The organism is Kitasatospora sp. NPDC004531 (assembly GCF_053602195.1).
The window spans coordinates 1-56,141 of sequence record NZ_JBSGDD010000006.1 but is presented as its reverse complement, the minus strand read 5'-3'; the positions used below and the strand labels follow the sequence as shown (position 1 = coordinate 56,141).

Annotated in this window: 49 protein-coding genes and 3 pseudogenes (1 of these 52 running past the window's edge); 24 read left to right on the top strand and 28 right to left on the bottom strand. The window is 71.6% G+C overall.

What is annotated here, in order from left to right:
- The 3 genes in view from ACWEMJ_RS04720 to ACWEMJ_RS04710 are tightly spaced (at most 31 nt apart) and all read right to left on the bottom strand, a layout consistent with a single transcriptional unit that may run on beyond the window.
- Window positions 1–41: the 5' end (the start) of a DODA-type extradiol aromatic ring-opening family dioxygenase gene (locus tag ACWEMJ_RS04720; RefSeq protein WP_452135502.1), read on the bottom strand. Its footprint begins 979 nt before the window's first position; only the first 41 of its 1,020 coding nucleotides appear in the window; it begins with the start codon at window positions 39–41; its stop codon lies beyond the left edge, outside the window.
- 10 nt (window positions 42–51) lie between these two features.
- On the bottom strand, window positions 52–1,080 hold the full coding sequence (locus ACWEMJ_RS04715; RefSeq protein ID WP_452135501.1) for an amidohydrolase family protein: 1,029 nt from the start codon (window positions 1,078–1,080) through the stop codon (window positions 52–54).
- 31 nt (window positions 1,081–1,111) lie between these two features.
- The gene (locus ACWEMJ_RS04710; protein WP_452135500.1) at window positions 1,112–2,560 is read right to left on the bottom strand and encodes a 4-hydroxyphenylacetate 3-hydroxylase family protein; all 1,449 of its coding nucleotides are present in this window, start codon (window positions 2,558–2,560) and stop codon (window positions 1,112–1,114) included.
- Between the two features lie 1,363 nt (window positions 2,561–3,923).
- Between ACWEMJ_RS04710 and ACWEMJ_RS04705 the strand changes: the two genes are divergently transcribed.
- The gene (locus ACWEMJ_RS04705) at window positions 3,924–4,673 is read left to right on the top strand and encodes a hypothetical protein (protein ID WP_452135499.1); all 750 of its coding nucleotides are present in this window, start codon (window positions 3,924–3,926) and stop codon (window positions 4,671–4,673) included.
- Window positions 4,674–4,763: 90 nt separating this feature from the next.
- On the opposite strand, the gene ACWEMJ_RS04700 is transcribed toward ACWEMJ_RS04705, so the two are convergent.
- Window positions 4,764–5,045, bottom strand: coding sequence for a hypothetical protein (locus ACWEMJ_RS04700; RefSeq protein ID WP_452135498.1), 282 nt, complete (start codon window positions 5,043–5,045; stop codon window positions 4,764–4,766).
- A complete protein-coding gene (locus tag ACWEMJ_RS04695) occupies window positions 5,042–5,392 on the bottom strand; it encodes a YidH family protein (protein ID WP_452135497.1) in 351 nt (116 codons plus the stop codon). The genes ACWEMJ_RS04700 and ACWEMJ_RS04695 overlap by 4 nt, the downstream gene beginning before the upstream one ends.
- 364 nt (window positions 5,393–5,756) lie before the next feature.
- Between ACWEMJ_RS04695 and ACWEMJ_RS04690 the strand changes: the two genes are divergently transcribed.
- On the top strand, window positions 5,757–6,143 hold the full coding sequence (locus ACWEMJ_RS04690; RefSeq protein WP_452135496.1) for a nuclear transport factor 2 family protein: 387 nt from the start codon (window positions 5,757–5,759) through the stop codon (window positions 6,141–6,143).
- Here the strand turns inward: ACWEMJ_RS04690 and ACWEMJ_RS04685 are convergent.
- Both ACWEMJ_RS04685 and ACWEMJ_RS04680 read right to left on the bottom strand, forming a co-directional pair.
- Window positions 6,055–6,327 carry a DsrE family protein gene (locus tag ACWEMJ_RS04685; RefSeq protein ID WP_452135495.1) on the bottom strand — a complete coding sequence of 91 codons (273 nt, stop codon included), beginning with the start codon at window positions 6,325–6,327 and terminating at the stop codon, window positions 6,055–6,057. The genes ACWEMJ_RS04690 and ACWEMJ_RS04685 overlap by 89 nt on opposite strands.
- Window positions 6,328–6,445: 118 nt before the next feature.
- Entirely contained in the window at window positions 6,446–7,291 is an 846-nt protein-coding gene (locus ACWEMJ_RS04680; protein WP_452135494.1) for a universal stress protein, read from the bottom strand.
- A gap of 333 nt (window positions 7,292–7,624) precedes the next feature.
- On the opposite strand from ACWEMJ_RS04680, the gene ACWEMJ_RS04675 reads away from it, so the two are divergent.
- The 3 genes from ACWEMJ_RS04675 (at window position 7,625) to ACWEMJ_RS04665 (ending at window position 11,144) form a co-directional block, all read left to right on the top strand.
- Window positions 7,625–7,825: a hypothetical protein gene (locus ACWEMJ_RS04675; RefSeq protein WP_452135493.1), complete on the top strand. Its 201-nt coding sequence runs from the start codon at window positions 7,625–7,627 to the stop codon at window positions 7,823–7,825.
- Window positions 7,826–7,947: 122 nt separating this feature from the next.
- The gene (locus tag ACWEMJ_RS04670; RefSeq protein ID WP_452135492.1) at window positions 7,948–9,108 is read left to right on the top strand and encodes a DUF2776 family protein; all 1,161 of its coding nucleotides are present in this window, start codon (window positions 7,948–7,950) and stop codon (window positions 9,106–9,108) included.
- A gap of 56 nt (window positions 9,109–9,164) precedes the next feature.
- Window positions 9,165–11,144, top strand: a complete 1,980-nt coding sequence (locus ACWEMJ_RS04665; protein WP_452135491.1) for a SpoIIE family protein phosphatase — start codon at window positions 9,165–9,167, stop codon at window positions 11,142–11,144.
- A gap of 1 nt (window position 11,145) precedes the next feature.
- Here ACWEMJ_RS04665 and ACWEMJ_RS04660 read toward each other — a convergent pair.
- From ACWEMJ_RS04660 to ACWEMJ_RS04640, 5 genes and pseudogenes are all read right to left on the bottom strand, one after another.
- Window positions 11,146–11,990, bottom strand: a protein-coding gene (locus ACWEMJ_RS04660; protein ID WP_452135490.1) for an IS5 family transposase whose coding sequence is annotated in 2 segments (ribosomal slippage) — window positions 11,146–11,660 and window positions 11,660–11,990 — 846 coding nt in all. Because the reading frame shifts where the segments join, the coding sequence is not laid out codon by codon here.
- A 190-nt stretch (window positions 11,991–12,180) separates the two neighbouring features.
- A pseudogene (locus tag ACWEMJ_RS04655) lies at window positions 12,181–13,153 on the bottom strand (ammonium transporter); the annotation flags it as partial.
- Between the two features lie 126 nt (window positions 13,154–13,279).
- A pseudogene (locus ACWEMJ_RS04650) lies at window positions 13,280–14,153 on the bottom strand (urease accessory protein UreD).
- Window positions 14,154–14,282: 129 nt separating this feature from the next.
- Window positions 14,283–14,657, bottom strand: coding sequence for a GTP-binding protein (locus ACWEMJ_RS04645; protein WP_452135589.1), 375 nt, complete (start codon window positions 14,655–14,657; stop codon window positions 14,283–14,285).
- Window positions 14,658–14,709: 52 nt separating this feature from the next.
- Window positions 14,710–15,462, bottom strand: coding sequence for a DNA-methyltransferase (locus ACWEMJ_RS04640; protein WP_452135489.1), 753 nt, complete (start codon window positions 15,460–15,462; stop codon window positions 14,710–14,712).
- 650 nt (window positions 15,463–16,112) lie between these two features.
- Between ACWEMJ_RS04640 and ACWEMJ_RS04635 the strand changes: the two genes are divergently transcribed.
- A complete protein-coding gene (locus tag ACWEMJ_RS04635) occupies window positions 16,113–16,994 on the top strand; it encodes a phytanoyl-CoA dioxygenase family protein (RefSeq protein ID WP_452135488.1) in 882 nt (293 codons plus the stop codon).
- 278 nt (window positions 16,995–17,272) lie between these two features.
- Here the strand turns inward: ACWEMJ_RS04635 and ACWEMJ_RS04630 are convergent, their stop codons facing one another.
- The 3 genes from ACWEMJ_RS04630 to ACWEMJ_RS04620 form a co-directional block, all read right to left on the bottom strand.
- Entirely contained in the window at window positions 17,273–18,094 is an 822-nt protein-coding gene (locus ACWEMJ_RS04630; RefSeq protein ID WP_452135487.1) for an AraC family transcriptional regulator, read from the bottom strand.
- Entirely contained in the window at window positions 18,070–18,363 is a 294-nt protein-coding gene (locus ACWEMJ_RS04625) for a hypothetical protein (RefSeq protein WP_452135486.1), read from the bottom strand. Before ACWEMJ_RS04625 ends, ACWEMJ_RS04630 begins: the two co-directional genes overlap by 25 nt.
- 492 nt (window positions 18,364–18,855) lie before the next feature.
- Window positions 18,856–19,095, bottom strand: a complete 240-nt coding sequence (locus ACWEMJ_RS04620; protein ID WP_452135485.1) for a hypothetical protein — start codon at window positions 19,093–19,095, stop codon at window positions 18,856–18,858.
- Between the two features lie 338 nt (window positions 19,096–19,433).
- Between ACWEMJ_RS04620 and ACWEMJ_RS04615 the strand changes: the two genes are divergently transcribed.
- From ACWEMJ_RS04615 to ACWEMJ_RS04605, 3 genes are all read left to right on the top strand, one after another.
- Complete coding sequence (locus ACWEMJ_RS04615) at window positions 19,434–19,739, top strand: trypco2 family protein (RefSeq protein WP_452135484.1); 306 nt, start codon at window positions 19,434–19,436, stop codon at window positions 19,737–19,739.
- 107 nt (window positions 19,740–19,846) lie between these two features.
- Window positions 19,847–20,902 (top strand): hypothetical protein, encoded by a 1,056-nt coding sequence (locus ACWEMJ_RS04610; RefSeq protein ID WP_452135483.1) that lies wholly within the window; start codon window positions 19,847–19,849, stop codon window positions 20,900–20,902.
- A 44-nt stretch (window positions 20,903–20,946) separates the two neighbouring features.
- A complete protein-coding gene (locus tag ACWEMJ_RS04605; protein ID WP_452135482.1) occupies window positions 20,947–21,840 on the top strand; it encodes a transporter substrate-binding domain-containing protein in 894 nt (297 codons plus the stop codon).
- A gap of 84 nt (window positions 21,841–21,924) precedes the next feature.
- On the opposite strand, the gene ACWEMJ_RS04600 is transcribed toward ACWEMJ_RS04605, so the two are convergent.
- From ACWEMJ_RS04600 to ACWEMJ_RS04590, 3 genes are all read right to left on the bottom strand, one after another.
- Window positions 21,925–23,430, bottom strand: coding sequence for a M1 family metallopeptidase (locus tag ACWEMJ_RS04600; RefSeq protein WP_452135481.1), 1,506 nt, complete (start codon window positions 23,428–23,430; stop codon window positions 21,925–21,927).
- 135 nt (window positions 23,431–23,565) lie between these two features.
- Entirely contained in the window at window positions 23,566–25,380 is a 1,815-nt protein-coding gene (locus ACWEMJ_RS04595; protein WP_452135480.1) for a hypothetical protein, read from the bottom strand.
- A 15-nt stretch (window positions 25,381–25,395) separates the two neighbouring features.
- A complete protein-coding gene (locus ACWEMJ_RS04590; RefSeq protein WP_452135479.1) occupies window positions 25,396–26,685 on the bottom strand; it encodes a hypothetical protein in 1,290 nt (429 codons plus the stop codon).
- Window positions 26,686–26,818: 133 nt separating this feature from the next.
- Between ACWEMJ_RS04590 and ACWEMJ_RS04585 the strand changes: the two genes are divergently transcribed.
- The 5 genes from ACWEMJ_RS04585 to ACWEMJ_RS04565 all read left to right on the top strand — a co-directional run bounded on the left by ACWEMJ_RS04585 (window position 26,819) and on the right by ACWEMJ_RS04565 (window position 36,898).
- A complete protein-coding gene (locus tag ACWEMJ_RS04585; RefSeq protein WP_452135478.1) occupies window positions 26,819–27,103 on the top strand; it encodes a hypothetical protein in 285 nt (94 codons plus the stop codon).
- 181 nt (window positions 27,104–27,284) lie between these two features.
- Complete coding sequence (locus tag ACWEMJ_RS04580; protein ID WP_452135477.1) at window positions 27,285–29,798, top strand: DUF6603 domain-containing protein; 2,514 nt, start codon at window positions 27,285–27,287, stop codon at window positions 29,796–29,798.
- Between the two features lie 6 nt (window positions 29,799–29,804).
- Window positions 29,805–31,970, top strand: a complete 2,166-nt coding sequence (locus ACWEMJ_RS04575) for a hypothetical protein (protein WP_452135476.1) — start codon at window positions 29,805–29,807, stop codon at window positions 31,968–31,970.
- 15 nt (window positions 31,971–31,985) lie between these two features.
- Window positions 31,986–35,750: a hypothetical protein gene (locus ACWEMJ_RS04570; protein WP_452135475.1), complete on the top strand. Its 3,765-nt coding sequence runs from the start codon at window positions 31,986–31,988 to the stop codon at window positions 35,748–35,750.
- Entirely contained in the window at window positions 35,747–36,898 is a 1,152-nt protein-coding gene (locus ACWEMJ_RS04565; protein WP_452135474.1) for a hypothetical protein, read from the top strand. The genes ACWEMJ_RS04570 and ACWEMJ_RS04565 overlap by 4 nt, the downstream gene beginning before the upstream one ends.
- 101 nt (window positions 36,899–36,999) lie before the next feature.
- Here the strand turns inward: ACWEMJ_RS04565 and ACWEMJ_RS04560 are convergent, their stop codons facing one another.
- Window positions 37,000–37,461, bottom strand: a complete 462-nt coding sequence (locus tag ACWEMJ_RS04560; RefSeq protein ID WP_452135473.1) for an RICIN domain-containing protein — start codon at window positions 37,459–37,461, stop codon at window positions 37,000–37,002.
- 250 nt (window positions 37,462–37,711) lie between these two features.
- On the opposite strand from ACWEMJ_RS04560, the gene ACWEMJ_RS04555 reads away from it, so the two are divergent.
- Window positions 37,712–38,140, top strand: a complete 429-nt coding sequence (locus tag ACWEMJ_RS04555) for a hypothetical protein (RefSeq protein ID WP_452135472.1) — start codon at window positions 37,712–37,714, stop codon at window positions 38,138–38,140.
- A 77-nt stretch (window positions 38,141–38,217) separates the two neighbouring features.
- Here the strand turns inward: ACWEMJ_RS04555 and ACWEMJ_RS04550 are convergent, their stop codons facing one another.
- The gene (locus ACWEMJ_RS04550; RefSeq protein WP_452135471.1) at window positions 38,218–38,724 is read right to left on the bottom strand and encodes an RICIN domain-containing protein; all 507 of its coding nucleotides are present in this window, start codon (window positions 38,722–38,724) and stop codon (window positions 38,218–38,220) included.
- Between the two features lie 708 nt (window positions 38,725–39,432).
- On the opposite strand from ACWEMJ_RS04550, the gene ACWEMJ_RS04545 reads away from it, so the two are divergent.
- The gene (locus ACWEMJ_RS04545; RefSeq protein WP_452135588.1) at window positions 39,433–39,603 is read left to right on the top strand and encodes a hydrophobic protein; all 171 of its coding nucleotides are present in this window, start codon (window positions 39,433–39,435) and stop codon (window positions 39,601–39,603) included.
- 76 nt (window positions 39,604–39,679) lie between these two features.
- Here the strand turns inward: ACWEMJ_RS04545 and ACWEMJ_RS04540 are convergent, their stop codons facing one another.
- Window positions 39,680–40,939, bottom strand: coding sequence for a phospholipase D-like domain-containing protein (locus ACWEMJ_RS04540; protein ID WP_452135470.1), 1,260 nt, complete (start codon window positions 40,937–40,939; stop codon window positions 39,680–39,682).
- Window positions 40,940–41,070: 131 nt separating this feature from the next.
- Between ACWEMJ_RS04540 and ACWEMJ_RS04535 the strand changes: the two genes are divergently transcribed.
- Genes ACWEMJ_RS04535 through ACWEMJ_RS04525 form a run of 3 tightly spaced genes read left to right on the top strand, consistent with a single transcriptional unit; the run spans window position 41,071 to window position 44,641 of the window.
- Window positions 41,071–42,798 carry a diacylglycerol kinase family protein gene (locus ACWEMJ_RS04535; protein ID WP_452135469.1) on the top strand — a complete coding sequence of 576 codons (1,728 nt, stop codon included), beginning with the start codon at window positions 41,071–41,073 and terminating at the stop codon, window positions 42,796–42,798.
- Window positions 42,798–43,811: a YihY/virulence factor BrkB family protein gene (locus tag ACWEMJ_RS04530; RefSeq protein ID WP_452135468.1), complete on the top strand. Its 1,014-nt coding sequence runs from the start codon at window positions 42,798–42,800 to the stop codon at window positions 43,809–43,811. The genes ACWEMJ_RS04535 and ACWEMJ_RS04530 overlap by 1 nt, the downstream gene beginning before the upstream one ends.
- Window positions 43,808–44,641 carry a phosphatase PAP2 family protein gene (locus tag ACWEMJ_RS04525; protein ID WP_452135467.1) on the top strand — a complete coding sequence of 278 codons (834 nt, stop codon included), beginning with the start codon at window positions 43,808–43,810 and terminating at the stop codon, window positions 44,639–44,641. Before ACWEMJ_RS04530 ends, ACWEMJ_RS04525 begins: the two co-directional genes overlap by 4 nt.
- Here the strand turns inward: ACWEMJ_RS04525 and ACWEMJ_RS04520 are convergent.
- The 6 genes from ACWEMJ_RS04520 to ACWEMJ_RS04495 are packed head-to-tail and all read right to left on the bottom strand — an operon-like array spanning window position 44,634 to window position 50,813.
- Window positions 44,634–46,262: a SpoIIE family protein phosphatase gene (locus ACWEMJ_RS04520; protein ID WP_452135466.1), complete on the bottom strand. Its 1,629-nt coding sequence runs from the start codon at window positions 46,260–46,262 to the stop codon at window positions 44,634–44,636. The two genes, ACWEMJ_RS04525 and ACWEMJ_RS04520, sit on opposite strands and share 8 nt — an antisense overlap.
- Window positions 46,243–48,048 carry an ATP-binding protein gene (locus ACWEMJ_RS04515; protein WP_452135465.1) on the bottom strand — a complete coding sequence of 602 codons (1,806 nt, stop codon included), beginning with the start codon at window positions 48,046–48,048 and terminating at the stop codon, window positions 46,243–46,245. Before ACWEMJ_RS04515 ends, ACWEMJ_RS04520 begins: the two co-directional genes overlap by 20 nt.
- Complete coding sequence (locus tag ACWEMJ_RS04510; RefSeq protein WP_452135464.1) at window positions 48,045–49,202, bottom strand: ATP-binding SpoIIE family protein phosphatase; 1,158 nt, start codon at window positions 49,200–49,202, stop codon at window positions 48,045–48,047. The genes ACWEMJ_RS04515 and ACWEMJ_RS04510 overlap by 4 nt, the downstream gene beginning before the upstream one ends.
- Window positions 49,190–49,606: an anti-sigma regulatory factor gene (locus ACWEMJ_RS04505; protein WP_452135463.1), complete on the bottom strand. Its 417-nt coding sequence runs from the start codon at window positions 49,604–49,606 to the stop codon at window positions 49,190–49,192. The genes ACWEMJ_RS04510 and ACWEMJ_RS04505 overlap by 13 nt, the downstream gene beginning before the upstream one ends.
- Window positions 49,603–49,980, bottom strand: coding sequence for an STAS domain-containing protein (locus ACWEMJ_RS04500; protein ID WP_452135462.1), 378 nt, complete (start codon window positions 49,978–49,980; stop codon window positions 49,603–49,605). Before ACWEMJ_RS04500 ends, ACWEMJ_RS04505 begins: the two co-directional genes overlap by 4 nt.
- On the bottom strand, window positions 49,977–50,813 hold the full coding sequence (locus ACWEMJ_RS04495) for an STAS domain-containing protein (protein WP_452135461.1): 837 nt from the start codon (window positions 50,811–50,813) through the stop codon (window positions 49,977–49,979). The genes ACWEMJ_RS04500 and ACWEMJ_RS04495 overlap by 4 nt, the downstream gene beginning before the upstream one ends.
- A gap of 444 nt (window positions 50,814–51,257) precedes the next feature.
- Between ACWEMJ_RS04495 and ACWEMJ_RS04490 the strand changes: the two genes are divergently transcribed.
- Window positions 51,258–51,665 (top strand): SsgA family sporulation/cell division regulator, encoded by a 408-nt coding sequence (locus ACWEMJ_RS04490; RefSeq protein WP_452135460.1) that lies wholly within the window; start codon window positions 51,258–51,260, stop codon window positions 51,663–51,665.
- Between the two features lie 55 nt (window positions 51,666–51,720).
- Here ACWEMJ_RS04490 and ACWEMJ_RS04485 read toward each other — a convergent pair whose 3' ends face one another.
- Window positions 51,721–52,155 carry an ATP-binding protein gene (locus ACWEMJ_RS04485; protein ID WP_452135459.1) on the bottom strand — a complete coding sequence of 145 codons (435 nt, stop codon included), beginning with the start codon at window positions 52,153–52,155 and terminating at the stop codon, window positions 51,721–51,723.
- Between the two features lie 389 nt (window positions 52,156–52,544).
- On the opposite strand from ACWEMJ_RS04485, the gene ACWEMJ_RS04480 reads away from it, so the two are divergent.
- The 4 genes and pseudogenes from ACWEMJ_RS04480 to ACWEMJ_RS04465 form a co-directional block, all read left to right on the top strand.
- Window positions 52,545–54,233 carry a PP2C family protein-serine/threonine phosphatase gene (locus ACWEMJ_RS04480; RefSeq protein WP_452135458.1) on the top strand — a complete coding sequence of 563 codons (1,689 nt, stop codon included), beginning with the start codon at window positions 52,545–52,547 and terminating at the stop codon, window positions 54,231–54,233.
- Window positions 54,230–55,339: a cobalamin B12-binding domain-containing protein gene (locus tag ACWEMJ_RS04475; RefSeq protein WP_452135457.1), complete on the top strand. Its 1,110-nt coding sequence runs from the start codon at window positions 54,230–54,232 to the stop codon at window positions 55,337–55,339. Before ACWEMJ_RS04480 ends, ACWEMJ_RS04475 begins: the two co-directional genes overlap by 4 nt.
- A 20-nt stretch (window positions 55,340–55,359) precedes the next feature.
- Window positions 55,360–55,671 carry an STAS domain-containing protein gene (locus tag ACWEMJ_RS04470; protein ID WP_452135456.1) on the top strand — a complete coding sequence of 104 codons (312 nt, stop codon included), beginning with the start codon at window positions 55,360–55,362 and terminating at the stop codon, window positions 55,669–55,671.
- A gap of 139 nt (window positions 55,672–55,810) precedes the next feature.
- A pseudogene (locus tag ACWEMJ_RS04465) lies at window positions 55,811–56,141 on the top strand (RNA polymerase sigma factor SigF); the annotation flags it as partial.

Below are 56,141 nucleotides of genomic sequence, written 5' to 3'. Positions count from 1 at the left end.
GGGCCGTGCGAACTGCCGATCCCGGTGATTACGGTTGCCATGGCGCGCCCCTCACGCGGTCCGCGCCGTGCCGGCGGCGTCGAGGCGGAACAGCGAGCGGGCGTTGCCCTCGAACAGCGCGGTGCGGTCGGCGTCCGTGAGCCACTCGATGTCGTTCACCAGCAGGTGGATGTCGTCGAACCAGCGGCCGTTGTCCGGGTTGATCTGCGAGCCGGTGCCGGGCTTCTCGGTGCCGAACAGGCAGCGGTCAACGCCGACGGTGCGGACCAGCAGCTCGATCGCGTCCTGGGTGTAGAGGCAGGTGTCGAAGTACAGTCGGCGCAGCTTCTCCAGGTACGGCGTCGCCCCGGCGCGGACACCGGACGGCAGGAACCGGCCCACCTGGTAGGGGATAGCGCCGCCGCCGTGGGAGACCACGATCTTCAGCTCCGGGAAGTCCTGGAGGACCGGGGAGTTGAGGAGGCTCCAGATCGCGATCGTCTCCTCCTGGATGAAGTGGAGGCTGTACGGCTCGCGGGCCGGCGGCCGGCATCCGGCAGCGTGGATCAGCGCGGGGACGTCGAGCTCGCACAGCGCCTCGTACACCGGGTACCAGTACCGGTCGCCGAGCGGCGGCGGCACTGCGGTGCCCTCGAACGGGTCCGGGTTGAGCATGGCACCGACGAAGCCCAGCTCGGTGACGGTGCGCCGTAGTTCACCGACCCACTGGGCGGGGGCGAGTTCCGGGCTCTGGGGCATTCCGGCCACGCCGAGGAACCGGCCGGGGAACAGCTGGGTGGAGCGGTGAATGAGGTTGTTGGTCTCCTCGGTGAACCACTGCACCAGCTTGCCCTGCTCGCTGTGCATCATCTGGTACGGGCGCGGCGAGATGAGCTGGACGTCGACGCCGGCCGCGTCGATGTGGTCCATGTGCGAGACGTTGCCGAAGCTCGGGTGCGGCTCGGTGTGCGCGGCGCGCAGCTGGTCGTCGCTGACGTGAGGGGCGCCGCGGCCGTGGGCACCGCGGTGCGACAGGAGGCCCGACTTCCAGGCGTACAGTTCGGCGGGCGCGCTCAGGTGCCCGTGGACGTCGATGATCATAGTTGGTCCTCTTCGGAGTCGTGGGGTGGGCTCAGCCGAGGGGCGAGGAGATCAGCTGCCGGATGCGGCCGTCGGTCTCGGACCGGTCGTAGCTGCGCAGCAGGCGGGTGCGGCCCGCGCCCGGGTCGCCGCGGTGCAGGTACTCGTACAGCTCCTGGCGGGCGCCGAAGCCGTCGCCGGCGAGCTCCCAGGCGAGCCGGAACAGGCGGGCCTTGTGGTCGGCGGCCATGTTGCGGCCGTGCATGTAGCGGTCGATGAAGGGCCGCAGTTCCGTGCTGGCCAGGTCGGCCTCGGACGGCTGCATGATGAGCCCGGACGCGCCGATCCGGCGCACGATCTCGACGACCCGGGCGGACACCTCCGCAGACCAGAAACCGAGGCCGTACGACGGGGCCGGCGCGAGCAGCCCGCTCGGTGTGCGAACGGCCGTCGCCTCCGCGCCGGCGATGCCCAGCCGCAGCGTCTCCGCGTAGGAGATCAGCTCGCCGAGGTCCTCCTGGATGCCGCGGAATCCGTCGACACCGATGCTGTCCGCCAGCATGGCCGCCACCGACACGAACGTCCGCAGCCGCTCGTGGAAGCGGATGTGGGTGCTCTGCATCGACCAGGCGTTGATCCGGGACAGGCCCTTGAGCGCGAGCAGGCCGTCGCCGAGCAGGAACACCCGCTCCCACGGGATCTCGACGTCGTCGAAGAACAGCATCGCGTCCTGCTCGTCGAAGCGCCGTGCGAGCGGGTGCGCGTGCCCGGCGCCGGAGGTGCCGAGCGGCTCGCGGCAGAGGATCTTCAGGCCCGGGGCGTTCATCGGCAGCGCGAACCAGATGACGAACTCCTCGGCTCCGCGCTGCGCGGAGACGCCGTTGAGGTAGACCAGCACCTCGTGGGCGAACGGCGCGAGCGTCGCGAGCTGCTTGGCACCGCGGATGATGACGCCCCGCTCGTTCTCCTCCACCACGCGCAGCGCGAGGTCGGGGTCGTCCAGCGGGCTGGCGCTGCGGTCGATCTGCGGATCGCCGAGCGCGTGGGTGAGCACCAGGTCGTGCTCGGTGGCGTAGCGGTGGTAGTCGATCACATTGGCCCCGAAACCGGGGCGGTTGGTCTCCAGCTCCGCGTGGTAGTCGCGCAGGCCGACGACGACGTTCGCCATGAAGTCGGGCGCGCGTCCGTGCTGGCCCAGGCTCTCGGCCATCCACCACTGCGAGGCCGCGAACTTCGAGCGCAGCTCCTCCGGGGTGGTCGGCAGGCTGTACGAGCGGCTGACCAGGTTGCCGGTCTCCGGCGAGGTGGTCAGCGCGATCTCACGAGCCGTCGGGTCCGACAGTCGCAGGTCCAGCAGGCGGGCGATCTCGTCGACCGCCCCGCGCAGCTCCGGGTGGGTCGCGACCTTGGCGACCCGCTCGCCGCCCAGCCACACTTCTCGGCCGTCGTCGAGACTGGCCCGGAACCGGTCGCCGGTCATGGCGCCCTTGGCGTCGCTCACATCCATGTGTCCCTCGCATGTGTCTCGTTTGCAGTCGGACAGACCCCGCCAAGAAGGCACCTTTGTGCAGGTGATCGGGCGGTACGACTGGACGCTACGGGTGCGACGAGGGCGCGGGCATGGGCGTGGTGAGGGAAGCGGCAGCGGTCGATTTCGACACGGTGTCGGACGGCAGAACGCGACGGTCACGGTGCCGGACACTCCGGACAGGAACTTCCACTGCCGTCTGGGCCGCAGCACGCGACACCGGTCGCGGAGCGGGCGTCCGGAACGCCCGGCTCCACGGCGACTGCGGCCCCCAGTAGAAAGCCTCTGGGCTCGACACCGTAGACCGCCGTGCCCCCGCGGTCCTGAACGATTCAGCCAGCGCTACGACCATGACCGCGTGAGCATCGGCTTGTCGAAGGATCCGCAAGACTTTTCGCAAAACCGTCGATCCAGCAGGAGTGCTCAAGGGCCGCGTCGCGGTCCTCCAGCGCCACCTCCAGTGGGTGCCGGCCAGTTCCGCGTATCGACCGGCCTGTGAACGTCCAATCGGAGCCAGGAAGTTCAAGCGGAGCGACGAATCCGCCGGAAGCACCCCAGCGGGGACCTCCTGAATGATTCGGACCTGGAGATCGCCTCAGAAGTCCGAGTCCTGATCGACCCGCCAGCCGTAATGGCAGACACGCCCCTCGAGATCGATGACACTCTTCGGGCAGTCGCCGTATCCGTCGGTCTGCCCGTTCGGCCCCTTGAACCAACTGGTGCAGTGGTAGCGGCAGCCCCTCCCTTACGAGGGCGTGGCATGCGCCACGGGCACAACGACCAGAGCGACATCCGCGGTACAGCCGGCCACGACCGCCGCCCGCAGTGGCTACTTCACCGACGCCTCGGATCGCCTCTCCTCTGTCCTTGTCGAAATCGGCCCGCTGACCCTACCCGACGTGAGTCGCGGTCCCAGTGTCCTTCGATGATCAGTACGACGAACCCGCCGCAGATGCCCCCACATCCGCACTGACGAGCTACTCACGTGACGGTCACACCGGGATGGACCGGCGGCGTGGCACTTCGTCGATCGCGATGCCGCTGCGCTCCGCAAGGTCGCCACCGCTCCTTCGGACTCAAAGACCGATAAGCAGAGTTCGTGGTCCAGTCGCTCCGGCACCGGACGAACGTTGCTGTCCTGCTCCGAGGTCCGACACTTCCTTCAGGCTCATCCCCAGCCGCCTCCGCCAGCGTCAACTCCGTTGCCATTCGCCACAGGTGATCGCAGCTCACACTTTGGTACAGACCATTGACGCCAGTCCGGGGTGCTCCGTAGATTCCGATCACATTCCATGCCGGGCTCGTCCCCGGTTTCACTCACGGGGAGACAACGCACGTGAAGCGCTTCGCCATGCCCGCGCTCGGGTTCGCCGCGGTCCTGCTACTGGCCTCCACCGGATGCAGCTCCGACTCGAAGACGACGGCCGCACCGGCGGAGAAGGCCGACACCTTCGGATGTCTCTCGGTCGAACAGGCCGCTGCCGGGTCGATCCGACTGACCGTCGACGGCGGCAACATCGGCGCGTACTATCGGGGCTCGGATGTCGGCAAGGCCACTGTCGGCGTGGTGTTCGCGCCCCAGGCCGGCGGCTCGCTGTGCGACTGGCAGCCGCACTATGCCGAATTCACCGCTGCCGGATACGCGGTGATCGGCTTCATGGTCAACGGCGGCGGGGCGTCCGACGTGCGGGCCGCGATCGGGTTGCTCAAGTCGAAGGGCGTCACCTCGGTCGTCCTGATCGGCGCCTCCAACGGCGCGAGCGCCTCGCTGGAGGCCGCGGCCGATGCGGCGAACGCTCCGCTGCCGATCAAGGCCGTGGTCTCGCTCAGCTCACCCGAGGCCGCCCCCGGCGAGTCCAACGCCGCCAAGGCCGTCCTCACCAGCACCGTCCCGACGTTCTTCGCCGCGGAGCAGGGCGACGGCCGCTACCCCGAGTTCGCCAAGGGGCTGCACGACACGGCCATCGCCCCCGTCAAGCAGCTCAAGACCTACCCCGGCGCGAACCACGGCTTCCTGCTGCTCAACGACGGTGCCCTCCCCGATGTCCGCACCTTCCTCAGCGCCAATGCCCCTGCCCGTAGCTGACTTTCCACTGACATCTGGATCGGTGACCACGGAAGTTCCGCCACGCCGTGCCGCCTCGGCCGGCGAGATGTGACGCGGCAGGCATGCATCTCAACGCCTCGGCTCCACCAGCGCGCACCATGCCGTACCGATTGCTGCTACCACCATCACGGCAGTCAGTAGCCGGACCGGCCACAAACCGGCCACCGCAGCGTTCCCCCGCATGCTGAGAATGCAGAAACCCAACGCCGCCAGCGCCAACAGCGCACCGACGGCCAGCAGGCCCGGTTCATCGCCGATGAGACCCGTTCGCAGGACCAGCAGTGCATTCAGCGAGAGAACCAGCGCGGTACGGCTCCACGCGAGGAGGCTGCGGCCACCGCCGCTGCTCACCGCGACCAGCCTACGAGCAACACCGAGAAGACGACCGCCGCCGCAACCACGCAGATCGTGAGCACGAGCATGATGTGGCCGGTCGGCAGCGGATCACCCGCCTCCATCGCGCGTTCCGTCTGCGCCCACCTGCGATAGGACGCGACTCCGAGGACGGCCCCTCCCAGCGCCAGCGCCATCGCCAGTGCCGTCCGTACCGGAGCCGGTGCGAGATCCGGTGCCAGCTGGTCCAGCGCCACTCCACCTGCAAGTAGCGCCAAGGCCGTCCTGATCCATGCCAGGAACGTCCGCTCGTTCGCCATGGAAAGCGGGTAGTCCAGCGGATCCGGTTGGTCGTCCTTCTCCATACCACCGACCCTAGGCGCGAACAGTGCCGGGCGCACAGACAGGTCATCCGGTTCTACGCCTCCGGTGAGATTCGGATCCCCGAACGGTGGCTGTGGTCTGCCGTCGTTCGGGGCCGAGTAGACCTGCGGGCCGTGCAATTGTTCAGAGGGTGGTTCGTGAGTATTTGACCGGTTCTGTTGTCACCTGATGGTGTGGGCGAGGCCGGAGTCCGTCCGGTCTGGGCCGGTGCGGGGTGAGTGAACGCAAGCCGCGCCCGAGCGAATCGAGCGGCCGTCCAGGAGGGCCGACTGCCCGAGACCCGGTTCGCCGAACCCTCCCCGCTCGAGCACCCCGACCGATGACCGACCTGATCTGGAAGTCCAGGTGGCCAGACTGGAGGCCATCGAGAAGATCCGCCAGCTGGCCGCCCGATATGCCCTCGCACTCGACAGCCGTGACCTGCCCGCCCTCGCCGCACTCTTCATTGACGACGTCCGCACCCACGACGGCCGAGTCGGCCGACCGGCGCTGGCCGACCGGTTCGGTCCGGTACTACGACCGTTCGGCGTCACGTTCCACCTGATCGGCAATCAAGTACTGGGACCGCTCGAACGGCGGGACGGGGGGCGTGGACCCGAAACAGTGGGCAGACCACGCCGCGGTCGTCGCCCGCCTCAGCCGGTCACAGTACCGGGACGAGTGACCACCCTTCGTACTGACGCAACGCCAGATGCCACGCGGCAGCCGGCACCACCCGGACCCCAGGCATGAGCGCATCGGCCGTCAGACCGCGGCCTGCAAGAGCGTTGGCGCAGGCCAGCGGGCGAGCACCGGCTTCCACCAGTCGCGCAGTGTCCTCAGCCGGATCATCCCGCAACAGCAGGTCGAGCCCGCCCCCGTACGCGACGACTTCGACCTCGACAGCGCAGTCCGCCGCGGCCACCAGGTTCTGCACCGTGTGCACCACACGACCCGTCCCAGGGGCCGCCACCACGACACGCACAGGTTCGGAGTTACTCGAAACTCGATCGTTCATGCCACCACCATCACACATCAATCAGCGACAGGGCCGGCTACGTCCTCACGACTGTCACGGGGCAGATGCTGTAGTGGAGCAGACCGTGGCTGACCGATCCGAGGGCGAGGCCGTGGAAGCCGCCTGTCCCCCGTGAACCGACCACTGCCAGATCGGCCTGCTCCGAGGCGCGGACCAGTTCGTCCACCGCCTTGCCCTGGGCCGCGGTCGTCTCGACCTGGACGGACGGGTACCGTTCGCGCAGCGGCTCAAGCTGCTTCTCGATCAGCCGGAGTAGTTCCGCCTCCAGCGCGTCCGGAGCGATCGCATGGTCGGACGACTTCATCATGCTGGGCATTTTCCAGGCACGAACGGCGTGAACACGGGCGCCACGAAGAGAAGCTTCCTCAAACGCGAATTGCAGAGCCGCGTTCGAGGACTCTGAGTCGTCGATTCCGACCAGGACCCGGTCGTGGCCAGCCACGATTTCGCCGACCACGACGACCGGGCAGGCGGCGTGGCTCGCTACTTGGAGGCTCACCGACCCTGCGAGGAGATTGCCGACTCCGCCCTCGCGTGGGGCGCCGAGCACCATGAGCCGCGCTCGTTCGGTTGCAGACCGAAGTACCTCGGCCGGCGAGCCTGACACCTGGTCGGATCCCACCTCCACCCCCGGGTGGCCCTCCTCCACCATCGCCACCGCTTCAGTCAGGATCTCCGCGCCCTGCTGCCTGAGGCCGTCCCAGCGTCCAGGCGGGAAGAAGGGAAAATCCAGTTGCCATTCCGGCAGTACGTGGGCGATCAGCAAGGGGCATTCGCGGAGTGCCGCCTCACTCGCGGCCCACATCAACGCGCGCAGAGCCCGCTCGGAGCCGTCCACTCCCACCACCACGGGACCACTCATCGCTCCTCCTCTGTCGTGCTCTCGGATGTCCACGCGCAATGCGCGGTTCCCGGAATCGGAGTCCCTTGCCTCGGTCACGACCGATGCCCGCGACAGCTCGTTGTGCTGATCCGCGCCCCTCTCCAGATTCCGCCTCGTCGCTCCGGCCTGCCACAGGAGGACCGGCACCGGGGCCTTCGCCCTGCTGGGTGGACACGCTGATACTGGATCTGCTTGATCCGGAGGAAGCGAGAACACCACCGATGACGATGAAGGACTACTCGGACGAGTTCAGGGCCGATGCCGTGGCCTTGTACGAGTCCACGCCCGGGGCGACGTTCAAGGACATCGACCGTGATCGAGCTGGTCGGCCTGCTGGCCGAGAAGCTGGACATCACCAGCGGCCCGGTCGGCTGGATCGAATCGCTCGACCTCAACCTGGTCGGCTACCTGATCGTCGGCCTGTTCGTGGTCACCTGGGCCGCCGCGATGGCGTTCTGGAAGTTCGGCAAGGTCGAGCAGAAGTGGTCCGCGGGCCTGCGCGAAAGGCCGTAGGAGCAGGTCCCGACCAGCGGGATCGGCGCGCCCGGAGGCCAAGGTCGGGCCGCCTGTGTCCCAGTGGCACTCGAAGCGAACTGGCCTGAGGATGATGGCGAACGTCATCTCCAGGAGGCCTGATGAACTACAAGATCAGCGTCCTGTTCCGCGCCATACCTGTCCTGATGGGCGCGGTGTCGGCCGCTCTCGGCGGCTACGTCCTCGCCCACGCCTCTGGACCGAGTGCCCGCGTCGCGGGCCTGGTGCTCGTCTTCCTGGCAACCATCTGCCTGTGTCTCTTCGCGACGGCCGCGACGATCATCAGGCAGCTCATCGGCCGCTTCACCGCGCTGGACCGGGCGATGTACCCGACGTTCGGGTTAGCGGTGAGCGGTGTCGCCATCGGATACGGTCTCTCGCTACTCACCGAGACTCCGAGGCCGGCACCCGACTTCATCGCCGGGCACGTGGTCTTCGGGCTCGGCATGATCTGTGTCTGCGTCTCGTGTGTCGCCACGGTCTCCACCCGGTTCGTGAAGATCACCGAGAACTCCGCGCTGCCCGAGGGCTCACCGCCACTGTCACCGGCGCCCTTCCGCCCGTTCGCCGTCCGCGCTCTGCTGGTGCTCCCGGTTCTGGCTGCGGTGATCACGTGGGTGTGGGCCATCGTGCTGCTGGCCGGCGGGGGCGGCGGAGAGCGGGACGGGCGGTTCACCGCCGGGCACGTCATGGCCGGGCTGGCCCTCATCTGCACCTGTCTGATCGGACTGGTGGCCAGCATCCTGCGGCAGATCCAGAACACCTACTCGGCCCGGGACCGGGTCCGGTGGCCCGGCCTGGCTGCCGCTTGCGGAGCTGCCGGCATCGCCTGGGCCGTGACCGCCCTCGCTGTGCACACGCGGCCGGCCCAACTGGCCGCGCTGTTCGTCCTGATCGGCCTCGGACTGATCTGCTGGAGCATCCTCAGCAAGGTGCTGCTGCTGGCGTTGGTGTGGCGTCGGGCCGCTCCGCTGGCGAACCGCGTTCCACTGATTCCGGTCGGCACCGCTTTGCTGTGCCTGTTCCTCTCCTCGTTCCTGTTCGAGTCCGCCGACCCTGCGGTGATCGTCGCGGCCCGGGTCCTGGTCGGCCTCGGTTGCATCTGCTTCTCGCTGTTTTCCATCGTCTCAATCCTGGAGAGCGGCACCGGTGGCACGGCCAGCGCACAGGAGAACGACACGGACACGGCTGTCTCCGCCCCTGGATCGGTCGCCCGGAGGTCCGGAGCGGACAGCAAGAGGAATTCTCGGCGAATCGTCTGAGGCATTTCGCAGGCCCGTGAAGACGGTCCCCCAGAGTGGGCGGCGAGGTGGGCTTCATGACAACGGACGACAGACTGGATCTGGCAGCCGGATTGCTCGGCGCGGCAGGTCTGGACAACGTGCTGTCGACTGCCAAGCCCCTACTCGACCGGCTCGGGGTGACCGCGAGCATGGTGTACCTGGCCGAACCGGACGGCTGGCTGGAACTCGGGGCCGTCCAGGGGTACGACCGCGCGGACGCGGACGCCTACCGCACCCTGCCGCCCGACTCCCCGTACCCGGTCGCCATCGCCGCTCGGGAAGGACGGCCGGTGCATCAGAGTTCGGCGACGGTCTCCGCCACGGGTACGGACAGACGTGCCTCACATATCTCGTTCGCCGCTTTTCCCCTTCTGGTCGACGGCCGGTGCGCCGGCGCGCTGCTTCTCGAACTCCGAGGCACCGACCCTCCTTCGACGGCCGACCGGGAGACGATGTCGTCACTGGCCACCATCTGCGCGCATCATGCCGCTGTGCGCACCCGTTTCGGCCCGGCGGCTCCCCCGGCCTCCCCCCGGGCCGAGCTGTTGCAGGTGGACCACCGGCACTCCCGTCTCGAACAGGCCATGACCAGCGCCGATTTCGGCACCTTCGAGTGGTACGTGCAGACCGGCGCGCTCATCTGGGACGAACGCGCGTGCAGGATCTTCGGTCGCGATCCCCGGGTGGTCCGCGGCCGCATCTCCGACTTCACCGCCGCCGTCCTCCCCGAGGACCAGGCTCTGGTCGACTCCGCCGTCAGGGCGGGATTCCGCAGCGGAAGTTACACGGCCCGGCACCGTATCGTGCGGCCGGACAACGCCGTCCGCTGGGTGGAAGCCAGGGGCAAGGTCCGCTTCGACGGCCAAGGCAAGCCGCTGGCCGTGGCGGGGGTCGTACGGGACTGCACGGTCGACGAGGAGCGCAGGCGGCTCACCCGGTCCGCGACGGCAGGCTTCGCAGGTGCACTGCGAGTGCAGGATGTCGCCGACGTCATGGTCAGCACGGTCCTGCCACAGTTGGCCTGCGACGCTCTGGCGATTCATCTGTACAACAGCGGCCGGCTCACCCTGGCTGCGGCACGCGGCTATCCACCCGAGGTACTGAAGCGCCTGGCTGGTGCAGAGTTCGCCACGCCGATCTCCACCGCTCTGAGCACTGGCGTGGCCCAGTACATCCGTACCCCCGCTGAGTATCTCGCGGCCTATCCCGCGCCGGCGCTTCGTCCCGCGCCGCAGCATCGGGCCTGGGCCGTCGTCCCGCTCAGCACGGCGATGGGGCCGGTCGGGACCTGCACGCTGTCGTACACCGCTCCGCAGCGGTTCGACGACGAGCAGCGCAGCCAACTCGAAGGTCTTACCGGCATCCTGGCGCAGTCGCTCGCCCGGGCACAGCTGGTGGAGGAGAACGAGCGCCGGATGGCGGACCTTCAGGAGATGATGCTGCCACGCACTCTCCGCCCGGCGCCCGGGACAGTGGTCGCAGTCCGCTACCTGCCCGGCACCGACAGCCTCAACGTGGGCGGGGACTGGTACGACGCCATCCCGCTCCCCAGCGGGCGCACTGGGGTGGTGGTTGGCGACGTGCAAGGTCACAATGCCCGCGCCGCGGCCGTGATGGGACAGATGCGGACGGCCGTCCGCGCATACGCGTCGGAGGGCCACGGACCGTCGGACGTGGTCGCGCACACGAACCGGATGCTCTGCGACCTGGAGACCGAACTGCTCGCCACCGCCTGCTACGCGGAGCTCGACCCGGTGGCCCACCGCGCCACGATCGTTCGAGCAGGCCACCCCGATCCGTTGATGCTCCCCGCAGGGGGAACCTGCCGGGTACTGGAGGTGGCAGGCGGGCTGGTGCTGGGCCTCGATCCCGACGAGCGGTATCCGGCTGAGACGGTGAGGTTCGAGCCAGGGGACGCGCTGGTGCTGTTCACCGACGGGCTGGTCGAGCAGCCCGGCGTCCCGTACGACGCCGCGCTGGCCCGTCTGACGGAGGAACTAGGCCGTTTCTTTTAGATCATCTTGCTGACCAGATGAAGATGGCGGCGAGGTGGAGGCCGGCGAGGTAGATGGTGGCGGTCTTGTCGTAGCGGGTGGCCAGGCCGCGCCACTGTTTGAGCTTGTTGATACACCGTTCGACGGTGTTGCGCTGCTTGTAGGCCTCGCGGTCGAAGCCGGGCGGGCGGCCTCCTCTGCTGCCCCGCCGTGTGCGGTTGGCCGCCTGGTCCGCGGGCTGCGGGATCACGGTCCGGATCCCGCGCCGACGCAGGCGGTGTCGGATCGACCGGGACGAGTACGCCTTGTCAGCCAGGACCACATCCGGCGTGGTCCGGGGGCGGCCGATTGGCCGGGGCACCCGCAACCGGGCCATGACGTGCTCGAACGCAGGCGCGTCACCGGCCTGGCCGGGCGTGAGGACGAACGCCAGTGGTCGACAGCGGCCGTCGGCGACGAGGTGGACCTTGGTGGTCAGTCCGCCGCGGGAGCGTCCGAGGGCATGGTCGGGCGGCTCGCCGGCCGGGGCCCCTTTTGACGGGCTCCGGCGGCGTGCTGGTGGGCGCGCACGATCGTGGAGTCGACCGCGACGACCCAGTCGAGGTCGCCCTCGGCGTCGGCCTGGGCGAGCAGGGCGGTGAAGACCCGCTCCCACGTGCCGTCGGCAGCCCATTTCCGCAGCCGGTTGTGGGCGCCCTTCCACGACCCGAAGTGCTCGGGCAGGTCCATCCACGGCGTCCCGGTGCGGTACTTGAACGCGATCGCGTCGATCACCTGCCGGTGATCACGCCACCGCCCACCCCGCTTCGGCGTCCGATCCGGCAACAACGGCTCTATCCGCGCCCACTGGGCATCAGTCAACGACACATCAGACCAACGATCCGATGATCGGAAAGAAACGGCCTAGCCGCCGCGAGGGTGTTGTTCGATCGAGGCTCCGATGCCGCACCCGCGCTCGAAGCGCTGGCCGACCGCGTCGTTTCCCTCGCGGAGACTGGTCCGACTCGAGACGACGTCGTGGTCCTTCTGGCCGCCTGTCGCACGGACTGACTGGCTGTCAGTCCTGGCGGCGGATACCGAGCAACTCGGCGATCTTGTGGACGAGTTCGCTGTCGCTGCGGACGGCGTCGGTGCTGACCAAGATGCCGAGGCGTTCGGCGGTGAAGGTGTCGTATTCGTTCTCGGCCTCCTCGCCGGGGACGTGCTGGTACTCGGCGGCGGCCCGGAAGCCGACCGTCAAGTCGACGAGCTTGGCGAGGATCTAGCTGAGCAGGAACGGTTCCCACCGCGAGCACGGCGAGCACCTGCTGGCCGAGCAGGCTCCAGCCGCCGCCGTAGAACAGGCCCTCGCGGCCGGTGACGCCGCCGACGCCGTGCACGCCGACCACGTCGAGGGTGTCGTCCACGCCGAAGCGGTACTTGAGGGTGACGGCGAAGGCGCAGACCAGGCCGGCCACCAGGCCCGTGATCACCGCGCCCAGCGAGTTGATCTCGCCGCACGCGAGGGTGATGGCAACCATGCCGGCCACGCCCGCGGAGACCACGCCGGTGGTGCTGACCCTCCCGGTGCGCCACTTCTCGACCAGCGGCCAGGTGACCATCGCGGCGGCGCCCCCGAGCTGGGTGTTGAGGAAGGCCGCGGCGGCGGTGCCCTGGTCGCTGAGCGCCGAGCCGGAGTTGAAGCCGAACCAGCCGAACCAGAGCAGCCCGACGCCGATCACCACCAGCGGGATGTTGTTGGGCCGTTCCTCCCGCCGGGCCCAGTCGCGGGGGCCGCGCAGCGCGATCGCGACGGCCAGTCCGGCGGCGCCGGAGTTGAGTTCGACGGGCAGGCCGCCGGCGAAGTCGAGCGTGCCGAGCTTGTCGTGGATCCAGCCGTCCGGGGCGAACACCCAGTGTGCGGCGGGCGCGTAGACGACCAGCAGCCAGCGCGGGACGAACACCAGCCAGCCGCGCATCCGGGCCCGGTCGGCGACGGAGCCGCTGATCAGGGCAACGGTGACGATCGCGAAGCCCATCTGGAAGGTGGTGGGCACTTCCTCAGCAGTTCCTTGTCGAACGGGAGGGCAGGGGTGACCGAAACGTCCCGTGCACCGGTTGGCCGGTGGGCCGCCCTGCTGCTGTGCGGCCCACCGAGCAGCTCCGGTCCACGGTGGTCAGGTCTTGCACAGGGCGGGCGCCGGTGCGCCGGTGAACAGCAGGCAGACGGCCCGCCAGGCGGCGTCGAGCGCGGCCGCGGTGCGGATCGGGCTGTCCTCCAGCAGGCGCAGCCAGGCGCCGCTGTCCTCGGGGAGGGTGGAGACGCCGTAGCACAGGCCCTGTCCGTCCAGGGCGCGGTGCAGGGTGTCGGCGATCTCGGCGGCCGGCCGCAGGTCACTGACGGCGAACAAGGTGGCCAGATGGTCATGTCCTCTGAAGACAGCGGGCCCAGTGACGACGCTCCGTTCGCCGCCCGGGACCAGGCGCAGCGTGTCGACAACCAGCAGGGTGCCGTCCGGCCGGGTGATCTCCAAGTCGGTGGCCAGCCCGGTAGTCGTGGCGTTCGCCGCGGGCAAGCCGGCCGGCCGTGATCGTCTCGCTGAGCACGACAGTGGCATCGGGCGTGACGGAGACGGTGGTGCGCTGGTAGAACCGGGAGTCGCGGAACGGGATCACCGGGTCGGGCAGGTACTTCAGGTACGCGCCCTCGTCGGCCCGCAGGTTGACGGCCTGGGTCCCGTAGTCCTGTTCCATCCGGAACACCTTGGTGGCGGCCTGGGTGGTGAGGTGGACCCGGGTGTCGGGGCCGCAGCGGGCGTCGATCCGGTAGCGGTCGGCCTGGGTGATGCCGCCGCCGGTGGCCATCAGGAAGACGTAGGCGTCGCCGGGGCGGGCGGGGTCGAGCCGTAGCGGACGCATGATCTGCAGCGGGGTCTTCTGGTACCGCTCGACCAGCTCGCTGCGGCCGTCGCGCAGTTCGAAGTCGAGGATGCCGACCTTGGCCGGCGAACCTGGCGCAAGGGTGTCAGGCCGGCCTGCCCAGTCGGCCACCTCCGCGGGGAGGCGGCCGACGGGGCAGGCCGCGACGGGATGGAGATCATGTCATTGAGGACATGTCGGGGAGCCTGACGGGTCTCGATGGGCCGCTCGGTCGTCGGCCGGGGCGGAGCGACGGTCATGTCAGATCAGCGCCTTGCGACAGGCCCCCAGGAAGGAGGCAAGCTCCTCGATGCCCACGCCCTGGAGCGAGTTGGTGAGGATGACGGGCTTGCCGTCGCGAACCTTGTGCGCGTCGGACTCCATGACCTGGATGTCGGTGCGCACGTACTGCGCAATGTCGATCTTGTTGATGACCAGCAGGTCGGACTCGGTGATGCCGCCCCGCTTGCGGGGCATCTTCTCGCCCTCCGCAGTGTCCAGCACGAACACGAAGACGTCGACCAGGGCGGGACTGAAGGTCAGCGTGAGGTTGTCGCCGCCGGATTCGTACAGCAGGGTGTCGACCTCGGGGAAGCGGTCGAGCCGCGAAAGGGCGGCTGGAGCATCGCGCTCCAGCCGCCTCTTCGTGTCTGCATCTCCGGGTACCGGCCGGCAGAGGTTCTCACCGTCATGCCTCCGGTCCGGCCAGCTCGAAGTCGTCCTGGGTGAGCTCGGCGCGCAGCCGCTGTTCGGCGATGTCGGCGTAGTGGGGGGAGAGTTCGACGCCGATGAAGCGCCGGCCTTCACGCAGGGCGGCGATGCCGGTGGAGCCGCTGCCGGTGAACGGGTCGAGGACGGTACCGCCCTCGGGGCAGATCCGCACAATCTCCCGCATGACCTCCAGGGGCTTCTGGGTGATGTGGACGCGGTCCTTGCGGGGCTGGGACGCGATGAAGTGGCCGGGCAGGTAGAGGTTGCGGCTGTGGTCGAGGGTGCCCTTGACGCCCCAGGTGATGAACTCGGCGGACTGCTTGAAGCCGCCCTTGCGCGGGCGGCTGGCGGGCTTGATCCACGGGATGGTGCCCTGCCAGGTCCAGCCGGCCATTTGCAGCGCGTCGCTGGTGGTCGGCTCCTGTCGCCAGTCGCTGAACACCACGGCGACGGAGTGTTCGGTGCTGGCCCGGTAGGACTCGGTGAGCAGTTCGGTGAGCCAGGAGCGGTAGGAGCGCTGGTCGCGGTTCTCGCCGGGGAAGGTCTTGAGGTCGTGGGCGGAGGTGGACGTCACGTACTTGGCGCGGGCGTCGCGGCTGGTGCGTTCGGAGCTCGTCCGGCCGCCGCTGTTGTACGGGGGGTCGGTGATGACGGCGTTGACGGACTCGTCGGGCAGGGACTTCAGGACGGTGAGGGCGTCGCCTCGGTGGAGGGTGTAGCTGCTGGTCATGGTGGCCTTCCGAGATGGGGTGGGCCCGCTCCGGGCGGGTGCTGACGGCTGCCGCCGGGGGTGGGGATGGGCGGGACGTTAGCCGGGAAGCGCGGCCATGCCTAAACGGCGGCCGGGTCATCGTCGGGCCTGGTGAGGGGTCGTTTGGTGCGGCCGGACCCGGGGCGGTCACGGACACCGAGGTGCGAAGGGTGCTCCGCGACCGCCCTCGGCATACGCACCGGGGGTCGCGTTCGCCTTCCGCGGGCATCTCCGCGACGAACGCCGACACCGCGCCGGTTCCCGTCTGCGTGCCGGTCTGCAGGCTGTGGGCGGATGAACGCTGACTCCTTGCTGACTTTTCTGACTGCCGCTCCGCTCACTCGCGGCCGTCATCGGCCCAGGTGACGGGCGGGAGGGGCGACAACTCCGGCGGGTGAGCTCCTCGGCAATCGCGCACGTTTGCCGGCCTTCGCCGGCATCCCGCGCTGGGATGGCCGGCGGCTGCGCAGACGTTCCACTCCGACCGTTTTCAGTGCCGTCGTTGGTACTGCGACGGTGCTTACCGTGACGGATGTGAGGACGGACCGTGGGCGAGGATCGGAGGAAGTCCAAGCCGGGGCCGATTTCGTGTATGGCCCGAGCTGTCACCGGTCGCCAGGATGGACGGCATGATCAACGCCCTCGCCGAACAGCCGCTCACCTCGAACGGCCACCGACTCGACCCGGCGCCGCACCGCCTGGGTCCGCTCCAGCCTGTTCCGCAGCACGAACTGTCCAACCGCGAGGCCGTGTTGGACCGCTTCCTGCGCGACGGTTACCTGTTCCTGAAGGGCTTCCTCGACCCAAAGGCCGTGCTCGAATTCCGTCGCTACTACTTCGCCGCGCTCGCTCCCAGCGGCCTCACCGTCCCCGGCAGCGACCCGGTCGACGGCGTCGCCGCCCCGGCGGCCGAACTGGACCGCGGCCGGATGCGCGAGACCCTGTTCGGCGAGGTGGTGCCCGGCCCCGCGTACGAGGCGCTGTGCCGGCACCCGAAGCTGGTGGCCTTCTTCCAGTGGCTGCTCGGATCGGACGACCTGCACCTGCACCGCCGCAAGATCATCCGGCATGTCGGTCCCGGTCGGACCGGCATCGGCGCCGCCACCCAGGCCCACTACGACCTGGTGTACCTGCGCGAGGGCAGCGACCGGGTGGTGTCCGCCTGGATCCCGCTCGGCGACGTCCCGGTCAGCCGCGGCCCGCTGATCTACCTGGAGCGCAGCCACCGCGAGATCCAGCGCCAGGAGGCCGAGGGCGTCCTCAAGCGGCCCGCCGCCTCGGTGACCGCCGACCTGCCCGCTCTCGCCGAGGAGCACGGGGCGCGCTGGCTGGTCGCCGACTTCGAGGCCGGCGACGTGATGATCCACAACGTCCACATCCTCCACGCCTCGCTCGACAACCGGGTCCCTGCCGGGCAGTTCAGGCTCTCCACCGACATCCGCTATCAGTCCGCCTCCGAAGCCATCGACCGGCGCTGGCAGCACCACTGGCACGACCAGGACGGCCTGTGAGCCCCCGGCCCCGGCCCTCGGCGTCCAGGCCCCCTGCCCGCCGCCGAACGCGCAGAACCCCTCGATACGGCAGGGGCTGCCGGACTCGACGTCTCCGGACGCGGTCGACTCGGTGAGGAGCACTCCGCCGAGGCCCTCTTCGAGCCCGCCGCGAAGACCGGCGTGCGCAGCCCCGACGCCCCGGGTCGACGGGAGCGCCGGGGGATCGGTGGCGTCGGCCTCGTCCATGTGGACAGTCCCGCTGCCGCCCACCGAACGGGTGAGCGATCGGTGGTGCGTCAGGGGTGCTGCTGACGGCGGAAAGCGGACGGGGAGAGGCCTGTGCGGCGGGTGAAGACCCGGGTGAAGTAGGCGGCGTCGGGGTAGCCGACCTCGCGGGCTATCGCGGCGACGGTGCGGTCGGTGGTGGCGAGCAGGGACTTGGCGCGGCTGAGGCGGTGGCGTGTGAGGAAGTCGCTCGGGGTGGTGCCGGTGCGGCGGCGGACCAGGGCGATCAGGGTGTCGTGCGAGATGTTGAGGCGGCGGGCCGCGTCGGCGAGGCGGACGGGGGCGGCGGACTCCTCCAGCAGGAGGCGGACGGCCCGGGCGGCAAGGTCCTCCTCGGCGGGGGCGCCGAGCGCGGCGATCAGCGTGTGCAGGGTCGCGGCGGCGGTCAACTGGACGGCCGGCGACTCGGGACGGGAGGCGAGCAGGAGCAGCCGCTCGAACTGGTCGAGCAGCGCGGGCACGTCCTGGGGAGTGCGGACGGCCGGTCCGGCGGCGAGTTGGCCGAGGGCCTCGTAGGCGGCCTCGTAGGCGGCGGTGGCGGGGCCCTCGAACAGCACCCAGTACTCGGACCAGGCGCCGGGCGAGGGCCCGTAGCCGTGGGCGGTGCCGGGCGGCAGCCAGAAGAACGATCCCGGGCCGAGCTCGAACGGACCGGGCCGGTCGGCCCGTTCGAGCCGGCTCGTGCCCTCGGTGACCAGCACGCCCGCGTACCCGGCGGGGGCGGGTCGGCTGCGGGAGGCGCGCTGGCCGACGATCCGGCCGACACCGGTGACGGCCAGGCCGACGGCGCGGACCTCCGGCGGGAGCGTCAGATAGCGGGCGGCGCTGAGCATGCCGGGGTGTCCAGCCGTGGGAGGGCGGAGGCGAGAAGCAGGCCGACGGGTGCGGGCAGGTAGGTGAGGCGCAGCCCAGGGCGGGGGCGGTCGTGGGCGAGCAGGCCACTGCTGACGGCACCGACCTTGCGAACGTCAACGGCGCGCCGCTCGCACAGCGGCAGCGGCCGCGGCCGCGGCCGGGCGAGCGCGGAGTGGTCGAGCCGGGTGCAGCGGATGGGCACCATCACCGTGTCGTCCTCGGGCTCGACGGCGAAGCGGTGCAGCACGCAGACGTCGAGCGCGCCGACACACTGCTCACGCGGGGCGGGTAGCCCTGGCCCGGGGCGGGGCCGCGGTGGTGCTCGGGGTCGTGGATCAGCACCGGGTGATCCGGTCGGGGCCGATGCCGTCGGCGGTGAAGTCCCGGACCCGGCGGTGGGTGGCGAGGGTGCGGACGCCGTCGTCCAGGCCGCGCCGGCCGCCCTGGTACGGCGCGAGCAGGCGGCCGACCTTGGCGCTGCCGGTGCACTCGGCGCGCGGCCGGCCGGTCCGGACGCGGCGGAAGCGGCGCTCGGAGAGCCCGTGGAGCGGCGCGGTGTCGACGTGCCGGACGCCCGCGTCCCCCGCGGCATCGACGGCGGCGATGACCTGGTCGCCGGTCAGTTCCCGGTCCGTCTCGGCGATCGGGGCGCACGGAGGGGGAAACGGTGGCGGCCGGTGTCACGGGCGCCAGTGAAGCATCCCGGTTCTACCGGAGACAACCCCCAGTCGTCCGCCCGTCACACGCACCCGGTCGTGCGACGCGTCGTGGCCCCGGCCCCGGCCCCAGGTGTCGTCGGCGGCCCAGGCGCGAAACCACCGGTGGGCCGCCTCCCACGGGGCGAGGCGTGCGGAGCCGGCCTTCGCGCACAACCGCTGACGGGCAGGTACAGCACGGTGTCCACGATCAGCCGACGTGGGAGCTTCAGCGGTCGGTCCGCCCCGCGCGGATCGCGCCGCGGCAGCGGCGGCTCGATCACGGCCCACTGAGCATCCGTCAACGACGGGGCGCAGGAAGGCTTTCACGCACAGGCACACATGACGGTGAGCTTCGCGGACCAACCGCCGGAGAAATCACCGTCAGCCGGTGCGCACCCGTGCCGAGTTCGGCGCCTTCCTCGATGGCATCCCGGGCATCGCCACCGCAGACCGGAAGCGCGAACGGCCGGTGACACGGCAGACACGGCGGCCGGGGGTTGATCATCTGATGGTGCGTCAATTTCCTTATGTGTCACCGGTTTCAGGCTTTTGGGGGGATCCCAGGGGATGGTACGGGCCCGTATGATCCACCGAAAGAATCCATGAGGGGGTTGGCGATTTGGGCAGGAAGATCGGGCTGACCGAGGCTGTGACCGCACTCCACCAGGAGCTCTCCGATGCGGTGCTGGCCGCCGGCGGGCAGCAGATCCGCTTTCCGGTGGAGGGCGTGGCCCTGGAGTTCCAGGTCGCCGTCACGGTGGACGCCGAGGCCTCCGGGAAGGCCAAGTTCTGGGTGCTGGAACTCGGGACGGACACCGGGTACAGCCGTGAGACGGTTCAGACCGTGACCCTGCAACTCGGTGCGCCGCTCGGGCCGGACGATGAGCCCGTGTTCGTCTCACGGACCAGCGACGTCCGGCCCTGACGCCAATGCCCAAGAGTCGGTACGCGGTTGAGGTTCTGTACAACTTCGGAACAGAGACCGCAGCCAAGTGGAAGGTCTCGTCGGGGTACTGCATCGGTGGAAGGCACGTGCTGACGGCCAATCACGCCGTCGGGCCCGGGCCGGTGTCGGTGCGGTTCTGGGGTGGCCAGGAGTACTCCGCGCGGCGGGTGGCCGCAGGTGCCGACGATGTCGATCTCGCCGTCCTGGAACTGCTCGAAGAGGGCGCGCCCGAGGCACCGCGGGTGCGTGTCGCACGGGTGGATTCCACTGTGACGGCCCAACTGCCGTGCCAGGGGCTCGGATACCCCAAGTGGAAGGAAGGCCCGAAGCGGCCCGACAGCCCCAGTCGGTTCCGCGGCCGGGTCCAGCTCGCCGGGGAGATCCTCACCGCCGAAGGCCCCGTCGGGGATCGGCTCACCGCCAGCCTCCGGGCCACGCCGCGCGACCATCCGGGCACGGTGGCCGGTTCGGTCTGGGCGGGCTCCTCCGGCACGGTGGTGTTCACCGGCCGCCACCGCCGGGAGTTCGCGATCGGAGTGGTCGTCACGCACCAGCCCGCGGACGGCGTCCGCACGCTCACCCTCGAACCGTTCACGGCCATCGACCGCCTGGGCGCCGACGACCGGAGGCGGTTCCGCGCGCTCCTCGGGCTGTCCGAGAACGCCGGCCTGCCGGTGCTCAGAGGCGTCGAGTACGGGCCCGGGGTCGGGGTGCGTCGACCGCGGTGGCGGACGGTGCTGGTCCTGGTGACGGCGCTGGCGGCCGCGGCGGTGGCGTTCCTGGCCCTGCCGCTGTTGCGGCCGCGCCCGGCCACCCCGCCGGTCGGCCTGGGGATCCAGCACAACAAGGGGATGTACACGGCCGGCGATCCCGCACGGATCACCGTCGAGAACCTGGCCCAGGACCGGGCGACGGTCCTGCTGCTCCAGGTCTCCGACACCAACCCGTCCAGTTCGGACTGCGTTCCCGGCACCGGGCTCAGCGTGCGCGACTCGGCGGGCCGGCCGCTCCCGGTCACGAAGCGCACGCCCGTCTTCGAGGTGAAGGTCCCGCCCGGCGCCGCCAGGGCGATGCCCCTCACCGTGGCCGTCACGAACAAGGACCGGAATTGCCATCTGGACCTCGACGCCGCCCTCGGATAGGTGCGCGGCCGTCGGACCGTCTCATTCGTTCCACGGGAGGATGCATGAATCGCCGCACCGGCGAAAGAGCCCTTCGGGCGGGCCTGAGCTTTCTGGTCCTCACCGCTCTGCAGGCAGGCTGCCAGCAGAGCCGGACGCCGCCGGCGGCGTCCCCGGCAGCGGAGCAGGCCTGGCTCAGCGGCGTTGTCAGCATCGGGGTGAAGAACGACCAGCCCGGACTCGATTTCAAGGACGGCTACAAGAACTCAGGATTCGAATACGAGCTGATCAACTTCCTGGCTGACAAGTTGGGCGTCAAGGTGAACCTCGTCGACGTTCCGTCGGAACAGCGGGAGGAAGCGCTCAAGGACAACCGGGTGAAGCTCGTCATCGCCTCCTACTCGATCACCGCGGACCGGAAGGCTTCGGTCGACTTCGCCGGCCCGTACCTCGAGACCCAGCAGCAACTGCTGGTGCGTTCCGACGACAACGACATCCAGGAGAAGGCGGACGTCGCGACGAAGGACATCTGCACCGTCCAAGGAACCACCTCCGACCCGAACCTGGGCTCCACCGCCGCCTCACCGGCACCGAACCCGCTGGTCCCCGGGTACGTGCACACCCTCCCCAACTTCCGCGCCTGCGTGGACGAACTCCTGGCGGAGAAGACGGATGCCGTCTTCACCGACACCTCGATCCTCTACGGATTCACCCAGGCGCACGAGAAGAAGCTCAAGGTGCTGCCGCTGGTCTTCGGAGTGAGAAACCGCTACGGGATCGGGCTGCCCAAGGGGCATCAGGCGGACTGCCGCAGGCTGATGGGACTGGTTCAGGAATTCCTTCGGGACAAGTGGAACGAGAAGTTCTCCGAGACGCTCTGGAGCATCAACAAGTCCGACGTCAGCCAGTATCGTCCCAGGCACGACGACGTGACGGCGTACTCGTCCTGCGGCGGCTGAGCCCCGCCGTCGTCGGACGGTGCGGACCGGGCCGGCGGTCCCTGCCGTACCTGCGGGGACCGCCGGTGCTTCACTGCGGGGCCGTCACTTCCGTTCCGCGTGAACGGAGTTGGTGTCCTGTATCTTCCTCCAGGACTTCGGTTCCACCGGCGGCTTCCCGTCGCCCCGGCCCGCAGCCGCAGCGGCGTTGGGCACCGGTCCGACGGCGGGCTTGGCGGGGGTGAACAGCCAGGTGGTGAACACGTCGGCGAGGCTCCGGCCGGAGAGCCTCTCCGCGAACGCCTGGAAGTCCTGGACGGTGGCGTTGCCGTACCGGCGCTCGGTGGGCCAGCCCTTCAGGATGCGGAAGAACGTCGCGTCCCCGACGGTGTTGCGCAGCGCCTGGAGGGCCATCGCGCCGCGCAGGTAGACCGGCCAGGCGAAGAGGTGATCGGCCCCCGGGTCGCCCGGCTTGACGGTCCAGAACACGTGGTCGGCCGGGTAGCGGGCGTAGGCGTAGTCGGCCAGTTCCTGCGCGGTGCCCTCGTTCTCGTGCTCGGACCAGAGGAACTGCGCGTACTCGGCGAAGCCCTCGTTCAGCCAGATGTCGCTCCAGCGGGAGAGCGAGACGCTGTCGCCGTACCACTGGTGGGCCAGCTCGTGCACGACGACCGAGGTGTTGGAGCCGTCGGCGAACAGGCCGGGGCCGTAGACGATCCGGGTCTGGGTCTCCAGGCCGCCGCTGGACGGGATGTTGGGCACCAGGCCGCCGATCGAGCTGAACGGGTACGCGCCGAAGTAGTCGCTCAGCCAGTCCACCAGCTCGCCGGTGCGCTCCACGCTCGCCCGGGCCGCGGCGGCGTCCTCCCCGAGGTCCTTGCTGTAGGCGTTGTAGACCGGCACCCCCTTGGACGAGGTGTCCTGGGTGATGTCGAACTTCCCGATCGCCAGGGTCGTCAGGTAGGTGGCCTGCGGCTTGTTCTCGCGCCAGTTGAACCGCGTCCAGCCCGCCTGCGAAGCGGTGCTGGTCAGCACACCGTTGCTGACCACCTGGGTGCCGTTCGGCACCATCACCGAGACGTCGTAGGTCGCCTTGTTGCTCGGGTGGTCGTTGTTGGGGAACCACCAGGTGGAGCCGTAGGGCTCGCCGGACACCACGCCGCCGTCCGGGGTGCGGTGCCAGGCGCTGTAGTCGTACACCGTCGCGGCCGACGGCACGTCCTTGTAGCGCACCACCACGGTGACCGGGGTCCCCTTGGGCAGCGGCCGGGCCGGGGTGATCTCCAGCTCCTGGTCGCCGCTGGTGGCGAAGGTCGCGGGCCGCCCGTTGACCAGGACCTCGGAGACCTTCAGCACGAAGTCGAGGTTGAACCGGGAGAGGTTCTCGGTGGTCGTGGCCAGGATGGTCGTGGTGCCCTCCAACTCGTCGGTGGCGGGCTGGTACTTCAGCCGGATGTCGTAGTGCGAAACGCGGTACCCACCGTTGCCGGCGGTGGGGAGGTACGGGTCTCCCACGCCGTCCGCACCCGGCCTGAAGTCGGCCGCCGAGGCGGGAACGGCCAGGAACAGGCTCAGAGCACTGGCGACGGAAACGATCAATCTCTTGCGCACGCGGTCCTCCAGGGATCACCGGACGATGCGGTCGGTTCGATCCTTGTCCCGCCGAACCCCTGTCCACTCCCCGATCGTGAGAACTCCATGCGGGCGGTCACCGGTGCCCACCGGGGGAACTGCTCGCACCGGGGGTCACCCGCCTGTCGGCTCCACCCGCCAACCGCCCTTCGACACCTGGTAGAAGACCCAACCGACGCGTTCGGTCTCGGCCGTCAGCAGCAGGTCTCCGCTCGCGGAGTCGTACCGCACCGACAGCTTCTTGAGCACGGGCGTCAGCAGCTCCGGCAGGTCCCCGGCTTCGACGCCGAGCGCGGCGACCAGAGCGGTCAGGGCGACGCCCTTCGCCGATTCCCAGGAGCCGCTGATGGTCCAACCGGTGTCGGCCTGCCGGTAGTCGACCTTGAAGGTCAGGACGTCGGGCCCCGCCGACTGCACACCGGTCAGCGTGTCGTGCTGGACGGAGCCGCCCGGCGGCCCGGGCAGGACGACGGTCAGGGTTCCGTCGACCTGCGTGTCGTACCCGCTGCCGCTGGTCTTGCGGGTGAGCACGGTGTCGAGGGTGAGTCGCGCGTCGGCGGCGCCGAACGGGAAGGCCACCGAGCCGCCGAGCTGGATCCGTTTGCCGGTGCTGTCGAACGCGACCGTCAGCTCCCGCAGTTCGACACCGTCCAGCGGCGTGGGAGGCTGCGCGCCGAAGACGCCGAACAGGTCGCGGGCGCGCAGCTGGGAGCCGAGGCCGCCGAACGACCACACCCCGTTCGCGTACCCGGCCCGGATCAGCATCCGGCCGCCGCCGATCGCCCAGACCGCCTCCAGGCCCGCCTCGACCTTCCGATCCACGACGAACAGGGACAGCGTCAGCTCGTCGAGCGACACCTTGTCGACGGGCTTCCAGACGCCGCTCAGGTCCAGGTCCAGCCCGAACGTCGGTTTGCCGCGGTCGGCGACCGTCTCGAACCGCAGGTACTGAACCGTCAGCTCCTTGGGAAGCCCGGCCCCGGGGAACCAGTCGGCCAGCAGGGGCGCCAGCGCGACGGGCTCCTCCAGTTGCGCGATGACGGTCCGACCGGGCAGCACCACCTCGGCGAAGACCTCGACCTGCTTCACCAGCCGGAAGTAGCCCGTGAGCAGCGTGTTCACCGCGAAGCCGCGCGGGGCGGCCGTCACGGCGAACTCGGCGGCCATTCCGGTGACTTCGAAGTACCTGGGAAAGACCTCCCAGGTGGCGTTCAACTCCACCGACGCCCACACCGACAGCAGCCGGCCGGAGTCCTTGGTGGTGCCCGGCGCGAACACCACCGACAGGGCGTCGACGGTGAACGGCCCGACGTTGAACTCGGTCGGCAGCGCGAACTTCCCCTCGTCCAGCCCCGGGACCAGGCCGGCGAGGTCGCCGGGCCCGCGCAGCAGAACGGGCGGAAAGTCGCCGGCGAGGCACCAGGCGCTCTCGGCGAACCTCGGCTTCAGCCCGCTCACGTAAGCGAGTTCGCCGTCCTTGCCCCCGGGGAACGGACGCGACGCCCCGAGCCCGACCGAGGCCACCGTCCGCCCGTCCGGGCCGGGGGTGGCGTCCAGCACCAGGTACAGCATGTCGAACCCGAACGTCCGCAGGATCCCGGGCTGCACCACCAGGTGCCCGGCGGGCACCTCCCAGCCCGGCAGTTCGGCGTCCAGCCGCACGCCCGCCACCTCGCTCGCCCCCTCCTCGGCCAGGAAGGAGACCAGCACCGTCACCGGGGCGTCGAGGTACCTCAGCCGGACACTCCCGGCCACTGTCAGCTGCTCCGGCAGCGCCTCGCACCCGGTCACTGTCAGCGTGCCACCGCCCAAGTGGTCGGTGAACAGCTGCTCGACGGCGGGAACTCCCAACTCCCCGGCGCCGAGCCGGAATTCGCCCCCTTCGCTGGCGGCCAGCCGCTCGCGCAGCGCCGCAACGGACAGCGTCATGCCTCGCCTCCGTGCTCACTCATAGCTGAGCCAGTAGGTGTTCGGGCCATTCGCGTCGATGACCAGGTGCCAGTCGACGCCTTTGGCGATGCCGGTCTCGCGGTCCTCGGGGGCGGGAAGCAAGGACATGCTGGTCGACAGTCCGGCGATGCTGGCCTCGGTGCGGTATCTCTGGTCGATCCCGCGCGGCAAGTCTCCTTTGTCATCCCCGAAATACGCCACCGAGGGGAGCCTGAACGTCGACTTGGGGGTGACGGTCACCGGGGGGAAATTGAAGCCCTTGCGCAGCAGCAGTCTGCTTTTGAGATGGGTGTAGCTCGGCATTCCGGTGCCGCTGAAGGCCCTTGTTCCGGCACTGGCCAGCAGGCCGTCGGGGGTGATGTGCCTCATCCAATCGTCCGTGGTGGAGTTCCGGCTTCCGTGGTGCCCCATCTTCAGCCAGGTGCGGCCGGTGCGTTGGAGTCCCGGGTCCGCGGCGGTCAGCGTCCCGATGATGGCGTCTTCGACCTCGTGCCCGGCGTCCGCCATCAGGAACACCCGCTGCCGGGCGCCGTTCTGGTCCCGGCCGACCAGCAGCAGCACGACCGAGACCCGGTTGGCATCGCTCTCGGCGGTCAGGCCACGTTTCCCCGCCCCGCCGTACAGCCCGATCAGCCGTTCCACCGGAACCCTCCACCGCGAGAGGCGTGCTCCGCTGCGGAGGCTGGGCTTCATGCGCTTGGCGCTCGACGAAGGGCCGGCGGTGTTCGCCGCGATCACGTAGAGCCTGGCGGGATTCGGGCCGGGGCCTCCCTGCAGCAGCAGCCGCGGCTGGCTCGGGGACGGCTCCGGCACCAGCGCCGGAGCCTGGGAATTCGAATACTTCCCCCAGTTCCCGAGAATGTCGCGCATGGAGATCCCCAGACCCTCTCCGGGAACTTTGTAGTTGGCGAGGGAACCGCCGTACACCACCTGCCGAATCTCGTAGCGCAGCTTCTTATCGCGGTTCAGCAGAATGTTCGGCAGCATGTTGTAGTGGTCCTTGTCCGGGTGTGTCATCACCAGCACGTCAAGGACGTTCTTGTGCCTCAGCTTCCCGAGATGCACGGCCAGCCTGTCTCCGATCCGCGCCACTGTGTCGTCCGGGCCGGTCGCACCGACATCCAGGTCAACCCCCGGCTTGGTCCAGCTCCCGCAGTCGATGAGAACGGCGTGTTCCCCCTGCCCCGGGGTGTCCCCGTAGAAGATCAGCAGCGTGCAGTCGCCCTGCCCGACATTGAAGAAGATCACCTCGGTCGACCCGGCGGCGAACGACGGAGTGGCCATCCTGTCCTCCCAATCCTCGGGCACCGGCGCGACACCGAGATGCTTCGTCTACGTTCAAAGCCTGTCGAAACTTACAGTAGCGCCGGGGTCGCACAACGCAGCGACCCGGCGACAGCGCGAGAGGCAGGAACCGATGAGCGGAACACCGAAGATCACCGTCGGCCAGTGGGAGATCTGTGAAGAGGGCGGGAACCTGACCTTCCGTCGCGGCGGCGCCAAGGTCTCCATCACCCCGGGGGGCGAGATCCTGGGAGCCCCGCAGCTGGTGAGATACAACGACGCCATCAAGCTCTCCACGAACTTCAAGGGAAGCTACCGCGAGCTGTCCTGGTCGGCCTGGGACGCGGAGGAGATGACCGGCTACCTGGCGAAGTGGCAGAACGAGACGGACATCGACATCGCCATCACGCGGCGCTGAACGGCAGTGCGCCACCCCGGGCCCGCCCGTCGATGAAGCCCCTCCATCGGTGGACGCCACTGGCGCGCCGCCACAAAAGTTCGTAGACGATACGCAAGGGTTCGAGACGTTTGGGCGCTCCGTCTCGCACCCGCCACAGCTCGCGAGGGTCGCCCCGGATCCGGATGGAAGGGTGCGAACAGTGACGGACGTCCAGCGGAGTGCGGACTCGGCGGCCCTCACGGGCCCGTCCTTCCGCGACGGCAAGACACTCCGACTCCTCGCGGCGCGCGCCAAGTTCGCCGTCGGGCTCGCGGACCTGCCGCTGGTCGGAGCCATGCTGCCCGCCGACGCCCTGCGCCTGACCGGGGCCCAACTGGCCGTCGCCAGCCGGGTGTTGACCGCCGCCGAGGCGCAGCACCTGAACTCGCTGCTGGCGGAGGTCGATCCGAAGGGCGCCCTGCCGCGGGTGGCGGCGACGGGGATGCCGGAGAAGTTCCAGTTCGGGCTGGTCATCGGTGCGGGCGGCCAGGTCCACGAGCTGTTCGTCCCGGTCCGGGCGGCCCGCACCGGGAAGGCGGCGGGCGGCGAGCAGGACAGCCAGGAGCTGGGCCTGGTGTTCGGACCGGTCCGGTTGCGGCGGCTGACCCTGACCGCGGAGGGCGCGGTGGTCTCGGCGGTGCTGGACGCCGCGCTGGTGATCGGGCCGGTGGAGTTCGCACTGCTCGGCCTCGGTCTCGGCATCCGGCTCGCCGACCCGCCGACGTTCGTTCCGCAGCTGCGCGGCGCCTCGTTGCTCATCGACAAGCCGCCGTTGAAGGTGGCCGGCCTGTTGGAGCGCCGGAAGACCAAGGAGTACGACGAGCTGATCACCGGCATGCTGTCGGTGGAGACCAGTGTGATCGCCCTTGAGGCGATGGGGTGTTACGCCCGTGCCAAGGCCGGCTGGACGTCGGTGTTCCTGTTCGGGGAGATCGCGTCGCGGACGGGGGCGGGGCTGTTCGGCCCGCCGGCGTTCACGGTGAACGCGATCTCGGGCGGTTTCGGCGTCAACAGCACCGTGCGCGTCCCGGAGGTCACCGAGATCGGGCGGTTCCCGCTGGTGGCCCGGCTGGCGGGCGGCACGGCCATCACGCCGCAGCAGATGATGACCACGCTGATGGAGGAGAAGTGGATCGAGCCCCGTCAGGGGCGGTACTGGGCGGCGCTCGGACTCGACTTCACCTGTTTCAGGTTCCTCCAGGTGCGGGCGCTGGCGGTGCTGGAGTTCGGGGACGCGTTCACCGCGACGGTGCTCGGCCGGGCCTCGATGACCTTCCCGAAGAACGCCCAGCCGGGCCGGAAGGTGCATGCCCGGCTCACTGTCGACATCCGCCTCGCGGTGGAGCCGGCCAAGCACCTGCTGTCGCTGGACGCGGCGGTCGCCGACGGGTCGTTCGTCTTCGACGAGTCGGTCCGGCTGACCGGCGGGATCGGGATGCGGGTGTGGACCGGTGGCGTCCACGGCGGTGACTTCGTCATCTCGGCGGGCGGCTACCACCCGGACTACCTCGTCCCGGCGCACTACCCGCGCCCCGCCCGGCTGGGGTTCGTCTGGTCGCCGGACAGCAAGGTCCGGATCTCCGCGCAGGGCTACACCGCGCTGACCCCGAACGCGTTCATGGTCGGCGGGAACCTGGAGGCCCGCTACGACCAGGGGCTGCTGTCGGCGTGGTTCGTCGCCCACCTGCACGCGCTGATCCAGTGGTCGCCGTTCCGGCTGGATCTGGCGCTCGGCATCCGGATCGGCGTGGCGTTCACCATCAAGGTGCTGTGGGTGAACACCCGGGTCTCCCTGGAGACCGGCATCGACCTGCACCTGTGGGCGCCGCCGCTGGGCGGGCGGGTGACGGTGAAGGTCTGGTTCATCTCGTTCTCCTTCGACTTCGGGTCCCGCCGGGTCGCCCCGCCGCCGGCGACCTGGCCGCAGCTGCGCCAGCAGCTGCCCGAACCGCTGGCCGTCACCCCGCTGCGGGGGGTGCTCGCCGATGTCACGACGGCCGAGCGGCAGGCGCGGGTCGACTCCGCGAAGCCGATGCTGGTGTCGGCGTACGACTTCGCGCTGGAGACCAGGTCCGCCATCCCGGCCGACAAGGTCACCGTCAACGGCAAGGCGGTCGGCCTTCCCGCGGGGCTCGCCCCGCTGAACGTCCGCCCGATGGGCAAGGCGGGTGTCCGCAGCGAGCACCGGGTCTCGGTGCTGCGCAACGGCTCGGCGTTCGATTGGCAGGCCGCGGGCTGGGTCGTCACCCCGCTGACCCAGCAGGTGCCGGAGGCGCTGTGGGGCAAGCCCGTCGACGACCAGGAAGCCAACGACAACAGCCTGTTCACGGGGGTGACGGGGCTGCGGATCGAGGTGCCGCCGGCCCTGGTCGGCAGCAAGGTCGGGCCTGCCACGGAGCACGCCCTGGGCGCGGAGCGCCTCGCCGACGGCCGCATCCCGCTGCGGAACTCCGCCGCGCAGGGGCCGGTGGCGGTGGTGAACGCCCAGAGCGTGGGCGTCATCGCCAAGACCCTGAACGCGGCTGCCCAACAGCGCGCCCGCACCGCCACGTACGAGGCGCTGGCGCAGCTCGGCGTCGCACCCGACGGCCGGTGGAACGGGCCGCTGGCGCAGTACGCCCGGCAGGTCGAACACAGCCTGACGGACGCCCCGTTGACCACGACCGCGAGGTGATGCCCGATGACCGCAGCTCCCACGGGTGAGCGCCGGCTGCTCGGCGAACGGTCCGAACTGCTCGCCACGTTCACCGACTTCGTGCAACCGGCGGCGACCGCCGGAACGTACCGCTTCGAGGTCAAGCAGATCGTCGAGGACGCCCGTGGGAGCGTCCTGAACGGGACGGACACCCCGACCGACCGTGAGGTGGAGGTTCGGGCGCCGCAGTTCGTGCTGGACGCGTCCAGCGTGCAGGCGGTCCATCCGCCGCCGTCGGCGGCCGGCGACTTCGGCCGCACCCTGCCGCACGTCACCATCGCGCGTCCGACGCTGCCGTGGGAGCGTCAGCAGAAGTGGTCGCGGGTCGAGCGGCGCGCGCCGTGGATGGCCGTGCTGCTGTTCCGGGCAGGCGAACTGCCGGGCGACCCACAGGGATTGGGGGCGACCACGGCGCGGCCGGTGGGTGAGCTGGTCACCCCGAAGGAGCCCGGGGTGCTGGGCCCGAAGCTCGACACGCTGTCGGCGGAGACCCTGGCGAGCCCGTGCCAGACCATCGACGTACCGCTGGCCGTGTTCAACGCCGTGGTGCCGCGCGAGCAGGAGATGCACTACCTGGCGCACGTCCGGGACGTGCGTCCGAAGACGTTCCGGTCGGACGGCGAGGTGCTGGCCGAGGGCCGCTTCGCCGTCGTCACCGGCAACCGCTTTCCGCGCGAGGCCACCGCGTACAGCGTGCACCTGGTGTCCTTCGAGGGCTTCGACGGGAAGCTGTCGGGCGACCTCACCGGCCACACGGCCGTGCGGCTGGCGGCGCTGTGGTCCTGGTCGTTCAGCCATGATCCGGACGCGGCCTTCGACGCGGCCGGGGTCCTGCAGGCGCTCGTCGCCCCCGGCCGGTCGGACCCGGAGAACCTGGCTCTGCGGCTGCCCCAGGCCGGCGGTTCCGGAAGCACCGCCGTGCTGGACCGGCTGCGGTGGGGGTTCGTGCCGGTCGCCCAGCGGGTGCTGTCCGGGGAGCGGACGTTCGCCTGGTACCGCGGCCCGGCCACCCCGGTCACCGCCCCCGAGGTGCCGGGCCAGGTCGGCGGCACCGAGTACACCAGCGCCGACCACGCCCTGGTCTACGACCAGGAGCAGGGCGTGTTCGACGTCGGCTACGCCTGCGCGTGGACGCTGGGCCGCACCCTCGCGCTGGCCGACCCGTCCTACCCGGGCGAGGTGGTGCGGGCCCGCCGGGCGCTGGCCTCCGTCCGGATGCGGATCGCGGCGTCCAAGCACGCGCCGGTGACGGACGACGGCGTTCTCAGGTTCGACCAGGGGCGGCCGCGGCTGGCCGCGCTCAGCGCCCTTGCCACGCGGGCGGAGGAGCTGGTGCGGGGCGAGTCCATCGACTCCATCGACACCCCGCAGGAGCTGACCAAGGGCCAGATCTCCACCTTTCTCGACGGGGACGCGCGGAGCCACCTCGCCGAGATGCCCGGGTTCCTGGACCGGCTGGCCCTGCTGAACGGCGTGCCGATGTGCCATCTGGTGCCCGACGCCCGGATGCTGCCCCCGGAGTCGCTGCGCCTGTTCCGGATCGACCCGGCGTGGATCAACGCCCTGCTCGCCGGGGCGCAGAGCATCGGCCTGCACACCTCGCTCGACCAGAGCCTCGACACCCACCTGCGGGCCGCCGTGCAGAGTCGCCGCGCGGCCGGTCTGCCGACGGGGGGCCTGCTGATCCGCTCCACGCTGGTGACCGCCTGGCCGCGGCTGCGGATCGCCGCCGCCAAGGGGACGACCGAGCTGCGCGAGCTCAACCGGCTCCGTCCGGACACCGACACCCTGCTCTGCCTGTTCGACGGTGTGCCGGACCACCTGATGCTGCGTGAGCCCGCCGAGGGCATCCACTTCGGCATCGACGCCGACGACCGGGTGAACCTGCGCCAGGTCAGGAGCGACAGCCCCGACCCGGGAGCGAGCATCCCCGGCAGCTCCTTCCCCTCACCGCAGTCCGGGAAGACGGTGCTCGACTACCTCCGCACCGGCAAGGGCGCCCTCCCCGGGGTGCTCCACCTGCTCGACAAGAACGGCAAGTCGGGCCTGATCGCCGACTTCGACGCCCAGCTCGGCTTCGCGCTCACCCCCGCGCAGTTCGCCGTCGAAATGATCAACTCCCCCATCGAACAGCACCTGACCACCGCGTAAAGGACCCCCGGGCTGATGAGCACGACCGACCTGATCGTCCCGATCCGACTCCACGCCATGGTCTGCAACAACGGCGTCCGCAGCCAGGCCAGCTACCGGTGGCGGCCCGACTTCACCGCCATGCTGGACGAGCGGGCGCCCGCCGAGCCGCTGCCGCCGTACATCACCACCGAGGACGAACCGGAGCACGGCATCCACCTCCAGTGGCAACTGCCGGAGGCGCTCGCCACCGGCCACTACGACCCGGTGGAGGGCGACACCCGGTTCCCCCTGATCCCCAACCGCTGGCTGATCGTCCGTCACCACCGCAACGGCGAAGGCGATGCCCTCGGCGCGGCCGGCTGGGTGATCAGCAGCGACTTCATCATCGAGGAGCACTCCTGGAGTCCGCCCCCGGGCGCCCGGTTCTCCGAGTACATCGACCCGCGCGCCACCACCGCCCCCGAGCGCCGGAAGATCGGCCGGGCCGACCGGCTCACCGCGGCCGCCGTCTGGAAGGACACCGCGGAGGGCAGGGCGCCGCACCTGACGGCGATCGGCCCGGGCCTGCCGGCGTTCGCCGCGTTCGAGCCCTACCACCGCAACGTGCTGTCCTTCTTCGACGACCTGTCCGACCTCGAACCCCTCGGCCGCGCCGAACCGCGCGTCGAGGAACGCCCCTGGAACCGCAATGTGTTCAGCTACCTGGCCGTCGGCTGGTACGCGGAACGCGACACCGACATCCTGCGCACCGCCAAGGACATCCCCGGCCTGCTGCCACCGGACGCGGCCGGCCCGGACGACGTCGTCCGCGCCCTCGGCTGGTCGCTGCCGCCGAAGACCTCCGCGACCGCCGACACCCGCACCCGCTACCTGGGCACCGCGCTGGGCGTCCCGTGGGAACGCGCGGGCAGCGCCCCCCGCTCCCGCCGGCCGAACATCAACGACGTCACCGTCGCGGCCGGGCACAGCACCATGGACGCCGCGCACGCCCTGATCGCCGCGCGGTCCCGCTCCACCACCAAGGCCGACCTGGCCACCGCCCGCCGGGCCGCCGACCTGACCAGCGCGCTCTACCACGGCCTCATCGAGACCTTCGACGACGCCGACGGCCAGGACGACCTCGCCGAGACACTGCACCGGACCTGGTTCGCCGGGCGCGACGCCGGCTGCGCCTGGGAGATCACCGACCGGCCCACCGACGGCCCGACCGAGCCCGCCCGGCACCTGCGTGCCGAAGAACCGGCCTGGCTCAACACCCTCAACAGCCACCAGCGCGACCACGATCTGCTGACGCCCTATCTGCGCGCCGCCCAGCAGCGCTACTGGTTCCTGCACTGGCTGGTCGGGCTGCTCACCCGGCAGGGGAAGAAGAGCGACCAGCGGTTCATCGACTCCGCACGCAAGCAACTCACCACGTTGGCAGCGGATATCAAGAATCTCCAGGACCACGAGGCGTCACTCCTCGGCCAGGTCCCGCACGCCACCGGCCCGGAGGACCTGGACAAGGCGATCACGGACTTCGCCTCCCGGAAGGGCCTCCGCGCGGACCTCCAGCTCCGGCGGGTGGCGTCACCGCCGTTCTACCAGCCGGCCGACCCCGTCATCCTGCTCCAGGGCGCCGGTGCCGACCAGCCGCTCGGCCGCGACCTCGACCAGCCGCTGAAGTGCCGCTTCCCCGCCCAACTGCTCGCGTCCGCCGACACCGTGGGCGGAACGTACACCGGTGCCCGCGCTCCCCACCTCCCGCCGCTCGGCAAGGACGTCCCGGCCGTCTGCACGGCGCTGCTGCACGAGTTCGCCGTCCTCGACGAGGCCGCCCGGGCCCGCGGCTCGGGCGGAAGCGGCCTTTACGACATCCTGGAGAACCCGAACACCGAACTGCACGGCGCCTCCCCCACGGACGTCGCCCTCCTCAACGAGTACACCGCCCAGTGGAGCCAGCCCTGGCTGCCGCTGTTCCTCCAGTGGGAGCTGCATTACGCCCCCACCCCCTACCACAGCAACCAGCAGACCCACTGGACCTTCGACGGCCGCGACTACACCTGGAACGGCACCGGCGCCCTCGCCACCGACGAGGACCAGGCCCGCCGGCTCACCTTCACCGGCCGGTCCTTCCTCACCCCCACCCTCGGCCACACCCTCCGCGCCCAGATCCACCGCTACCGCCGCACCTTCCGCCGGCTGCGCGACGAGGAAGGCAAGGCCCTCGACTACCTGGACGTCCGGCTGGCGACCGACCTGGACGTCCTCACCCAGACCCTGGACGGGTTCAACGACTGGCTGCTGCGACAGGACGGCGTCGCCCGTCGCGCCCCCGACGTCGAGGGAGCCGGTGGCACCGTCCCCCGGATCGGCGACCGCGACTCGGGCCGCCCGCCGGGCGAGACCTTCCAGCCGGTGCGCGCCGGGCAGTTCTTCTTCGTCGACCTGCGCCTCATCGACCGGTTCGGCCAGAGCGTCGACCTGCTCGCCGACACCGAGGACCGGATCAAGAAGTTCGCGCCGCGCCGCTCCGCCAGTGTCACCCCGACCCGGCCGCTGTTCCCGAGCGTCGAAGGCGCCCAGCGATTCGTCCAACTCCCGCCCCGGCTCCTCCAGTCGGCCCGCCTGCGCCTGGAGGCCGTCGACGCCGCCACCGGCACCCGCTACGCCGCCGGGCCCACCGCGTCCTGCCTGCCCGACCCCGGCCGAGCCACCGCCCGGACCAGCGGCGACCCGGCCGGACCGCTGGCCGGCTGGCTACTGCTCAACTACCTCGACCAGACCCTCCAGGTGCACGCCCCCGACGGCGCGCCGCTCGGCGAACTCCGGGTGGTCACCGACGCCTCCGGCCACGCGAAGACCGCCTGGAACCCGCTGCCCGAGTCGTCCGCCGGCCGCCCCGGCGACTCGTCGTTCCTGCTCGGCGATCCACAGCTGCGGAACTTCGTCCTGGCACTGCTGGACCAGTCCGCCGACTCCCTGCGCGCCCTGCTCACCTGCATCGACTCCGCACTCGCCACCATCGCGCCCACCGACCTCCCGCCCACCGCCGCCCACCTGAACGGGCGGCCGCTGGCCCTGCTGCGCGCCGACGTGACCCTCGACCTCAACGGCCCGCCGCTGACCGACCCCGGCCTGGACACCATCCTCGACCAGCCGGCCGAGGACTATCCCGGCTACACCTGGCCGATCCGGTTCGGCGCCGCCCAGCAGCTCTCCGACGGCCTGGTCGGCTACTACGCCACCGACGGCGCACCCGGCGACGCCATCAGCTACCGGACCATCCGCACCGACTTCCCGGTCAGCGGCCGGAGTTACACCGTCCCCATCGGCAACGGCGAACACCTCGCCCTGCCGTCCCGCCCGGTCACCGAGACGCCCGTCACCCACCACCTGACGCTGCTGGTGGACCCGCACGTCCCGGTCCATGCCCACACCGGCATCCTGCCCAGCGAAACCCTGCAACTGCCCGCCGGCCTCGTCCAGCACGCCCTGGACCGCATCCGCGCCTCGTTCCGCCTCACCCCGCTGCTCGCCCCGCTGCGCACCTCCGTCGTCGCACCGCCGGGCAAGGACGCGGACCCGGTGGACGGGATCGTGCTCCCACAGCCCGCCGCCGCGTACGGCACCTGGAGCTGGGCCGAACCCGACCTCGCCGACGGCGCCACCGACCCCGTCTGGACCTCCGTCCGCATCGCGCCGGCCGACACCCGCCTGCACCCCGACGACCCCCCGCCCGTCGCCCGGGCCGGCTACCTCCAGCTCCACCCCGCCACACCCGCACGGCAGTTGCGCCACCGGAAGGAAACCTCATGAGCATGAACGTCTACGTCCTGGGAGATCCCATGCTCCTGGACTACCGCATCTCGACCTACCCGGACGAACTCACCGTCGACTACCCGGACCCGGTGGACCTGATCCTCACCGTCGACAAGGCCCCCACCGCGAAGAAAGTGCACTGCGACAAGATCACCGTGTCACTCCTGATGGGGAACGGAGATATCGCCTGGCTCGAGGAGAAGGACTTCGGCGCCGTCGGACACAGCGTCAAGGGCGGAACCGAGATCGGGCACGGCGAAGGCTGGAAGGCCGTGACCAAGCAGGTGCCGCGGGACGGCAAGGGACTGTTCTGCGACGTCATCTTCACCCCCCGGACGACAGCGGTCTTCGACGGCACCTGGACCCTCCAACTCCGGGTCAAAACCATCAAGTTGAACAAGAAGCCCGGCCACGCGGAGCTCCTCGTCACCGAGCAGACCGCGGAAACCGGCACCACCTCCGAGAAGACCGTCTCCGCCACCGTTCAGAAGGCACCCCGGGAGTTCGAGCTGCACAGTTTCCGCGCCGACCCCATGCAGATCCAGAACGGCGGCCTGGCGACCCTCAAGTGGCAGGGCACCCGCAGCGCCACCTACACCATGTTCTGGAACGACTCCCGGGCCGAGATCACCCCCGGACCTGACACTCCGCCGGGCCAGTGGACCTGCCCCGACCCGCTGGTGAAGGACACCAACTTCCTGCTCCAGGGCCACTTCGCCCAGGGCAACAACACCTACGAACGCACCCTCACCACCCTGGTGGTCGTTCTCACCCCCGACCTGGTGGTCAACAAACTCACCGTCAAGGGCCCGCTGCAGGCCATGAACACCGTCACGGTCGAGGGCACCACGGACCTCGTCGGTGCCGTGACCGCGAAGAGCACGCTCACCGCCAAGGGCGCACTGGTCGCCAAGAGCACCGCCACCGTCGAGGGCAAGCTGGAGGCGAAACAGTCCGCCACTGTCGACGGCAAGTTGGAAGCGAAGCAGGCCGCCACCATTGACGGCCACCTCCTCGCCAGGACGACCGCCACGATCGACGGCCTCCTGGAGGCGAAGCAGGCCGCCAAGGTCGGCGCGACCCTCGACGTCACGGGCAAGGCCACCTTCAGCACCGTGCAGGCCAAGACCGTCAAGGTCGTGTGACCGCGGGCTCCGACGGCCCGGCCCTCCCGCAACGGCAGACCGCGGCCGTGCGAACTCTCGCACGGCCGCGGCCCCGGATCCGGCCCGGTCACCCGCCCCGGCTACGCCGGGAGCGCCATCCACGACTGGACCGGTTTGCCGTTGCACGGCCGGAGCAAGACATCCTTCTTGGCCTCCACGTCCTCGATGCAGTACCCCGGGAACTTGACGCTCTCGATCCGGTCGCCCTCGGTGGACATCGAGGTCGCCCAGTACTGCGACCGCAGCGCGGTGTTGCACGTCTCCAGGGCGATCGGCTTGTTGCGGTCCACCGCCTGGAGGCACTTGTTCACCGCGACGCTCTTGATCTGGTCGCCCGGCTGGCTGCCCGGGTTGATCGTGAACTTCTGCCGGGTACTGTCGGGCGCCGTCTCCGCCGGCCATGACCGCACCTGGTCATAGCCGGCCACCGCGTCGAGATTCCGCTCCGTCTGAAAGTTCTGGAACGTGTACTGCGGCTCGTCCGCCCGGGCGGACGTCTGCGCCGCCACGGACAGCAGGCCTGTCACCAGAACGGAAACCACGGCTGCCGAGGATGCTTTCCTACCGAGACCTCGCCACTTCATATTTCTTTTCTCCTTCGGACGATTGAACCATCAGTTCATTCACTTCACACCCGAGCGAATCTCAAAGTGCGATGATCAGCCTATTTGCGGACTGATGCGCAGCACGGGAAGACGTCGGCGAGTCGTCCACAAACTACTTCAAGGTCCCTGAATAATGATCCCGCCAGAACGACCGACAGCAGGAAATCAGAGAGGTGGATGATCAACCATGGGAAGCGAGCCGGACTCCGGGATCTTCCTCGACCCGTGGAGGATCTCCACCGACACGGGAAACAATCTGGTCTTCCACAACAGCTCGACCAACAAGACCTTCAAAATCACCGCGAACGGTGAAGCGGATCCGGCCCGCCGCGCCGTCAAGGTCGGATCCCCCCAGCCCCGCCTCGTCGGCCCACACACCGAGGCTCAGGACGGGATCATCGTCGGTCACGTGCACTCCAGTTACCACGAGAGCTCCGAATCCTATGTCCAGGTCACCTACACGGGCCTCACCGTCAGGGTCTCCACGAATGGATATCGGAACGTCTGGGACAATGCGTTCAGCATTCCGGTCCCCGCGCACAAGAAGTACGAGCTTTCACACGTCCTGAAAGAGGATTGCACGTCGGCTTTCTACTGGATTCCTCTGACGGCCTAGCGCCCCGGATCCACCGAACCCGCCGCGACCGCGAGGCCGGGGCGGGCCCTGCCGTTCACCGGAGCCCGGACAGCCCGCTACGGCTGGTAGAGAGTCCAGAGCTGATTCGGCGCGGGCTCACCGAACACCGGGGTCGTCGTGACGCGCTGGTCCTCGCCATTGCCCTGAAGCACCTGGTTCGGATTCTTCTGGCTCGCGATCGTGGTGTGATCCTGGGCCGTGTCGACGATCCAGCGCTGCGCCAGGCTTCCGCCCTCGCAGTACCGGAGGAGCACCTGCTGGTCGAGCCCGAGGTCCTCCAGGCAACTCCGGTCACCCCAGCGGATCGTGTAGATGCCCTCCCCGTCCGCCGTCCGCCCGACCAGCGTGAACGTCCACTCCTGACTCTGGCCGCCCGGATCCCTGGTCTCGACCTGCGGGGTGTGGAGATAGTCGAGATTGAGATTGTCGGCCACGTTCTGCACGGCCACGTTGAATTCCGCGGACCGCCTCTCGGCGGTCGCCGCTCCCGCATCGAGAACCGTCACCGCCGACAATGCAGCGACGCCCATGAGGGAAGCCACCGCTTTTCTGGTGATGCTCACTGTCCTTACTCCTTTCGGGGCGGCCGGCCGGCCACCCCGCCGTTCGCAGGGGATTCTTCCCGACCGGGTCGGAGGGATTCACCCCAATGGCCGGAAGAAACGGTCCGGACCTGGACCTGCCCAGCACCGATCGATCCCAGCCCGACGATTCACAACGATGACACTTCATCGTTACGAGCGCTTCCCCAGCCTCTCCGCCGGGTGACATGCCGGTCGACCACAGCAGCGGCAAAGAATTACCCCGAGAAAAGTTCGTACAGTGTCTGATTCCTTGAGACAACACGCACGGGCTAACCGAAATACGATCACCCCGTCAGGTCCATCCAGGTGACATGGGCGCCTGCCCGCCTCCCGCACAGGCGCGACCGAAGCACGGCACCCCACCCCCGCGGCAGGAGCCATCCGCGGGGACGACGGCCACCCCCTCACCACCCGTCCCCTACCTCAAGCAGACGCCTCCCACCTTCTCGTCCTCGACGGAGCGCTGTACACAGCCCTGGACCGGGACTGCTGTTGCGAGCCCGCACATCGGCGCCGCACCCCGGCCGGCCGGTGGCGGGTGTTGAGGGCGGGTGGGCGCCTGGCTCGGCGTCAGGGCGATATTTCGGGAGGAAGACGGCATAACCCCCGGGTCGGCGGGCAGACGGCGGTCGGATCGCACTGGACGAACCGACAGATCGATGGACAGACCTACCCGTGGAGGCCGACGTGGTTCCCCTTCTTCTCGTTCTGCTGCTGGCTGTGGTGCTCTTCGGCGCCGGCTTCGCCCTGAAGGCGCTGTGGTGGGTGGCGCTGTTCGTGCTCGTGGTGTGGCTGCTGGGCTTCATCGCTCGCGGCACGGCGGCCGGTGGCGGTCGCGGCCGGTGGTACCGCTGGTAGTAGGCGGGCCGCACGGCATCGGGCGGGCATCCTCGGAGTTCCGGGGGTGCCCGCCGTCGCGTGCGGTGGGGCGCCGTCAGAGGAAGTGGCGGATGGGGGCGGTGGCCGTCTCCAGTGCGCGCAGGGCGGGCCCGCGGCGGCGCCAGCGGCCGGGGGCGATGCGTTCGCTGCGGGCGAGGTCTTCGTCGAAGTGGCGGTCGAGTGCGGCGGTGAACTCCTCGTCCAGGACGGTGAGGACGACTTCCTCGTCGTGGTCGAGCGAGCGCCGGTTGAAGTTCGCCGAGCCGATCACGGCGGCGGCGCCGTCCAGGGTGAGGACCTTGGCGTGCATCATCGTCGGGCCGTAGCGCCACACGGCGACGCCCGCGGCGGTGAGTTGTTCGAAGTACCGTTCACCGGCGAGCTGGCACACCCGCTTGTCGGTGTACCGGCCGGGCACCAGGAGTTCGACGGCGACGCCCCGGCGGGCGGCGGCGCACAGCAGGTCGACGAAGTAGTCGTCGGGGGCGAAGTACGCGGTGGCCAGGCGCAGCCGCTGCTCGGCGGAGGAGATGACGATCCGCATCAGGGTCTGCAGGTCCTGCCAGCCGACGCTGGCGGAGCCGCGCACCACCTGGACGACGGAGTTGCCGGGCTGTTCGTGTTCCTCGAAGCGGTCGGCGTCGTCGTAGAGGGTGCCGGGGGCGCACTCGGCCCAGTTCTGGGCGAACGCGGCGGCGATGCCGTCGACGGCGGGGCCGACCACCCGGACGTGGGTGTCGCGCCACTCGCCGGGGTGGCGGGCGTTGCCGCACCACTCCTCGGCGATGCCGACGCCGCCGGTGAACGCGACCCGGGCGTCCACGACGAGGACCTTGCGGTGGCAGCGGTGGTTCTGCTTGAACGGCGAGAGCCGGATCGGGCGGCGGAACCAGGAGATCCGCACTCCGCTGGTGCGCATCAGGTCGAGCAGTTCGGGTTCGATCAGGCGGCTGCCGAAGCCGTCGAGCAGCAGGCGGACCCGGACGCCCTCGGCCGCCTTGCGGGCGAGGGCGCGGGCGAGGGTGCGGGCGATCTCGCCGCGCCAGTAGACGAACGTCATCAGGTCGACCGTCCGCCGCGCTCCCTCAACGGCCTCCAGCATGGCGGGGAAGATCTCGTCGCCGTTGCGCAGCGGGGTGAGCCGGTTCCCTTCGGTGGCGGCGATCCCGATCAGTCCCTCCAGTCGGCGGCGCAGCGCCCGCCCGCGCTCCGTCCCGGCCGCCGGTGACGAGCCGGTCGGAGGGTCAGGAACGGCAAGAACAGCAGGGCCGCCCGGTTCGGCGGCCGGTTCGGGCGCGGTGGCCTCGGTCGTCATGGGTGTCTTCTCCGTTCGACGCGGTAGCGGATGGCCGCGCTCGGCTACCCGCTGCCGACGGTTCGATGCCCGTCCCCGGCGGCGTGTCCGCGGCCGGGGATGAAATCCGCCGGTGGGGGGACACGGGTGCCATGACGAGGACTCAGGGAGGCGGCCGGCCGGTCGTCCGGCTGCTGGTGGCGGTGGTGACGCAGGCTGCGCTGCTGATCTCGGTGGGACTGCTGGTCACCCGTCCGCCCGCCGGCTGGTGGGATCCGCGCGAGGGCGCGGTGGTGGGATGGCTGGCCGATCACCGGAACTCAGTTGCCACGCAGGCGAGTTCGTGGGTGTCGGCGGCGGCTTTCACGCCGGCGGTGGTGACGGTGACGGCACTGGTGTCGGTGCTGCTGCTGGTGCGCGGCCGGTGGCGCTGGGCGGCGCTGACGGCGGGTGCGGTGACGGTGCAGGCGACCCTGTTCGTGCTGGCCGCGAAGGTGGTCGACCGGCCCCGGCCCGAGGTGGAGCGGCTGGACGGCGCGCTGCCGACGTCCGGTTTCCCGTCCGGCCATGTGGGAGCGGCCGCCGCGCTGTACGGCGCGCTGGGACTGCTCGCCCTGTCGCGGGTGCGCGGGCGGTGGCGGGTGCCGCTGTGCGCGCTGGCCTGGGCGGTGCCGGTGCTGGTGGCGCTGTCCCGGCTGTACCGGGGGATGCACCACCCGACGGACGTGCTGGCGGGCCTGGCGAACGGCGCGGCGGCCCTGTGGGTGGTCCGCCGGGCCCTGCCGGAGCGTGAACGTCCCGCTGCGGCAACGCGGTTGGCGGGCCCGGTCACGGTGGTCCGCAACCCGGTGGTGGTCGACGAGGAGCTGCTCGGTCGGCTGCGCGCCGTGCTGGCCCGGTACGGCTGCGCGGACCCGCGCTGCCTGCCGGGTGCGCCGGAGGACTCGGGCCGGGCGGCGGCGGCGCGGGCCCTGGCGGACGGCGCCCGCACGGTGCTGGCGTGCGGCGGCGACGGGACCGTGACGGCCTGCGCGGAGGCGCTGGCGGGCACCGGCGCGACGCTGGTGGTCGTGCCGTGCGGCACGGGCAACCTGCTGGCCCGCAACCTGGGCCTGCCGACCGACCCGGAGGAGGCGCTGGCGGCGGCGCTGGCCGGCCGGGTCCGCCGGATCGACCTGATGCGGGCGGAGGGCGACGGTTTCCCCGCCCGGGCGGCGGCGGCGATGGCCGGGATGGGCCTGGACGCGGCCGTGATGGCCGACACCGACCGGTCGTTGAAGCGCCGGCTGGGCTGGCCCGCCTACCTGGTGGGCGCGGCCCGGCACCTGCGGGACCGGCGGATCGAACTGACCGTGACGGTCGACGACCGGCCGCCGGTGCGCCGCCGGGTGGAGGCCGCGGTGGTCGGCAACGTCGGCGCCCTCCAGGGCGGGGTACGGCTGCTGCCGGACGCGGTGCCCGACGACGGGCTGCTGGATCTGGCCCTGGTGCAGCCGCGCGGCCTGCGCGGCTGGGGCGCGGCCCTGCTGGCCCTGGCCACCGGTACGCGACGGACCGGGCCGGACGCGCCGCTGGAGCACTTCCGCGGCCGCCGGATCACCCTCGCCGCGGACCGGCCCTGCCCGCGCGAGTGCGACGGCGACCCCGTCCCGGACGGCCGCGTGCTGCGGCTGACGGCCCGTCCGGGCGCCCTGCTGGTCCGGGTGCCCGGACGGGCCGGGGCCCCCACCGAACCGGCCCGGCTCCCCCGCGAGACCCGCGAGACCCGCGAGACCCGCGAAGCCCCCGGCGCCGAGGCCCGCGACACCCCGCACCGCCACCGGGCCACGCACACCACGCACACCACGTATGCGGCGACGACCCGCGAGGAGGCGCTCTGATGGGCACGGCCAGTCGGATCAGGGGCGGACAGGAGCATCTGTCGGCGGACGAGGCGGTGCTGACGCTGCGCCGGCACGGCCGGTGGCCGCTGGTGCGGGACGCCTTCGTGCGGTTCCGGTACGCCGACGGGTTCAGCCACGCGCGGGCGCTCGCGTTCCAGGCGGTGCTGGCGTTGATCCCGTTCGCGATCGCGGTGGTGGGCCTGGCCGCGTCCGTGCACGGCGGGCCGGTCGGGCAGCTGGTGGCGGGCACCGTCGAACGGCTGGTGCCGTCGTCGAGTGCGGGGCTGGTGCACGAGGTGCTGGAGCGCAGCCGGGCGCAGGCCGTGGGCAGTCTCGCGCTCTGGGCCGGCGCAGTGTTCTCGCTGGTCAACCTGGTGACCGCGATGGCGCAGATCGAGCGCGGCGCGAACCGGATCTACGGCATCGAGCGGGACCGGCCGTTCCCCCGCAAGTACGGGCGGGCCGTGCTGATGGCGGCGGGCGCGGGACTGCCGCTGGGCACCGGGTTCCTGGTGCTGGTGGCCGGTCCGCAGATCGCGGCGGCCGGACAGGAGGTGTTCCGGCTGGGTCCGGGCACGGCCGTGGCGTGGAGCTGGTTGCGCTGGCCGGTGGGCGTCCTGCTGAGCCTGGTCTCGGCGAGCGTGGTGTTCCGGCGGGCCCCGCGCCGCCGTCAGCCGGGCTACAGCTGGCTGGCGTTCGGCGCGGGCGTCTACCTGGCGCTGTGGGTGGCGGCGACCTGGCTGCTGAGCCTCTACCTGCGCCTGTCGGGGTCCTTCGACGCGATCTACGGGCCGCTCAGCGCGGTGTTCTCGCTGCTGGTGTGGGCGTATCTGACGGCGGTCGCGCTGTTCCTCGGCCTGTCCTTCGCCGCCCAGCTGGAGGCCGACCGCACCGGCCGCCCCGGCCCCGTGCTGCCGGACCCGCTGTCCACCCCGACGCCGGAACCCGCCACGCACCGCACCGACCGCACCGACCGCACCGACCGCACCGACGAACGGACCGTACGATGATCCGCCTCCCCCGCCCGGCACTCCGCCCGACATCCCGCCCCCGCCACCCCCGCCGCCCCCGCCCGACGCTCCGCTCCGCGGACCTCCGCCTCGGCGAGCGCCTGCTGGCCGCCGTGGCCGCCTTCGCGGTGGCCGCGGTGCCGACGGCGCTGCTGCTGGTGCTGGTCGAGGCGCACTGGGCGCCGTTGCACCGGCTCGACGAGTCGGCGGCGGTGCGGCTGCACACGGCGGTGCGCGGCCACCCGGCGCTGCTGGAGGCGGTGCGGGTGCTGAGCGACCGGGTGGGGGATCCGGTGACGATGCGGCTGCTGGTGGCGGTCGCGGCGGGGTGGCTGCTGTGGCGGCGGGCGTGGCGGCTGGCGCTGTGGGCGGTGGCCACGGTCGCGGCGTCCGGGCTGGTGGGGTGGGCGGTGAAGGCGGCGGTGGCCCGGGCGCGGCCGTCGCTGCCCGATCCGGTGGCGCACGCGCCGGGGTTCTCGTTCCCGTCCGGGCATGCGATGACGGCGGCGACCTGCTGCGCGGTGCTGCTGCTGGTGTTCCCGCCGGTGCTGCGGCCCGCGCTGCGCGGCGCGACGCGGGCGGCGGCGGCCGTCGTGGTGGTCGGGGTGGGCTTCACCCGGGTCGCGCTGGGGGTGCACTGGGTGAGCGATGTGCTGGGGGGCTGGCTGCTCGGTCTCGCGCTGGTCGCGGCGACCGCGTGGGCGTTCGAGGGCTGGCGGCGGGAGACCGGTCGTCCGCCGGCGCCGCTCGCCGAGGGGTTGGAGCCGGAGCTGGCCGCGGCCGGGCCGGAGGGCCCCGAACGGCCGCCCCGCAAGGGCGGGTTCAGCTGAGGCGGGCCACCAGCAGGGCGACGTCGTCGGTCTGCGCCTTGGCGAAGGTGGACAGCAGCAGGTCGCCGGTGCGGTCGGGTTCGGCGGGCGCTTCGGCGAAGGCGTCGCGGAGCGCTTCGAGGCCGGTCTGGAGGTGTTCGCCGGGGACTTCGATCAGTCCGTCGGTGACCATCAGCAGGGTGGCGCCCGGCGGCACGGGGTGGGTGGTGGCCGGCGGCTGCGGCATGTTGAGGCCGAGCAGGATGCCGTGCTCGTCGAGGAAGCGGGTGGTGCCGTCGGGCAGGCGCAGCAGCGGCGGCAGGTGTCCGGCGTTGGCGAGGTGCAGGCGGCGGCGGTCGGGTTCGATGAGCACCAGGCAGACGGTGGCGGTCAGGCCGGGCCGCAGGTGCACCAGCAGGGTGTCGAGGCGGCGCAGCAGGGTCTGCGGGTCGTGGCCCTCGACGGCGTAGGCGCGCAGCGCGTGGCGGAGTTCGCCCATCGCCATGGCGGCCTCCAGCGAGTGTCCGGCGACGTCGCCGATGGCGAGCAGCAGGCCGGCGGGGGTGTCGATGGCTTCGTAGAAGTCGCCGCCGATCTCGCTGCGGTCGGAGGCGGGCTCGTAGCGGACGGCGAGTTCGACGCCGGGGACGGCGGGGAGCCGGCCGGGCAGGAAGGAGCGTTGGAGGGTGAGCGCGAGGGCGTGTTCCTCGGCCTGGCTGCGTTGGGCCTCCAGCGCGAGGGCGGCGGCCTGGGTGAGCTGGGAGAGCAGGCTGCGGACGTCGGGGGCGGCGACGGCGTCGCGGTCGACGGCGAGGGCGACCAGCGGCCGGCCGGGTTTGGTGCGGGCGACGACGAGGGCGACGGGGCCGGTGGGCAGTCCGCCGGCGGCCGGGCCGTGGTCGGCGAGGACGGTGCGCCACTGCTCGGCGTCGAGCAGGGTCAGGTCGGTGCCGGTGGCGTCGCCGAGGGTGTGGCGGGCGAGGACGTCGAGCAGGACGGGCCGGGCGTGGAGCAGTCGGACGGGGGCGGGGCCGTCGACGTGGTGGGCGAGGTGCAGGGTGTCGCGGTCGGGTCCGAGGGCGATGGCGGTGGCGCGTTCGGCGCCGAGCCGGATCGCGCCGAGCGCGGCGGAGGTGACCAGGGCGTCGGTGCCGGTGGCTCCGTACAGGGCGAGGGTGGCGCGGTGCAGGGCGGCGACCCGGGCGGCGAGGCGTTCGGCGCGTTTGCGGGCCCGGGCGTAGCGGAGGACGGCGGTGACGGTGGCCTGGAGTTCGGCGGGGTCGATGGGTTCGGTCAGGTAGGCGTCGGCGCCGCGGTGCAGGCCGTGGGTGCGGTCGCTGGCCTCGATGGCGGTGGCGGAGACGTGGACGACGGGTACGGCGGCGGTGCGCGGGTGCCGTTTGATGCGTTCGCAGACCTCGAAGCCGGTCATGTCGGGGAGGCTGATGTCGACGACGGCGAGTTCGGGGAGTTCCCCGTCGGGGGTGCGTTCGAGCAGGTCGAGTGCCTGGGTGCCGTCGACCGCTTCGACGACGGTGTGCCCTGAGCGGCGCAGCCAGCTGCCGATCAGGTAGCGGGTGGCGTCGTTGTCGTCGAGGACGAGGACGGTGGCGGGTCCGGCGTCAGTGGATGGGCTGGTCACGGGGTGTCCTGGTGCGGGGTGGGGCGGGTCGCGGGCCGGCGAGTGCGGCGGCGATCCGGGCGGCGGTCAGGCCGGTCTTGGGCAGTACGGCGCGGGCGTGGGCGAGGCGGGCGCGGTCGGCGGCGGTGAGGGTGGCGGAGGTGATGACGACGACCGGCAGGTGCGCGAGGGCGGGGTCGGCCTGGAGGGCGGCGAGGACGTCGTAGCCGTCGGTGTCGCCGAGGTGGAGGTCGAGGACGACGGCGTCGGGGCGGGTGCGGCGGGCGGCGGCGTGGGCCTCGGCGCCGTCCTCGACCTCGACGACGCGGTCGGCGATCTCGTGCAGCAGGGGCCGCAGGAAGGCGCGGAACGCGGCGTCGTCGTCGACGGCGAGCAGCACCGCCGGGCGGGCCGCGGCGGGGCCGGTGGCGAGGTGGGCGGGGAGGCGGACGGTGAGGGTGGTGCCGCGGCCGGGCGCGGAGTCCAGGTGGAGGGTGCCGCCGAGGATCTCGGTGAGCCGGCGGGCGTAGGGCAGGCCGAGGCCGGTGCCGCGGCGGCCTCGCTGGTGCGGGCCTCTGACCTGGTAGAACTCCTCGAAGACGCGTTGCTGCTGGCCGGGCGGGATGCCGATGCCGGTGTCGGTGACGGTCAGCACGAGGGTGGGCGGGGCGGTGTCGTCGCCGGGCGGTTCGAGGCGGGTGTCGAGGCGGACGCTGCCGGTCTCGGTGAATTTCAGCGCGTTGGAGAGCAGGTTGCGCAGGATCCGGCCGAGCATCGTCTCGTCGCCGAGCAGCGGTTCGAGGCCGTCGGGGACGGGGCCGATCCGCAGGTCGACGCCGGGGCGGGCCAGGCCGCGCAGGGTGCCTTCGAGGTGGGTGAGGACGGCGCGCAGGTCAAGCGGCGCCCACTGGGGTTCCAGGGTGCCGGACTCGGCCTTGGCGACGTCGAGCAGTTCGTCGACCAGGCCGAGCAGGGTGCGGCCGGACTCGGCGATCAGGGTGAGGTGGCGCTCGCGTTCGGCGGGCGGCGCGTCGGCGTCGGCGCGCAGCAGTTCGGCGAGGCCGACGACGGAGTTGACGGGGGTGCGCAGCTCGTGGCTGACGTTCGCCCAGAACCGGCTCTTGGCTTCGCTGGCCTCCCTCAACTGTCGTGATTTTTCGTCGAGTTCGGCGTAGAGGGCGACCACGCCGCGGTTGGTCTCCTCCAGTTCCCGGGAGAGTTCGGAGTACAGCGCGAGGACGCCCCGGTTGGTCTCCTCCAGTTCGCTGTTGAGCCGCTGGAGCTCCTCGTGCTGGGCGCGGCTGTGTTCGAGTGCGGCGATCAGGTCACGGGTGCGGTCGCGGGAGTCCTCGTGGGCGCTGGGGCCGGTGTGCGCGGCGAGCAGCCGGCGAGCGCGTTCGACCAGTTCCGGGCCGGGCCCGCGGTCGGGGTGCAGGCGCTGCTCGATCCGGGCGGTGCCGCCGTCCTCGGTGCGCCGGTGGTGGGTGGGCAGCAGCCGGCCGGAGGCCTCCAGGGCCTCCTCGGACAGCCGGTGCACGCCGTGCCAGGAGAGCGTGACGTGCAGGACCGGCACCGGGTCGGTGTGCAGCGCGAAGGACGCGGTGAGCCGGTCGGCGCCGAGCAGGTCGCGGCTGAGTTCGCTGAGGGCGGTGGCCAGTCGGACGGCGTCCTGCCCGTCGGCGCCGAGCAGGTCGGCGACGGCGCGGGCGCTGCGCCGCAGCGCGAAGGTGTCCTGGGCGGTGGCGATGGCGGTGGCCTCCAGGGGTACGGACGGGCGGGTGGGCGGGCGGAGGGGCGGTACGTTCACCAGGCGCCCTTCGCGACGACCACGCCGGCGTCGTCCCGGCGCACGCCGGCGTCGCGCAGCAGCAGGGCGGCCGCGGTGACGGGCAGGTGGCCGAACAGGCCGGGGACGTCGGCGGCCCGCCAGCGGTCGGTGAGCCCGTCGGAGTGCAGGACGACGGCGCTGTGCGGCGGGAGTTCCTGCCGGACGGTGTGCGGGGTGGTCATCTGGTGGCCGACGATGCCGGGGGTGGACGGCAGCGCGCGGCGTCCGCCGGTGGCGGTGTCCACCACGAAGGCGCCGATGTTGCCGACGCCGCTGAAGGTCAGCCGCCGCTCGGCGGGTTCGATCAGGGCGACGGCGATCGCGCCGCCGCGGCCGGCGCGCAGTGCGCGGTGCAGGTCGGCGAGGACCTGTTCCGGGGCCTGGGCGGGGCTGTGGTGGAACGCGGCGACGGCGTCGGAGGTGGCGCGGGAGGCGAGCGGGCCGTGGCCGAGGCCGTCGCAGAACATCAGCAGGAACGCGCCGCTGCCGGTCGGCCCGGGTGCGGCCGGGCGGGGGGCGGCGCGGTTGGTGAGCGCCGCCCAGTCGAGGCGGGTGGGGACGGCGGCGGGCCGGGGCGCGCGCGCCGGGGCGGGGGCGGCGGGGCGGATCGCCCAGGCGTCGCCGCACAGGTCCTGTCCGCTCATCGGGCGGGTGAGGCCCGCGGCGACGGGTTCGCCCTGGGCGGCGGCGGCCCGGCCGCCGGGGGTGCGGTTCCAGCACCGGGCGGCGAGTACCGTGCCCCGGCCGGGCAGCGAGTGCAGGTCGAAGGTGTCGGCGAGCCGGGCGATCGCGCCGAGGCCGATGCCGAGGGTGCCGTGCGAGGAGTAGCCGTCGGCGAGTGCGCCGGGGACGTTGGCCATCCCGGGGCCGCCGTCCATGGTGAGGAACTCCAGGGCGGCCTCGGTGTCGGTGCGCACCACCCGCAGCACCATCGCCCCGTCGGCGGCGTGCCGGCGCAGGTTGGTGGCGGCTTCGCTGACCGCGACCTCGACCTCCGCGACGCGTTCGGGCAGCAGCCCGATGCGGTGGGCGATCTGGCGGGCGGCGTTGCGGGCGGCGGCGGGCAGCGATTCGCTGTGCCGCAGCCACACCGCGTCCTCGCATTCGTGCAGCGGGGAGGTCAGCGCTTCCACTTGGTCACCGACACCCTCGTCCCGGTGGCGGGGTCGCTGTGCAGGTCGAAGTCGTCGACCAGGCGGCGGGCGCCGCTGAGGCCGAGGCCGAGGCCGCCGCCGGACGTCCAGCCGTCGGTGAGCGCCAGGTCGAGGTCGGCGATGCCGGGCCCGTTGTCCTCGAACACGGTGTGCACGCCGACCTTGCCGGCGCGGCGGACGGTGGCGCAGCGCATCCGGCCGCCGCCGCCGTAGACCAGCGTGTTGCGGGCGAGTTCGCTGGCGGCGGTGACCAGTTTGGTCTGGTCGACCAGGGACAGCCCGCACTGCTGGGCGTACGTCCGCACGGTCTGCCGGGCGCGGACCACGTCGTCGTTGGACACGATGGGGACGGTCTCCTCCTGCTCCACCTCGGGCCCGGTCATGGGCGGCCCGTACGCGCGGTACGGTCGCGTTCGAGGAGTGCCAGGCCCTTGTCGAGGGTGAGCGCGGTGCGCACCCCGCCGAGCGAGAGGCCGAGTTCGACGAGGGTGATGGCGACGGCGGGGCGCATGCCGACGACGACGGTCTCGGCGTCGAGCATGCGGGAGATCGCGGCGGTGTTGGCGAGCATCCGGCCGACGAAGGAGTCGACGATCTCCAGGGCGGTGATGTCGATGACGACGCCGCCGGCGCCGGTGGCGACGATCCGCTCGGCCAGGTCGTCCTGGAGGTCGAGGACGGTCTGGTCCTCCAGGTCGATCTGGATGGAGACCAGCAGGACCTGGCCGATCCGCAGAATGGGGACGCGGTCGCTCACAGCTCACCGCCGGGCTGCTGGGTGGAGCTGCGGTGCAGGACGTGGCGGAGCGCGTCGGCGAGGGTCGCCTTGGTGACGATGTCGCCGAACTGGACGCCGAGCGCGACCAGCGTCTGCGCGATCTGCGGCCGGATGCCGGAGATGGTGCACTCGGCGCCCATCAGCCGGGCGGCGACGACGGTCTTCAGCAGGTGCTGGGCGACCTCGGTGTCCACGGCGGGCACGCCGGTGATGTCGATGATGGCGTGTTCGGACTCGGAGTCGACCAGGCTCTGCAGCAGCTTCTCCATCACCACCTGGGTGCGTGCGGAGTCGAGCGTGCCGACCAGCGGCACGGCGACCACGCCCTCCCACAACTTGACGACCGGGGTGGACAGTTCGAGCAGCTGCTCGGCCTGGGCGCTGATGATCTCCTCGCGGGTGCGGGCGTAGGCCTCGATGGTGAACAGGCCGAGCGCGTCCAGCAGCCGGGTCAGCTGCAGGTAGGCCGTGATGTCCTCGGCGCTGCTGTCGGTGGTCGGGGCGAGCACGTCCTTGCAGGCGAACACGCTGATCGCGGTCTCGGTGGGCGTGAACCCGTGCCGGGCGCGGGTGCGGGACAGTTCGATCAGGAGCGCGCGGACCTCCGAGTAGCCCTCGCCACGCCAGTCCAGGCCGCCCTTGCGAAGCGCCTGGGCCAGCGCCTGGTACAGGTCGGTCAGCTCGCGTTCCAGTTCGGCGCGGCTGATCCGGCCGCCGAGGGTGGCCGACACCGCGTCGACCCACTGGCCCTGCACGGCGTCGTCCCGGTCCAGCAGCTCCACGAGCCGTTCCGACGCATGCTCCACCGCCATGAGGCGTTCTCCTTGCTGGTCCGGCTCCCCGGACGGGGGGCCTGGCTGTCCTCGGTGATCGCCCGACCCCGGCGGGGCTCGGCGATCACCGCGCTCCGGCTGCCCCGGTCGGCGCGAGGTATGCGCCTGCGGCGGAGGTTTTTCCGGCCGGTGCGGCGGGGCCGCCGCCGGGGCTCCGGGCGGCGTGCGTCAACTCCCTTGCATGCCGGGACGGTTCGGTCCGTCCGGGGGCCGGGGTTCAGTCCTGGTTCTCGGCTCGCCCGCGCGGGCCGACGCCGATCGCGGCTGCCCCCGGCGGCCGGCGGGAAGCCCGCCGACGTCGCAGTAACGGTTCCGCAACCGCACGGAGTGGACCGGGCCGGTCAGGGTAGTCGCGCCGTGCCGCTCGCCGGCCGTCCGGAACTCACCGGGACCGCCTCCTCCAGCAGAATGGGGTACCGCCGCATGCCCGTCGCCACCTCCCGCTCGACGTCCGTCACTCTCCCCGAGGGCCCCTACCCGGACGTCGCGCTCACCGCGCAGCTCCGCTTCGAGACGACCCTCCCCTACGGCGTCTGCCTGGCCTTCCCGTCGCGCGGCCCCGAGGGCGAGACCATCGAGTGGTTCTTCGGCCGCGACCTGCTGGACGAGGGCCGCCGCACCCCCTGCGGCGACGGTGACGTCCTGGTCGCCCCCGGCCCCGACGGCCGCGTCCTGGTCACCCTCAGCCCGTCCTCCGCCGGCCGCGCCGTGATCAGCATCCCCGGCGACGCGGTGGACGCGCTCCTCGCCGACGCCTTCGCCCTGGTCGCACCCGGCACCGAGTCCGAACACCTCGACCTCGACTCGGTCCTCGCCCAGCTGCTCGCCTGAACCCCGCCCGGCCCCACCGGGGCCGCGCCCGCCCGCCCGGGCGCGGCGGGCGGCGTCACGCGTCGAACGTGATCCTGATCCGCTTGCCGCCGCCGACCAGCGACCGGATCTCCCAGCTGTCCGCGAGCAGCTGCACCAGCAGCCAGCCGCGCCCGCCCACCCGGGTCGGGTCCCGCAGGCTGGAGTCGTCCCCGCAGGGGTGGCGGTCGTCGGCGTCGTCGACCTCGATGGTCAGCACCGTGCCGTCCTCGCGCAGCCGGGCGTCGAAGCCGGTGACTCCCCCGGCGTGCCGGACGGCGTTGGTGACGAGTTCGGTGGCGGCCAGGCAGGCGTCGCCGACCAGTCGTGCGTTCTCGGCGTGCCGGCCGAGCGCGGCCCGGACGGCGGCGCGGGCCTGGCCGGCGGTGCGCACGGCCGGGCCGGCTCCGGGCCGCGCGGCGCCGCCGGCGAGGGCGTGCCTCCCGGTCGGGTCGGTGTCGGCTACGTGCATGCGGTGTCCTCCGGTCGGCCGGTCCGCGCGGCGGCCCGAAGACCGGGCAGCACGCGAGTCTGTCACCCCTCCGGGTGCCCGGGCGACGGCTCGTCACACCGCCCGCGCGACTTCCGGACGACCGCCGGCCCCGAACGCCCGTCCCGCGCAGCCCGTTTCGCGCGCCGCCGAGGCCGGTCGCAGGCGCGGCCCCGGGCCCGGTCGCGGGCCCGCAGCGGGCTCCGGGGCCGGTCGGCGGGGGCGATAGCATGGCCGTTCGGGTGCGGCCTTGCCCGACGCGACCTGGGTCGCTGTCGGTCCCCGCACCACGCTCGTCGAGCGCGGCACCCCGCGGGATTCGCGGTCGGCGACGATCGATTGTGAGGTGAGGGTCCGTCAGGGCCCCGACGATGGCTTCTTCTCCCACTTTCCTGCCGCCTTCCTCCCCGGCGACGGCCGGCGCCCGGTTCCTGGCCGGCTCCCCGTACCCGGTGGCGGTGCTGGATCGTGCCGGCACGCTGCTGCACGCCAGCGACAGCGCGCGCCGCCTGCTGGCCGGCGGAGCGCCCGACGCGGTGCCCGGCGACACGACCGACGGGACGGCCGACGCGGCGGGCCCGGTCCCGGCCTGGCTGCTGCGGGCGCACCTGCGGCTGCCCGCGCAGGCCCCCCGCGGTGCGCGCCCCGGTCGGGTCCGGCACACGGATCCGGTGTCCGGGACGGTCGAGGCGCACCCGTCGCCGCAGCAGGACGGCAGCGTGGTGTGGTGGTTCGTGGCCGCCGAGGGCTGTTCGGCGCTGCGGCCGAATCCGCCGGCCGACGGGCCGTGCGACTGGGAGCTGCTGACCCGGCTGTCGGGGCTGCTGCTGTCCTCGCTGAACGTCGACCGCATCCTGGAGATCGCGGTCCGGCAGGCGGCGCTGCACCTCGCGGACGCCGCCGTGGTGGTGGCCCCGATGCGCGGCCGGACGCTGCGTTTCGTCTCGGCGCTGGGCGACGGCGACCCGGTGCACGTCCAGGTGCGGGCCGATCCGGCGGAGGTGCCGGGCCTGGCGGAGGCGCTGCGCGGCTTCCCGCCGGTGCCGTCGCGCTGGATCGACCCGTCGGCCACCCCGGAGTGGCTGGTCCCGCCGGGCCTGGGGCCGGTCGGCTCGGTGGTGGTCACGCCGCTGCCCGGGCACGGCGTCCCGGCGGGCGCGCTGGTGCTGCTGCGCGCCCCGGGCACCGACGGGTTCGACGGCGGCGAGGAGGTGTTCGCCCGGATGTTCGCCGCGCGGGCCGGCGCGGCGGTCTCGGCGGCGGTGATGTACTCCGAGCAGGCTTCGGTGACCGACCTGCTGATGCACGAGCTGCTGCCGCCGGCGCTGTCGCACCTGGACGGCGTGGACTTCGCGGGCGGCTACCGGGCGTCGGTGGACCGCGACCGGGTCGGCGGCGACTTCTACGACGTGCACCCGGCCGCGGAGCCGGGCGGCGAGACCCTGGCACTGCTCGGCGACGTCAGCGGCAAGGGCCTCCAGGCGGCGGTGATGACCGGCAAGGTGCGCAACACCCTGCACGCGCTGCTGCCGCTGGCGGACGACCACCAGCAGGTGCTGCAGCTGCTGAACCGGGCGCTGCTGACCTCGCACCACACCCGGTTCGTCTCGCTGGTGCTGGCGTCGGTGCGGCGCGAGGACGAGCGGGTCCGGGTGCGGCTGTCGGCGGCCGGGCATCCGGCGCCGATGGTGGTGCGCGCCGACGGCCGGGTGGTCCCGTCCAGCACCCTGGGCAGCATCGTGGGGGTGCTGCCGGAGGCCACCACCCGGACCGACACGGTGGTGCTGGACCCGGGCGAGGCCTGCGTGCTGTACAGCGACGGCATCACCGAGGCCAGGGGCGGGCCGACCGGGCGGGAGCAGTTCGGCGACCACCGGCTGCAACAGGCGTTGAGCGAGTGTGCCGGCATGCCGGCGGAGGCGATCGTGGAACGGGTGCAGATGCTGGCCTCGCAGTGGATCCGGGACGGACGGCACGACGACATGGCGGTGATGGTGATCGCCGCGCCGCCGCGCGGCCACCTCGCGCTGGTCGGCGCCCGGCGGGGGCGTGCCGCATGACCGTCCAGCCGCTGGCTGCCCCCGCCGCTCCCCACCTCACCCGCCGGACCGGTGCGGCCGACCTCGCCGACTGGAGGGACCGGCTCTGGACGGCCGTGCTGGACGGCGACCAGTCGACCGCGGCCGCGCTGGCGCTGGGCGCGCTGGAGTCCGGCCTCGACCCGGAGGCGCTGCTGCTCGACGTGATCGCCCCGGTGCAGGCCCGGATCGGCCGGGAGTGGGCGGCCGACCGGATCAGCGTGGTCCAGGAGCACGCCGCGACCGCCGTGAACGACCGGGTGGTGGCGCTGCTCTCCGGCCATCCGGCGTTCGTCGCCGCCGAGCCGCGGCCGACCCGCGGCCGGGTCACGGTGGCCTGCGTGGACGGGGAGTGGCATGCCTTCCCGGCGCGGCTGCTCACCGAGGTGCTGGTGCTGCGCGGCTGGAAGGTGGACTACCTCGGCGCCCAGTGCCCGACCCCGCACCTGATCGCGCACCTGCACCGCACCGCACCCGACGCGCTGGCGCTGTCCGCCTCGCTGTCGGCCCGGCTGCCGGTCGCGCACGCCGCGATCACGGCCGCGCAGGCGGCGGGCGTGCCGGTGATGGCGGGCGGCGCGGCGTTCGGACCGGACGGGCGCCACGCGTTCCTGCTCGGCGCGGACGCCTGGGCCCGCGACGCCCGGGACGCGGCCGTCCGCCTCGCCGCGGGCCTGCCCGTGCCCGACTCCCCGCACCCGCCGATCGACGCCCTGCCGCACCTGGTCGACCAGGAGTACACGCTGGTCAGCCGGAGCTCCCGGCAGCTGGTGGCCGCCGTGATGGCGGCGCTGGAACGGGAGTTCGCGCCGGTCCGGAGCTACACCGAGCTCCAGCGCGAGCACACGCTCGCCGACCTGGGCCACATCGTCGAACAGTTGGCGGTGTCGCTGTACATGGGCGACCCCGAGCTGTTCACCGGCTTCCTCGGGTGGACGACGGACGTGCTGACCGCCCGCCGGGTGCCGCCCACGTTCCTGGCGTTCTCGCTGCGGGTCCTCGCGGGCGAACTGCGCGACCTGCCGCGCAGCGTCGCCACTCTGGCGGCGGTCCGGCCGGCGTCCACGGAGGCCGGTTCCCCCTCATGAGCACCCCCGAACATCCCGCCGTGACCAGGCCCGTCTCCGTCACCGTCCCGGTGGTCGGCGAGCTCGACCACGAGAGCGGCGACGACCTGCTCGCCGCCGTCGCCGCCGGCCTCGCCGGCCGGCCGGACGCGCAGGTGGTCCGGCTGGACTGCCACGGCATGTCGCACTGCGACGCGCTGGGCCTGTCCGTCCTGCTCCAGCTCCGCCGCGACGCCGACGCGGCCGGCCGCCGCCTCTTCCTGGACGCCCGCCCCGCCGACCTCGACCGCCTCCTCCACCTGACCGGCACCGCCGCCTACCTGCTCGCCGACCACCCCGAGCCGCCGAGCTGAGGCCCGCGGGCATGCGCGGGATCCGCACCCCGCCTCGCAGTGACGGGCGTCACATCGGATTTCATCCGTTTGCCAGGCATGTCCGCCGCGTGATCGGGTAACCGGGGGCGGACCGGCCGGAGACGAGGAAAGGAAAGGCATGCCTGTGCCCACTGATGAACTCCTTCTGTCCGCACCCGCTGCGGTGACCTCCGACCCGATCGGAGCGCCCTCCCTGCCGTCGGCCGACCCCCTCGGCGCGGGCCCCCTCGGCACGGGCCCCCTCGGCACGGCCGCGGACTCCGGGCTCGCCTGGGACGCCCTTGCGGACCCCGCCAACGCCAGCCCCGCCGACGCCCGCGAGCTCAGCCGCGTGCTGCTGCGCCGCCTGGCGGACCTGGAGGAGGGCACCCGCGAGTTCAGCTACGTCCGCGCCACCCTCATCGAACTCAACCTGACCCTGGTCCGCTTCGCCATCCGCCGCTTCGGCC

What these genes read in the sequence shown, in the direction of transcription:
- ACWEMJ_RS04715 (WP_452135501.1), bottom strand. Translation starts at nt 1,080, where the DNA reads ATGATCATCGACGTCCACGGGCACCTGAGCGCGCCCGCCGAACTGTAC.
- ACWEMJ_RS04695 (WP_452135497.1), bottom strand. Translation starts at nt 5,392, where the DNA reads ATGGAGAAGGACGACCAACCGGATCCGCTGGACTACCCGCTTTCCATG.
- ACWEMJ_RS04680 (WP_452135494.1), bottom strand. Translation starts at nt 7,291, where the DNA reads ATGAGTGGTCCCGTGGTGGTGGGAGTGGACGGCTCCGAGCGGGCTCTG.
- ACWEMJ_RS04670 (WP_452135492.1), top strand. Translation starts at nt 7,948, where the DNA reads ATGAACTACAAGATCAGCGTCCTGTTCCGCGCCATACCTGTCCTGATG.
- ACWEMJ_RS04665 (WP_452135491.1), top strand. Translation starts at nt 9,165, where the DNA reads ATGACAACGGACGACAGACTGGATCTGGCAGCCGGATTGCTCGGCGCG.
- ACWEMJ_RS04640 (WP_452135489.1), bottom strand. Translation starts at nt 15,462, where the DNA reads ATGACCAGCAGCTACACCCTCCACCGAGGCGACGCCCTCACCGTCCTG.
- ACWEMJ_RS04635 (WP_452135488.1), top strand. Translation starts at nt 16,113, where the DNA reads ATGATCAACGCCCTCGCCGAACAGCCGCTCACCTCGAACGGCCACCGA.
- ACWEMJ_RS04630 (WP_452135487.1), bottom strand. Translation starts at nt 18,094, where the DNA reads ATGCTCAGCGCCGCCCGCTATCTGACGCTCCCGCCGGAGGTCCGCGCC.
- ACWEMJ_RS04605 (WP_452135482.1), top strand. Translation starts at nt 20,947, where the DNA reads ATGAATCGCCGCACCGGCGAAAGAGCCCTTCGGGCGGGCCTGAGCTTT.
- ACWEMJ_RS04595 (WP_452135480.1), bottom strand. Translation starts at nt 25,380, where the DNA reads ATGACGCTGTCCGTTGCGGCGCTGCGCGAGCGGCTGGCCGCCAGCGAA.
- ACWEMJ_RS04590 (WP_452135479.1), bottom strand. Translation starts at nt 26,685, where the DNA reads ATGGCCACTCCGTCGTTCGCCGCCGGGTCGACCGAGGTGATCTTCTTC.
- ACWEMJ_RS04585 (WP_452135478.1), top strand. Translation starts at nt 26,819, where the DNA reads ATGAGCGGAACACCGAAGATCACCGTCGGCCAGTGGGAGATCTGTGAA.
- ACWEMJ_RS04575 (WP_452135476.1), top strand. Translation starts at nt 29,805, where the DNA reads ATGACCGCAGCTCCCACGGGTGAGCGCCGGCTGCTCGGCGAACGGTCC.
- ACWEMJ_RS04570 (WP_452135475.1), top strand. Translation starts at nt 31,986, where the DNA reads ATGAGCACGACCGACCTGATCGTCCCGATCCGACTCCACGCCATGGTC.
- ACWEMJ_RS04565 (WP_452135474.1), top strand. Translation starts at nt 35,747, where the DNA reads ATGAGCATGAACGTCTACGTCCTGGGAGATCCCATGCTCCTGGACTAC.
- ACWEMJ_RS04555 (WP_452135472.1), top strand. Translation starts at nt 37,712, where the DNA reads ATGGGAAGCGAGCCGGACTCCGGGATCTTCCTCGACCCGTGGAGGATC.
- ACWEMJ_RS04540 (WP_452135470.1), bottom strand. Translation starts at nt 40,939, where the DNA reads ATGACGACCGAGGCCACCGCGCCCGAACCGGCCGCCGAACCGGGCGGC.
- ACWEMJ_RS04535 (WP_452135469.1), top strand. Translation starts at nt 41,071, where the DNA reads ATGACGAGGACTCAGGGAGGCGGCCGGCCGGTCGTCCGGCTGCTGGTG.
- ACWEMJ_RS04530 (WP_452135468.1), top strand. Translation starts at nt 42,798, where the DNA reads ATGGGCACGGCCAGTCGGATCAGGGGCGGACAGGAGCATCTGTCGGCG.
- ACWEMJ_RS04525 (WP_452135467.1), top strand. Translation starts at nt 43,808, where the DNA reads ATGATCCGCCTCCCCCGCCCGGCACTCCGCCCGACATCCCGCCCCCGC.
- ACWEMJ_RS04505 (WP_452135463.1), bottom strand. Translation starts at nt 49,606, where the DNA reads ATGACCGGGCCCGAGGTGGAGCAGGAGGAGACCGTCCCCATCGTGTCC.
- ACWEMJ_RS04495 (WP_452135461.1), bottom strand. Translation starts at nt 50,813, where the DNA reads ATGGCGGTGGAGCATGCGTCGGAACGGCTCGTGGAGCTGCTGGACCGG.
- ACWEMJ_RS04490 (WP_452135460.1), top strand. Translation starts at nt 51,258, where the DNA reads ATGCCCGTCGCCACCTCCCGCTCGACGTCCGTCACTCTCCCCGAGGGC.
- ACWEMJ_RS04485 (WP_452135459.1), bottom strand. Translation starts at nt 52,155, where the DNA reads ATGCACGTAGCCGACACCGACCCGACCGGGAGGCACGCCCTCGCCGGC.
- ACWEMJ_RS04480 (WP_452135458.1), top strand. Translation starts at nt 52,545, where the DNA reads ATGGCTTCTTCTCCCACTTTCCTGCCGCCTTCCTCCCCGGCGACGGCC.
- ACWEMJ_RS04475 (WP_452135457.1), top strand. Translation starts at nt 54,230, where the DNA reads ATGACCGTCCAGCCGCTGGCTGCCCCCGCCGCTCCCCACCTCACCCGC.